Source organism: Bradyrhizobium sp. Tv2a-2 (assembly GCF_000472425.1).
Lineage (GTDB): Bacteria > Pseudomonadota > Alphaproteobacteria > Rhizobiales > Xanthobacteraceae > Bradyrhizobium.
In genome coordinates, this window is sequence record NZ_AXAI01000029.1 from 1 (window position 1) to 57,507 (window position 57,507).

50 protein-coding genes, 1 tRNA gene and 1 pseudogene (1 of these 52 only partly in view) are annotated in these 57,507 nt (G+C 60.9%); 30 read left to right on the plus strand and 22 right to left on the minus strand.

Translation table 11 applies throughout. The features are described 5' to 3' along the window. Positions 1-203 (plus strand): hypothetical protein (locus A3AI_RS49015; RefSeq protein WP_024515662.1); only part of this gene is annotated, 203 nt, incomplete at its 5' end. Between the two features lie 369 nt (positions 204-572). Here the strand turns inward: A3AI_RS49015 and A3AI_RS0136065 are convergent. From A3AI_RS0136065 to A3AI_RS0136085, 4 genes are all read right to left on the minus strand, one after another. Continuing rightward, entirely contained in the window at positions 573-782 is a 210-nt protein-coding gene (locus A3AI_RS0136065; protein ID WP_024520178.1) for a hypothetical protein, read from the minus strand. Further along, a complete protein-coding gene (locus A3AI_RS49590; RefSeq protein ID WP_084801148.1) occupies positions 779-970 on the minus strand; it encodes a hypothetical protein in 192 nt (63 codons plus the stop codon). The genes A3AI_RS0136065 and A3AI_RS49590 overlap by 4 nt, the downstream gene beginning before the upstream one ends. A gap of 1,485 nt (positions 971-2,455) precedes the next feature. Then, entirely contained in the window at positions 2,456-4,102 is a 1,647-nt protein-coding gene (locus A3AI_RS45575) for a caspase family protein (RefSeq protein ID WP_051382642.1), read from the minus strand. Beyond that, entirely contained in the window at positions 4,092-5,051 is a 960-nt protein-coding gene (locus A3AI_RS0136085; RefSeq protein WP_036050895.1) for a DUF4399 domain-containing protein, read from the minus strand. Before A3AI_RS0136085 ends, A3AI_RS45575 begins: the two co-directional genes overlap by 11 nt. 253 nt (positions 5,052-5,304) lie before the next feature. Here A3AI_RS0136085 and A3AI_RS0136090 point away from each other — a divergent pair, with 253 nt between their 5' ends. The 3 genes from A3AI_RS0136090 to A3AI_RS0136100 all read left to right on the plus strand — a co-directional run bounded on the left by A3AI_RS0136090 (position 5,305) and on the right by A3AI_RS0136100 (position 8,129). Then, positions 5,305-6,177, plus strand: coding sequence for a formylglycine-generating enzyme family protein (locus A3AI_RS0136090; RefSeq protein WP_024520183.1), 873 nt, complete (start codon positions 5,305-5,307; stop codon positions 6,175-6,177). Further along, entirely contained in the window at positions 6,174-6,617 is a 444-nt protein-coding gene (locus A3AI_RS0136095) for a hypothetical protein (RefSeq protein ID WP_024520184.1), read from the plus strand. The genes A3AI_RS0136090 and A3AI_RS0136095 overlap by 4 nt, the downstream gene beginning before the upstream one ends. Before the next feature lie 495 nt (positions 6,618-7,112). Further along, positions 7,113-8,129, plus strand: coding sequence for a patatin-like phospholipase family protein (locus A3AI_RS0136100; RefSeq protein WP_024520185.1), 1,017 nt, complete (start codon positions 7,113-7,115; stop codon positions 8,127-8,129). Positions 8,130-8,400: 271 nt separating this feature from the next. Here the strand turns inward: A3AI_RS0136100 and A3AI_RS0136110 are convergent, their stop codons facing one another. From A3AI_RS0136110 to A3AI_RS0136150, 6 genes and pseudogenes are all read right to left on the minus strand, one after another. Continuing rightward, on the minus strand, positions 8,401-8,634 hold the full coding sequence (locus tag A3AI_RS0136110) for a DUF6894 family protein (RefSeq protein WP_024520186.1): 234 nt from the start codon (positions 8,632-8,634) through the stop codon (positions 8,401-8,403). Positions 8,635-8,948: 314 nt separating this feature from the next. Beyond that, positions 8,949-9,179: a hypothetical protein gene (locus A3AI_RS44170; protein ID WP_051382644.1), complete on the minus strand. Its 231-nt coding sequence runs from the start codon at positions 9,177-9,179 to the stop codon at positions 8,949-8,951. Positions 9,180-9,641: 462 nt separating this feature from the next. Then, positions 9,642-10,195, minus strand: a pseudogene (locus tag A3AI_RS49595) (IS5 family transposase); the annotation flags it as partial. A gap of 10 nt (positions 10,196-10,205) precedes the next feature. Beyond that, positions 10,206-10,655, minus strand: coding sequence for a hypothetical protein (locus tag A3AI_RS0136135; RefSeq protein WP_036050899.1), 450 nt, complete (start codon positions 10,653-10,655; stop codon positions 10,206-10,208). 1,269 nt (positions 10,656-11,924) lie between these two features. Beyond that, positions 11,925-12,128 carry a hypothetical protein gene (locus A3AI_RS0136145; protein WP_024520192.1) on the minus strand — a complete coding sequence of 68 codons (204 nt, stop codon included), beginning with the start codon at positions 12,126-12,128 and terminating at the stop codon, positions 11,925-11,927. A 315-nt stretch (positions 12,129-12,443) separates the two neighbouring features. Then, on the minus strand, positions 12,444-12,680 hold the full coding sequence (locus tag A3AI_RS0136150) for a hypothetical protein (RefSeq protein ID WP_024520193.1): 237 nt from the start codon (positions 12,678-12,680) through the stop codon (positions 12,444-12,446). Positions 12,681-12,931: 251 nt separating this feature from the next. On the opposite strand from A3AI_RS0136150, the gene A3AI_RS48355 reads away from it, so the two are divergent. The 3 genes from A3AI_RS48355 to A3AI_RS0136160 all read left to right on the plus strand — a co-directional run bounded on the left by A3AI_RS48355 (position 12,932) and on the right by A3AI_RS0136160 (position 17,527). Continuing rightward, positions 12,932-13,153, plus strand: a complete 222-nt coding sequence (locus A3AI_RS48355) for a hypothetical protein (protein ID WP_156928105.1) — start codon at positions 12,932-12,934, stop codon at positions 13,151-13,153. Between the two features lie 908 nt (positions 13,154-14,061). After that, complete coding sequence (locus A3AI_RS0136155) at positions 14,062-16,209, plus strand: amylo-alpha-1,6-glucosidase (protein WP_024520194.1); 2,148 nt, start codon at positions 14,062-14,064, stop codon at positions 16,207-16,209. A gap of 25 nt (positions 16,210-16,234) precedes the next feature. Next, positions 16,235-17,527 carry an MFS transporter gene (locus A3AI_RS0136160; RefSeq protein ID WP_024520195.1) on the plus strand — a complete coding sequence of 431 codons (1,293 nt, stop codon included), beginning with the start codon at positions 16,235-16,237 and terminating at the stop codon, positions 17,525-17,527. An 84-nt stretch (positions 17,528-17,611) separates the two neighbouring features. Here A3AI_RS0136160 and A3AI_RS46710 read toward each other — a convergent pair whose 3' ends face one another. Next, a complete protein-coding gene (locus tag A3AI_RS46710) occupies positions 17,612-17,791 on the minus strand; it encodes a glycoside hydrolase family 15 protein (protein WP_349509714.1) in 180 nt (59 codons plus the stop codon). Positions 17,792-18,015: 224 nt separating this feature from the next. On the opposite strand from A3AI_RS46710, the gene A3AI_RS0136165 reads away from it, so the two are divergent. The 6 genes from A3AI_RS0136165 (at position 18,016) to zwf (ending at position 23,858) form a co-directional block, all read left to right on the plus strand. Continuing rightward, positions 18,016-18,645, plus strand: a complete 630-nt coding sequence (locus A3AI_RS0136165; protein ID WP_024520196.1) for a histidine phosphatase family protein — start codon at positions 18,016-18,018, stop codon at positions 18,643-18,645. A 65-nt stretch (positions 18,646-18,710) separates the two neighbouring features. Continuing rightward, on the plus strand, positions 18,711-19,403 hold the full coding sequence (locus A3AI_RS0136170) for an HAD family hydrolase (RefSeq protein WP_024520197.1): 693 nt from the start codon (positions 18,711-18,713) through the stop codon (positions 19,401-19,403). A gap of 4 nt (positions 19,404-19,407) precedes the next feature. Further along, positions 19,408-20,493 carry a transaldolase gene (tal, locus tag A3AI_RS0136175; RefSeq protein ID WP_024520198.1) on the plus strand — a complete coding sequence of 362 codons (1,086 nt, stop codon included), beginning with the start codon at positions 19,408-19,410 and terminating at the stop codon, positions 20,491-20,493. 25 nt (positions 20,494-20,518) lie between these two features. Then, entirely contained in the window at positions 20,519-21,226 is a 708-nt protein-coding gene (locus A3AI_RS0136180) for an ROK family protein (RefSeq protein WP_024520199.1), read from the plus strand. A gap of 224 nt (positions 21,227-21,450) precedes the next feature. Next, a complete protein-coding gene (gene gnd, locus A3AI_RS0136185; RefSeq protein ID WP_024520200.1) occupies positions 21,451-22,482 on the plus strand; it encodes a phosphogluconate dehydrogenase (NAD(+)-dependent, decarboxylating) in 1,032 nt (343 codons plus the stop codon). 2 nt (positions 22,483-22,484) lie between these two features. Then, positions 22,485-23,858: a glucose-6-phosphate dehydrogenase gene (gene zwf / locus A3AI_RS0136190; RefSeq protein WP_024520201.1), complete on the plus strand. Its 1,374-nt coding sequence runs from the start codon at positions 22,485-22,487 to the stop codon at positions 23,856-23,858. Positions 23,859-24,785: 927 nt separating this feature from the next. Here zwf and A3AI_RS0136195 read toward each other — a convergent pair. Beyond that, positions 24,786-25,496, minus strand: a complete 711-nt coding sequence (locus A3AI_RS0136195; protein ID WP_024520202.1) for a GntR family transcriptional regulator — start codon at positions 25,494-25,496, stop codon at positions 24,786-24,788. Positions 25,497-25,634: 138 nt separating this feature from the next. Between A3AI_RS0136195 and A3AI_RS0136200 the strand changes: the two genes are divergently transcribed. The 9 genes from A3AI_RS0136200 (at position 25,635) to A3AI_RS0136245 (ending at position 38,120) form a co-directional block, all read left to right on the plus strand. Further along, positions 25,635-26,657, plus strand: a complete 1,023-nt coding sequence (locus tag A3AI_RS0136200; protein WP_024520203.1) for a TRAP transporter substrate-binding protein — start codon at positions 25,635-25,637, stop codon at positions 26,655-26,657. Positions 26,658-26,701: 44 nt separating this feature from the next. After that, positions 26,702-28,540, plus strand: a complete 1,839-nt coding sequence (locus A3AI_RS0136205; protein ID WP_245287031.1) for a TRAP transporter large permease — start codon at positions 26,702-26,704, stop codon at positions 28,538-28,540. A 39-nt stretch (positions 28,541-28,579) separates the two neighbouring features. Further along, the gene (locus A3AI_RS0136210; RefSeq protein ID WP_024520205.1) at positions 28,580-30,133 is read left to right on the plus strand and encodes a class I adenylate-forming enzyme family protein; all 1,554 of its coding nucleotides are present in this window, start codon (positions 28,580-28,582) and stop codon (positions 30,131-30,133) included. Positions 30,134-30,162: 29 nt separating this feature from the next. Continuing rightward, positions 30,163-31,101: an AEC family transporter gene (locus tag A3AI_RS0136215; protein WP_024520206.1), complete on the plus strand. Its 939-nt coding sequence runs from the start codon at positions 30,163-30,165 to the stop codon at positions 31,099-31,101. A 33-nt stretch (positions 31,102-31,134) separates the two neighbouring features. Next, on the plus strand, positions 31,135-32,847 hold the full coding sequence (locus tag A3AI_RS0136220; RefSeq protein WP_024520207.1) for a 2-hydroxyacyl-CoA lyase: 1,713 nt from the start codon (positions 31,135-31,137) through the stop codon (positions 32,845-32,847). A gap of 34 nt (positions 32,848-32,881) precedes the next feature. Beyond that, positions 32,882-33,646, plus strand: coding sequence for an SDR family NAD(P)-dependent oxidoreductase (locus A3AI_RS0136225; RefSeq protein WP_024520208.1), 765 nt, complete (start codon positions 32,882-32,884; stop codon positions 33,644-33,646). Positions 33,647-33,663: 17 nt separating this feature from the next. Further along, positions 33,664-35,115 carry an alpha/beta fold hydrolase gene (locus A3AI_RS45580; protein ID WP_024520209.1) on the plus strand — a complete coding sequence of 484 codons (1,452 nt, stop codon included), beginning with the start codon at positions 33,664-33,666 and terminating at the stop codon, positions 35,113-35,115. A gap of 974 nt (positions 35,116-36,089) precedes the next feature. Next, entirely contained in the window at positions 36,090-36,998 is a 909-nt protein-coding gene (locus A3AI_RS0136240; RefSeq protein WP_024520211.1) for a division plane positioning ATPase MipZ, read from the plus strand. Positions 36,999-37,832: 834 nt separating this feature from the next. Continuing rightward, entirely contained in the window at positions 37,833-38,120 is a 288-nt protein-coding gene (locus A3AI_RS0136245; RefSeq protein ID WP_024520212.1) for a hypothetical protein, read from the plus strand. A 333-nt stretch (positions 38,121-38,453) separates the two neighbouring features. Here the strand turns inward: A3AI_RS0136245 and A3AI_RS48365 are convergent, their stop codons facing one another. Continuing rightward, entirely contained in the window at positions 38,454-38,879 is a 426-nt protein-coding gene (locus A3AI_RS48365) for a type 1 glutamine amidotransferase family protein (RefSeq protein WP_024520213.1), read from the minus strand. 756 nt (positions 38,880-39,635) lie between these two features. Between A3AI_RS48365 and A3AI_RS44190 the strand changes: the two genes are divergently transcribed. Continuing rightward, a complete protein-coding gene (locus A3AI_RS44190; RefSeq protein ID WP_084801150.1) occupies positions 39,636-41,081 on the plus strand; it encodes a sensor histidine kinase in 1,446 nt (481 codons plus the stop codon). Between the two features lie 229 nt (positions 41,082-41,310). Here A3AI_RS44190 and A3AI_RS0136265 read toward each other — a convergent pair whose 3' ends face one another. Then, positions 41,311-44,670 carry an AAA family ATPase gene (locus A3AI_RS0136265; protein WP_024520214.1) on the minus strand — a complete coding sequence of 1,120 codons (3,360 nt, stop codon included), beginning with the start codon at positions 44,668-44,670 and terminating at the stop codon, positions 41,311-41,313. Between the two features lie 229 nt (positions 44,671-44,899). Beyond that, on the minus strand, positions 44,900-45,508 hold the full coding sequence (locus tag A3AI_RS48370) for a hypothetical protein (protein WP_156928106.1): 609 nt from the start codon (positions 45,506-45,508) through the stop codon (positions 44,900-44,902). 173 nt (positions 45,509-45,681) lie between these two features. Between A3AI_RS48370 and A3AI_RS0136275 the strand changes: the two genes are divergently transcribed. From A3AI_RS0136275 to A3AI_RS0136290, 3 genes are all read left to right on the plus strand, one after another. Further along, the gene (locus tag A3AI_RS0136275; RefSeq protein WP_024520215.1) at positions 45,682-46,227 is read left to right on the plus strand and encodes a tyrosine-type recombinase/integrase; all 546 of its coding nucleotides are present in this window, start codon (positions 45,682-45,684) and stop codon (positions 46,225-46,227) included. Between the two features lie 819 nt (positions 46,228-47,046). Further along, entirely contained in the window at positions 47,047-47,433 is a 387-nt protein-coding gene (locus A3AI_RS0136285; RefSeq protein WP_024520216.1) for a hypothetical protein, read from the plus strand. A gap of 90 nt (positions 47,434-47,523) precedes the next feature. Beyond that, positions 47,524-47,868 carry a hypothetical protein gene (locus tag A3AI_RS0136290; protein WP_245287028.1) on the plus strand — a complete coding sequence of 115 codons (345 nt, stop codon included), beginning with the start codon at positions 47,524-47,526 and terminating at the stop codon, positions 47,866-47,868. A 248-nt stretch (positions 47,869-48,116) separates the two neighbouring features. On the opposite strand, the gene A3AI_RS0136295 is transcribed toward A3AI_RS0136290, so the two are convergent. Beyond that, positions 48,117-48,201: transfer RNA gene (locus A3AI_RS0136295), tRNA-Leu, on the minus strand. Between the two features lie 152 nt (positions 48,202-48,353). Next, positions 48,354-48,596 (minus strand): FliM/FliN family flagellar motor switch protein, encoded by a 243-nt coding sequence (locus A3AI_RS0136300; protein ID WP_024520218.1) that lies wholly within the window; start codon positions 48,594-48,596, stop codon positions 48,354-48,356. A gap of 68 nt (positions 48,597-48,664) precedes the next feature. Here A3AI_RS0136300 and lipB point away from each other — a divergent pair, with 68 nt between their 5' ends. Continuing rightward, positions 48,665-49,390 (plus strand): lipoyl(octanoyl) transferase LipB, encoded by a 726-nt coding sequence (lipB, locus tag A3AI_RS0136305; protein ID WP_024520219.1) that lies wholly within the window; start codon positions 48,665-48,667, stop codon positions 49,388-49,390. A 3-nt stretch (positions 49,391-49,393) separates the two neighbouring features. Here lipB and A3AI_RS0136310 read toward each other — a convergent pair whose 3' ends face one another. Then, positions 49,394-49,819, minus strand: coding sequence for a tautomerase family protein (locus A3AI_RS0136310; protein WP_024520220.1), 426 nt, complete (start codon positions 49,817-49,819; stop codon positions 49,394-49,396). Positions 49,820-50,034: 215 nt separating this feature from the next. Between A3AI_RS0136310 and A3AI_RS0136315 the strand changes: the two genes are divergently transcribed. The 3 genes from A3AI_RS0136315 (at position 50,035) to A3AI_RS0136325 (ending at position 52,738) form a co-directional block, all read left to right on the plus strand. Next, on the plus strand, positions 50,035-50,892 hold the full coding sequence (locus A3AI_RS0136315) for a LysR family transcriptional regulator (RefSeq protein WP_024520221.1): 858 nt from the start codon (positions 50,035-50,037) through the stop codon (positions 50,890-50,892). A 22-nt stretch (positions 50,893-50,914) separates the two neighbouring features. Further along, a complete protein-coding gene (locus A3AI_RS0136320; protein ID WP_024520222.1) occupies positions 50,915-51,133 on the plus strand; it encodes a hypothetical protein in 219 nt (72 codons plus the stop codon). An 84-nt stretch (positions 51,134-51,217) separates the two neighbouring features. Next, the gene (locus A3AI_RS0136325; RefSeq protein WP_024520223.1) at positions 51,218-52,738 is read left to right on the plus strand and encodes a PAS domain-containing hybrid sensor histidine kinase/response regulator family protein; all 1,521 of its coding nucleotides are present in this window, start codon (positions 51,218-51,220) and stop codon (positions 52,736-52,738) included. Between the two features lies 1 nt (position 52,739). On the opposite strand, the gene A3AI_RS0136330 is transcribed toward A3AI_RS0136325, so the two are convergent. The 4 genes from A3AI_RS0136330 to A3AI_RS0136345 all read right to left on the minus strand — a co-directional run. Beyond that, entirely contained in the window at positions 52,740-53,039 is a 300-nt protein-coding gene (locus A3AI_RS0136330; protein ID WP_024520224.1) for an acylphosphatase, read from the minus strand. Continuing rightward, on the minus strand, positions 53,036-53,902 hold the full coding sequence (locus A3AI_RS0136335; RefSeq protein ID WP_024520225.1) for an isocitrate lyase/PEP mutase family protein: 867 nt from the start codon (positions 53,900-53,902) through the stop codon (positions 53,036-53,038). Before A3AI_RS0136335 ends, A3AI_RS0136330 begins: the two co-directional genes overlap by 4 nt. Positions 53,903-54,120: 218 nt before the next feature. Next, positions 54,121-56,136, minus strand: a complete 2,016-nt coding sequence (locus A3AI_RS0136340; protein WP_024520226.1) for an acetyl-CoA carboxylase biotin carboxylase subunit — start codon at positions 56,134-56,136, stop codon at positions 54,121-54,123. Between the two features lie 290 nt (positions 56,137-56,426). Further along, positions 56,427-57,507, minus strand: the 3' portion of a protein-coding gene (locus A3AI_RS0136345; protein WP_245287029.1) for an aspartate ammonia-lyase. 440 nt of this gene lie beyond the right edge of the window; only the last 1,081 of its 1,521 coding nucleotides appear in the window; its start codon lies beyond the right edge, outside the window — the gene reads right to left on this strand; its stop codon occupies positions 56,427-56,429.

Genomic DNA, 57,507 nt, shown 5'->3' on the forward strand with positions numbered 1-57,507 from the left:
AGAAGATTGAACTGATCGATGCGGAACTCGACGCCGTGTGTGGTGGGTCCGGCAGCGTCAACATCGGTAATCCGCTCACCCTGCTGAACCTGAACTCGCAGTCCGCGACGGCTGTCGGCGGCCTCAGCGTCACCGGTGACGTTGGCCCGGCTATCGCTTCGAACTATAACGGACCTCAGACGAACGCCGTCGTGTTCGGCTAAGTTACGGATGCCCGCACACCCCTTGGCTGCTCCCGGGGGTGTGCGGGTACTCATTTCAATCGAGAACTCTCCTGGACACGAGCACCCTCGCTCAATGAATTGCGGAAAAAGGCGGCTCGACACGGTATCCAGTTCCGAGATGAACAGGCCTATGCAGCTGCCGCATTTGCCCGGCCGGTATCAACCTCACTCACTCTTTGTACCACACCAGGGCAAACTCCTATCGTTTGCGATTGGCGTGGCTGCCAACTCTTGCTCGCCATGGATCATGTGCTTGCTTAGTCAAGCCCCCACCTTCGCCGCCAGCGCCAGTAACCGCAGCCGTCGTGATTAAGCGGTTCAAAGCGTCCGGGGAAGCTGCTGTCCACCCTAAGCTCCCCTGCGATCCTGTTTACCAACCACGCAGCGCCATGCCGCCAGACGCTCGGCCGGATGCTGGTTCATCCACTCGGCAAGCTGCGGCGCGCCCATCAGGCAGGACTGCATCGAGACGTCGGCGAAGTCCGAAATGGTGACGATCTGCTCGTGGCAATTTGTCGGAGAAGAGAGACTGCAGAGCACGGCGATGATTTTGATCACGACAGGACGCCCCCGTCACTGCCATGCGCATTGGCGCCGCTGACCGTATGACTTATCGGTGCCTTGTCATGCTGCTCCCTGACCGGATCAGCCGGCGGGAAGATGCTGTCATATATCGCGCGGGCTTCGCGAATTAGACGGGCTCGCTCGCGCTCGGACTTTGGGACAAATCGAATAATCTCGCCCATATTCGCTCCGCGTCGTGGGCCGTGGGGCTGCCGATCAGGTCATGTACGCCACTCGCGTTCATCGCTAGTAGCCGATCGAGCGAATGCTTTGGCTGCATCAACATGCGACGCCTTTTCAGCTCGCCGCTGGTAGTCATCGGCAAGGGCCTTAAGCTGACCCGCAATCGCTCGGTCTCTCATGGTTTCGGCAGCGCGGAGCAAAGTCCGTGCTGTCTCTAAATATGCTTCGCCTCGTTGTGAGATCGGGACCATCATGAAGCCCTCAAGCTGCGCATCGCGCGGCTCCGCCTGACCTAAGAGTTTCGGAGCGGTTAGGCACAGTCATTGAATTGCTCCTGCTACTGTCAAGAGGGGCCATTCCCTTTGATGGCGAAGAATAGGCGCGGCGTTGCTATTCGATCTGTGATTCGTCTCACCTTGCGCCGCGTGCTTTGAAAGACTTTCGGCTCCGGTCAAAGCGTATTGCGAATGATCCGCTCCATTGTGCGACGGAAGTTGGCCGTGCCGCAGGGATGATTGCGACGCGCGCGACGACCCGATAGTTCGTAATGCAAGGAATACTCCCGGGACGCGATGTCTATTGGCTCGACTGTGTCGCCTTCGTGCGTGTCATTGGGGAGCAAATGTCAATTCACTAAACGAGCCTACTGATCGCGAGCGCGGCAAGGAGAGACACTCCGACAATTGCAATGTCTGACATGACGCCGCTCCTATCGCGATCTCTCGGCAGGACGCAGGACATCGACACCGGGTCGAGACTCTCTTCTCGTAATTCCCTGAGCGAGGGTGCTCGTGTCCATGAGATTTCTAGATTTGAAATTGGTACCCGCACACCCCGGGAGCAGCCAAGGAGTGTGCGGGCATCTGTGACTTAGCCGAAGAAGCTGAAAGCCGCCTGAGAGGCCGAATTTGACGCGCTAGCGCCACCAACGTCACCGAACACACTGACGCCGCCGACGGCAATAGCAGTCTGCGTATTGATCTCCGGGATTACGGAGATATTGCCGATGTTGACGACGGACCCGCCCCCTCCACACACGGCCTCGAGTTCCGCGTCGATCAGTTCAATCTTCTNAATCATGATTCCATCCTCAGGGTTTGCATGTGAACAACATCTGGCTCAAAGCAAGCCAGCGCCTCACTACGTGTTTGTTACCGGAAGGTGGTCTCTCGATCTGTGAGAGAGATCACGGGTGCCCGACAGCGGCAGTGCGCTTTGGCTACGATATGACCCGTTAGATTTAAGCTGTGTGTCGTCTCCCACTGCGCTTCTGATTTATCTGGCATGGATCTTTATGCAGTTGGCGCAGCAGCTCACTATCAGGGGCGAGTTGCATGTCGCGCCGAGTGGCAACAATGATCGCGTCGACATCAGGCGCAACAACGTTGCCACAGAACCGCTTTTCGACACCGAAGAGGGGTGCAGTGCAGTACCGATTGATAGGATGCTGTCGATCCGAGCGCCGGCGCCTTGTACGAACCAGATCAGGGGGCAACGCTCTGGCGCAGTCGGAGGAGCTGAGACCGGAGCTGCTCGCAGCCCAACTCCTTCTCGAACTCGGTGATCGCCTTCAGCGTAGGCTCAGCGCGTATGCGTACGAGACGCGCCGTGTCGCGGACACAGGTATCTTCGGCGCGAACGGGCTCGTTTTGAGCCGGCTGATTCAGAGCTGGTTGCGGCGCGGCATCGCTACCAGGGGACGAAGTGGTACCGCTGGCGTAACTTTCGAACAGGCGCTGCACTTGCTCACGCAGCCGCTGGCAGGCGACTTCGTGTAGGAAATTGACTATCTCGTCTGGCGCGGGATAGGCGCGCAAACGTGCCAACCGCGCTTCGTCGCGGACACAGGGGTCGGTAATCTCGGCCGCCGCTTGCGCCGGAAGCGGCGGCCTGGGGAGTTCCACTTTCGCCGCGGGTGGCGTGGTTGGCGGCGTTGAATTGACCACGACCGACTTCGGCAGGGCCGGCACCGGGACCAGCGCGGCAGCGCTACCAGGGGACGGAGTGGCATCGCTGGCGAAACTTTCGAACAGGCGCTGTACTTGCGGACGCAACCGCTGGCAGGCGACCTCGCGTTGGAAGTTGATTATTTCGTCAGGCGCGGGATTGGCGCGCAGATGTGCCAACCGCGCTTCGTCGCGGACACAGGGGTCGGCAATCGCGGGCGCCGCCTGCGCCGGAAGCGGCGGCTTGGGGAGTTCCACTTTCGCCGCGGGTGGCGTTATTGTCAGCGTTGGATTGACCGCGACCGGCTTCGGCAGGGCCGGTACCGGTACTACCGGTCGAGGGATTGGCGCCGCTGCCACGGGCGGCGGCACCGGTGCGACCTTTGTCGCATCCAACGGTGGCACTAAGGAGATAGTTGCGCCACCGAGAGAGCCATAGATAAACGGCTCCTGCCGTCCGCCCGTCATGGCGAGAACCTCATCCCGCACCCGACCAAGCGCGATCCGAACGTCGACGCCGGGCTCGGTAAGGTGCCTGAGCAGCGCGGTTGCATAGGGACTGTTAACGCCGTCGCCGTCATAGGAAATCGAGCCGGCCTTCGCTGCGAAGGCCACCAGCGTATCGGCGCTGATTTCTTCAAGCTTCGCAAGCCCGCCTCTGGTCGGCGAGCGGCTTGCGGAACGCAGCTTGGCCGCAAACGGATTGTCGCGGCAGGCGTCGAGCAGTATCAAACGCAGGCGACGTACCGGTTCCAGCGCCCAGACGATGCGATCGAGCGCGATAGCTTCATCGTCGACGTCGTAGTCGTGGCTCAGCCTGGCATCCATCGGTATCAGATAATTGACGCCGCCGATCTCAATTCCGTGGCCGGCGTAATAGACCACCGCCATATCAGCATTCTCTGCAGTGATGAGAAATTCACGCACAGTGCGCTTGAAGTCGACGACGCCGAGATCGTTGCGCGAAATGACGACATCGAAACCGATCGATTTGAACAGCGCTGCGATCGCATTGGAATCGTTGATGGTATTGGGCAGCGTAGGTGCGTTCTTATAGCCGGAGATTCCGACCACCAGCGCGACCCGACGCTCCGCTGCGGCCGCAGTGGCGAACATCGCGCTGACGACGAGGCAGAGGCCGTAGATCAAGAGTTGGCGCAATTTCATCGCTGCATCAATATCCATAGCTCCGCCACGAGTGGCGGCGGCGGCCGTAGCGTTTCCTCGGTGGCTGGCCAGACTCCGTCACGGTGACGTTGATGACTTCGGAGTAGACCGGCGGATTGTGCGGCACGTGGGCGTAATCGGCGAACAGCAGGCGCAGCTTGTGCTGACCGACTGGTAGCGTGATCTTCGCTTCGGTCTGGCCGGCGCCGAAATGCAGATGGTTGAAGTCGTTCGGTATCGGCTGGTCGAGCGGAGGCAATTCGGCATCGACAAGTAAATGATGGTGACCAGTGTTGGGCTTGTCGAAGCCGGCTGGCGCCACGCCCATGTTCAACAGGCCGAAGCGGATAACCGCGTTCGGAGGAATATAGGAGCCGTTCTTCGGATAGATAAAATAGACCTTGGCATCTTTCGGCGAAGGGCGACGTCCGCCCGCCGCAGGTGCTGCTTGAGCCGCCGCGGGAGCGATCTGGTCGGCCACCTTCACCTTGATGCGTTCGGAGATCACCGGCGGCGAATGCGGAACATGATTCTTGTCGCCGAACACGAGCTGCAATGTGTGCTCGCCGGGCGTCAGCGAAATCTCGGCCTCGGTCTGTCCCGCACCGAAATGCAGGTGCTGGAAGTCGTTGGGAATTTCGGCATTCAGCGGCGGCGTCGGAGCGTCTATGATCAGATGATGGTGACCACTATTGGCCCGGTCCGAGCCTGCCGGCGCGACGCCCATGCCATGTAGGCCAAAATGCAGCGTGGTCTTGGTTGGCAGTGTGTCGCCATCTTTCAATCCAATGAAATAAACGGCAGCCCCAGGGGGCGAGGGCGTCGGCCCGCCGACCTGGGCTTGGGGCTGGGCCGGCGGCTGGGGCTGGGCCGGCGGCTGGGCCTGGGCCTGGGCCTGGGCAACGCTGCAATGCAGCAAAACTGCGACAAATGGAATTAGGACCGATAGCGGCGACCGTTTCATCATCGCAATCTTCCGAATATCTGGACCGCAGTAGCCGCGGGAATCTGAAAAGCAATTACAAGGGTCGAAGGTGTCCCCCCGACCAAATGAATAGGGCAACAAACGATATCCCTTTGCCGCCCAATGTAAATCGAAAATCCGCGGCTGACCGCATCCTTGCCGGTTGCGGCTGAATGGAGCATGTTGTGCCACATTGAATGTGACATGTGCATACTCTGATGCATACTCTGATCATTGATACGACCGGGGATTAAAAATGAAATCCGCCGTCTTCGCTGTGATCTTCCTCACAGCGCTGATTGAAATTTCGAGTACGGTGAGCGCCCAGCGAGGGCTGATCAGCGGCCCGCCCGCCGATCCGTCGTCAGCGTCACCGGACACCAAGGTGGCTCAACAGAGCACAAGATTGGAGCCAGGAGAGCTGTTTCGCGATTGCGATAGCTGCCTCGAGCTTGTGGTCGTGCCGCCGGGGGATTTCGTCATGGGATCGAATGACACGCCCTATGAGAAGCCCGAGCACCCGATCAGCATTCGCAAGCCCTTCGCCATCGGCCGCCGCGAGGTGACGTTCGCGGAGTGGGACCAGTGCTTTGATACCGGCGCGTGCAAGGTGCGTCCCGATGATCACGGCTGGGGACGCGGCGACCGCCCGGTGATCAATGTCAGCTGGGAGGACGCCAAACTGTTCGTCGCCTGGCTGTCCCAGAAGACCGGACAAAAATACCGCCTGCCCAGCGAGGCGGAATGGGAATATGCGGCGCGGGCGGGGACCAGAACGCCGTTCTGGTGGGGTCGAGAAGTCGGTACGGGTCACGCGCAGTGCGACACCTGCGGCAGTCAGATCAAGCAGCAGGTAGTGCCCACGGGCTCGTTCCGGCCAAACGGCTTCGGGCTCTACGACACATCTGGCAACGCAGCGGAATGGGTCGAGGATTGCTGGAATGACTCCTATCGCAATGCACCTAAGGATGCGTCGCCTTGGACGTCGGGCGACTGCCGTCTGCGGGTGCTCCGCGGCGGCAACTTCCTCAGCAAGGCCAGCGACGTCAGATCTGCGGCGAGGTTTCGCTACGACGTTGATGTGCGCTACTACGCCAACGGCTTTCGCGTAGCGCGGGAGTTGCCATGATCATGCCGCGCGCGGGAACGATGCGCACGATCGTTGCGGTAACGCCTATGCTGTTCGCTACCGCTCCTGCGGCTTGGGCGCAGTCCTACCTCGCCAGCGGGCACATCGGCTATCTCCAGGAATGGGAGATAATGGGAAATCTTGCCAAGATCGCAACGCGCCTAGGTGCGGACTATTCAGGGACGATCACACTGCGACACGTCGGCTTGTGCAGCGTCAATGGTGTTGAGCAAAAGCAGGCACGCATGCAGCTGAACGTTTCGTCCGCGCACCTGGAAGGCATGTTGATCATGGACGACGATCAATGCCGCATCGTCGCATCTGGATCATCGGGCTCGGGCCTGCTGACCTGCCGGAGCGGGCAGGACGTTCCGATCAATCTCCTGATCGGCCAAGCGGTCACAACTGAGCCGACCGATCGCATCGGCCGTCATCCCTGAACAAGTCACCTGACGACTCTTGTTCGCAAGAAGATGGTCGTCGATCGTGGATTAAGAACCGAGCCCACGACTTAAGATCACACACAACTTTAGAGAGAGAGGGCTGCAACCCCGCTTACCAGTACGTAAGTGCTGTTTGGGCAGTGAATTTCATGGCTGTGTTTTCAACACAAGCGGCCAAGAGCACGCGTGCGATACGTTCGGAGAATACTTCCAGATCGATCGAACACACTCATAGACCGCGCCAGTTCCGACGCAATTGAAATACCGCTCGTTGGATGCGTCGCGTTCCAATCCGCGCGTCAACGTCGCGGCCGTCAGCGCCACCAGAAATGGACGGGACCAGATTAAGGACGTCTCAAGCAAGGAAATCGATAAAATTGCCCTTTGGGATTTCGCACAGCCAGATTACGTTGCGGTGATTACTCACTCGTTTTCGGCTACACGCAAATCCATTTCGATTTTTGTCGCGCAACAGCCTAGTGGCAGGCGCTGATGGGTACGACAACCAAGCTTGTCAACCTTGCTTTACAGGGCGGCGGAGCGCACGGCGCATTCACCTGGGGCGTTCTGGATCGCCTCCTTGAGGATGAGCGGATGGCCTTCGAGGGAATCTGCGCGACAAGCGCCGGCGCCATGAACGCTGCGGTCATGGCGTATGGCCTGACGATCGGCGGACGCGAGGGAGCAAAACTCACGCTCGCCACCTTTTGGCGGCGTATTAGCGACGCTGCAGGCTGGGGACCGCTACAGCCGTCCCTACTCGATCGTCTGATGCAAACTGGATCGATTGAGAAATCTCCGGCCTTCATATTCTTCGATATGATGACACGACTTCTGTCGCCCTATCAGTTCAACCCGTTGAACTACAACCCGCTGCGCGACGTGCTCGAGAAGACCATCGATTTCGAGCGGTTGCGCCGAGAGAATGTCGTCAAGCTGTTCCTTTGCGCGACAAATGTCCGCACCGGGAAAGTCAAGATCTTCGACAACGATGAACTGACGATCTCGGCCGTTCTTGCTTCTGGGTGCCTTCCACTGCTCTTCCAGGCTATCGAAATCGATGGCGAGGCGTATTGGGACGGCGGCTACATGGGTAATCCAGCAATATTCCCCCTAGTTTACGGCTGCCAATCCACGGACATTATCGTCATTCACATCAATCCGATTGTGCGCGAGACGGTTCCTCGCGCAGCCAGCGACATATTGAATCGACTAAACGAAATTAGCTTCAATTCGTCGCTGATGCGCGAGATGCGAGCGATTGCCTTCGCTAACAAGCTTGTCAACAGAGGCGCGCTGCGCGACGAGATAAAGACAATGCTCATCCATGCGATCGAGGCAGAATCGTTCATGAAAGACCTCGGGGTCGCCTCCAAGTACAATGCAGACTGGGATTTTCTTACCCATTTGCGCGACGTAGGTCGCGCCTGCGCTGAGGAGTGGCTGGCCGCGAACTTCCGCCACCTCGGAGCGCGTTCGACCATCGACATTCACGCGCGATACTTATGAGCGCGGCAAGGTCGCTACAGTTGCCCCGGCTTCGTCGCGCCGTGGAGATAACGATATGGGCGCTTGGCACGCCCTGCGCGCGCATTCGACGCACGACTTTGCGCCGCGCTTGGAGCCGCCGGCTGCTCCTGAGATGGTGCGCGGGCTGCGACGGAAATGCCGCTCCGCGCGTATCGCTCCGGCGAAGGCACGCCGGAGGAAGGCCGTCGCGATCGCATTCAAGCCCTGGTGAAGGCGTATGAATGGTGGCAGCTCCGACGGCATGACATCCTCAGTGCGGCTTGCCTAGCACTAAAGCGAAGGGCAAGACGAAAATCACATCGTCGGCCTCATCGCTGACATGCAATGCCCAATCACGCCAATCTTCAAGGCTGGCTCCTGCGATGAGCGATCGCACCCGGCTGGTGGCTGTTTCGCACGCCTCGATCAGGTCGGATACGGATGTACCGCAACGATCCCTCAACACTCCTCGAGCGTTGGTGCAATGAAAGTAGACCTTAGCCATGTACGTCTCCTCTGAACATCTGGATGAGCAGGCTCGATCCTGCATATTGGAGCCATACAAGGCCGCAGAAGAGATCGTCCGTGATCATGCTCACAGGCTACTTGAGGGTCGGCAGCGTCGATTAAAGCCGCTTGGAACGGATCGCCTTGCCATGCTCGCGATGTTTCCTCGCTGCGTCAGGAAGTTCGAGGTAGGCACAGGGCGCAGAATGGAGCTGTTTCTCTACAAGTAGCGATCAGTTTCGATAAGCTCAGCGTTGTGCATGCTCTTCCCGCTGCCGCTGCGGCGCGCATCCTCCGGCTTTTATGCCGCGTCTATAAGCCAAGGTCGTAATCAGACTCGCATTCCTCAGCCCTGGCAGCCGATCGCGCAATTGCTTTGGCCGCATCGACACGCGAAGCTTTCTCGGCTCGCCGCTCGTAGTCGTCTGCAAGAGCCTTAAGCCGACCCGCAACTGCTCGGTCGGTCATGGTTTGGGCAACGTGGAGCAAGCTCTGTGCTGTTTTTAAGTATTCCATGCCCCGTGGTGAAATCTGGAAAGTCATCAAGCCCTCGCTCGGTTCTCTGGCGTCCGGTCTAAAGCGATCCCAAGCCAGGATAGCCAATTGCGATCACTAGCCCGGCGAGCTCTGAAGCGATCGACGCACTTCTTGGAACAGAGAGAGGTTCGCCACGAGTAGTGCCGGACGAGTCCAAACTTTCCATCACAAACTGCGCATCGTGCGGCTCTGCCAGATCCAACGCTGGCGTTACCAGCGATACCGCCGGTGTGGCCACTGGTGCCGCCGACAGCCACACCAACCTGCGTGGCATTGTTCGCCTGCGCGACGACAATGCCGAAACCGAAGAGCCCTCCACACTCGGGGTCGATCACTTCACGCATTTTACTCATGACTTCCCTTCAGGAGTTGCATGTGAACCACATCTGGTTCAAAGTAAGCGAGTGCCTCACTACTCGTGTTTGATACCGGAGGGTGGGCTTTTTATCTGTGACAGAAATCACGGGCGCCCGAGAGCTTGTCGTAGGTCGTTTCGACCTGATGACATTGTTTGATCCTGTTGAAGAAGCGTTCAACGATCTTGCGGGCTCGGTAGAGGTATGAGCGGAAACAGATTGGCTTGGTTGCTTTTCGGCCGCATGTTGGCCAGGCGCCCTTCCTGATGGCGAGTTCTCTGATCCAATCGGCGTCGTAGCCACGGTCGGCAAGCAACATTGATCCAGGAGTTTTCCGACAAGCTGATTGTGGTGGGGCTCACTAGGCGTCACCGAGAGCCGGATTGGCAAGCCGTTGGTATGAACCACCGCATGAATCTTGCTCGCTAGCCCACCCCGTGGACCGTCCTATCGACTGCACTCTGTTCCGAGTGGTGCACGCTCCATGCTGATCCACGCGGACAATCGAGGCGTCGATCATCTGGACAGCGGCATCATTGGCAGCAGCGAGCGCGCGTCCATGATATCGCTGCACACGCCGACCCGCTGCGAGCGAACGAAGCGGGCGTAGCAAGTGGTCATCGTATCGTACGAATTGCTATCCGCCGCTGGCAAGGACCGTGCGGGCATCCGCAATTTAGGCGATAGAGCCGGAGTTCAGCTGACCGCCGAGCAGGTTGGTGACACTGGTGTTACTGCCGACAGCCACACCAACCTGCAAGGCAATATTCTCCTCTATGACGATATTGCCGGAATTGACGATATTGCCGAAATTGAAATTGCCGATATTGCCGAAGTCGAAGTTCCCTAGATTTCCCAGATTCCCTCCCCCAGCAGCGTTTTGGGCCACGCCAACCTGCAAGGTAATATTCTCCTCTATGACAATATTGCCGGAATTGACGATATTGCCGAAATTGAAATCGCCGATATGGCCGAAGTCGAAGTGCCCCTGATTCCCGTGATGCCAATGATGATGCCCGTGAGGCGTGAAGTCGTGTCCGAGAGCCGGATGCGGTAGTTCCCCACGTCCGTGACCGCCACACACGGCGTCGAGTTCCGTATCGATCAGTTCACGCATTTCACTCATGACTTCGATCCTCGGGGGTTGCATGTGGACAACATCTGGCTCAAACCAAGCCGCCGTCTCACTGTGTTTGATACCGGAGGCTGGTCTTTCTATCTGTGACAGAAATCACGGACGCCCCACAGTGGCAGTTAGCTTTGGCTTTGGCTTGGGCAGAGCTGAAGCCGCGCATGTAGCTGCCACTTCGGTTTGGACAGACCTCCCTACGAAACGAGGTGATTTCGAAACCCGAAATAGCTCGCCGGCCGCGGCGAGCTAGACGACCGAGGACTGGCGCGATCGCGCCGGCGCGCCCAGTGGACGCCGATGGAAATCGGAAGCCTTTTGGGGAGTGTGGTGGAGCTCGCGCTCGACAGTGGGCCGTCTTGCACGGCGTCGCCCCCCGCGATCCGATGGTCGCGAGAGCGCTATTTGATCGTCGCGTGCACAGTGATTACCGACGTGCCAGAAGTCGTCAGCGGCGAGCAGATCCACGAGCGTAAGTTGCCGACCTGCAGCGACAGTGCTTCCCCACCCACAACCGCCTGAAGTGCAGTATCACTCAGCTCTGTTTCCTCGTTCAGTTCGGCGATGCTTTGCGTTCTTGATCGTGTCAGGGTTAGTCATTGGTGTGCTCCATCTGTTTATATGGTGATTACAAACATCACGAAGCACACCGCTACCATAGCAAACGTGGCGAGGCACAGGACATCTTTCATATCAGCTCCAATGCATTTTCCGCTTGGTTGAAAAGTGGTGAGCGGGCCGGGTGATAATGCATTATCGGCACGGTCAACTCTGTGACTTACGTCACCGGGCGCAGGGGCTACACCTCGACGACCGCTACCCCAACGCGTTCTACCCAAGCCAGCGCAGCCGCAGCGGCACTGACCACTGCCGCGCTCGTCATTCCGGCCAAGACGCAAATAGACATGCGGACCGGGTTGGCACTCCCAAGCTAAGCTGGCTGGCTGCTTCATCCCTACCCGCTGCACTAATGCCGTCCCGCCGCCGAGCGTCTTACCAATATGCCCGTGCCGCCCCTTAGGCGCGCGGGATGCGCTTTACAGTAAGCCTGCTCCCGCATGATCCTTGAACAGTTCGGCATCGCGAACGTAGCCCCCGCAGGGTATCCACGGATTTGTGAGGGGAGGTATCCACCACCTCGAGAATTGATGCGCCCTTCCGCCGGACGCTCCTACAGCCCCGACCAGCGTCTCTCCTGACAGGCCGGCGCTGCTCTTTGAGCCACTTCGCCAGCCCGACCCCGCCGCATCAACCGCGGGCAAAGTCTCAATGGGCCAGCGAGACCGCTTGCGTCACCATGAGGCCCGCGCCCAGGATGAAGATTAGACCGGCAAAGAGCTCGAGGGCTGACGTCCCAGGGCGGCCCACTGCTAACAGCGCAAGGATGGTGGCAATGCCGAACCGAATGCCCTGAGGCGTGAGGTTTTCCCAGCCGATAACATCCCACCCGACAATCGAAAGAAGACTCATTTCCTGCCTCCTGTAATTGAAACCTTTTGTTACCCGGATTTCCGCGCGCGCGAGGCGGGTGACGGCGCCGAGGGCGCGCGTCGAGCGGAGGCGCGGCCGGCGAGGCGGACGGCGATGAGGCCGTCAAAGGGGGCAGTGTCCTTGCCGCCACATGTCGGCGATTTGTCCGGAATCGGCTGAGTAAAAAATCCAACACTTTTTTAGAACTAAAGAGGCTCTCCGACCTCGGAATCACCAGGGATCAGTCCTTGCGCTGGCAGAAGTTGGCGGCGTGGAGAGATGGCCGATACCTTGCAACGCGCGACGGCCCACATCTCAAGCAAGGTCTTCCTCGGGGGCTAGGTATGGGATCATCTCGCAAGGCGCCGTGTCAGGCAGATGGTTTCCGTTGAAAATCTGCATCGCCATTTGCTCAAGCGTCTCGGGCCTCTGCCCCCGATGTTTGCGGAAGTCTATTATCTGCGCCGCCGCTTGCTCCAGCGTCTCGGGCTTCTGCTTCCGATTCTCACGGAAGTCTACGCCAAACGCGATGTTGTCGATCCAATGGACCATCACAGCACCAATTAGCCTTCGTTTTCAAGTGCGGCGGACCATTCCGCCGACGCTGGGAATTTCACCCAAGCTCTGCGCCGGCGCCGTGACAAGCATCACGGATTGCGCCGTTACGCCTCGGCAGCGCTGCGGACAAGGACGAACGCAACGCGCATCACGAAAATAAGAGGTGTGTATGTGTGGCAGGTCACAGACGACGTCGCGCATTAGTCAAACAATCGTCGCGCACCTTTTTCATTGGAGGAATTACGATGCGCGCTCTTTTGGCTTTAGGCTTGTCGATCACCTTGTGTGCGTCGGCCAGTGCAGCAACAGTGCACCACACGCACCATGCTGTTTTCATTCCTTCCGGCGTGGCTAATAGCTTTGCTGCCGTTCCGGGGGGCAACCCGACGATCTACTACACGCCCCCTGCCTACGATGATCCGTCTAAGGTTGGCGGCACCCCGAAACAGAGCTTAAACGGGCACTGAGGCCATGATCTGAGGCCGCGACGTTGACGCCCGCGCGATAGATCAGCCTGCGGGGGCGTCCTGGCGCACTCGGAGGCGGGAGGGCAGTCCGCAGCGCTGTGGCTGGGCAGCGTTGCGGCCGCCCTCTTCGAACAGATAGACCTCCACAGCCCGGGGGGCCGGCTCCGTCGAACCCGGGGTCACGACAGACCCGACGGGGCGCGGGCGAAGATAATCAGATTGCTAGCGAACAACACTATCACCAAAGATATACTAGCGCCGCGACAGTCATCATTGATCATGCGAGCGCCGTATTAGCGCCCGAGCGCACCCTCATTGCAGCCGCGGACGACAGCAACGTTTAGCTCATCGATGGGAGGGCACGATGCTCGGAAGGTTCTTTGCCCTGACAGTGGTGATCATTCTGCTCGTAACAGGCTCTGCTGCTTTCGTTGCGAACCATCCCCGCGCGCTGACGGCCTGTGCTGCGCGGATTTGCGACTAGGACGGTCACAGGAAATCGTAAACTGGCGGGCAGCTGAGGAGCACCGCCTGTCAACCTGTTGTGTTAGCGCTACACTTACTCGGCAGCCAACCGCGATATCATCGAGATGTCGACCGCGTAACTCTTGGCGATTTCGGGGATCGAATGTTGTGGAATTTCGCATACCCGGCCACCACGGCGGCGGCTGAGGGCACGCTCATCACTTTTCCGGGAGTGTTCGCGCCACGCGGCCCGTGGTCGTGAGTATGGGCTTGCAAACCGCCATCTGGCCCTGTTTCGTTATTCAGCATTGATCCCTGTGTTCCTCGGATATGCGCTGCTTAAGCACTGGGAATACCATGAGGCCGGACGAGCGCGATTTTGGTAACTCTGAGGCACCAGAATCGAGAACCCGCCAGCACGACCGACACCGCGGAAAAACGTGATGCCCTTCAAGGTCCAGGTTGGTCCGCATCAGGTTTCAATCCATCACGGCCAGACAGTCCTGGTGGCCGAACCAGATGGGCAAATTCACTGGCCCAGCGAGAAGGGGCTCTATTTCTTTGACACGCGAGTTATCAGCAGTTGGGCCATCTACGCGAACGGCGAGCATTGGGAGCTCCTGAACGGAGGTGCGATAACGCCCTTCGCCTCACGAATCTATCTTACGAATCAGGCGATTCCGACAGCCGACGGGATCATCGCACCACGCACTCTTGGTCTTGTAGTCAGCAGGCTAATCAGCGAGGGAATGCACGAGGACCTCGACATTACCAACAACAGTATGCGCAGGGTGGACTTTCAGTTTGAATTGGCATTGCGCTGCGACTTCGCGGATATATTCGAAGTAAAGTCGAACAATATCGTGCGTCGTGGGCATATCGAGACGACGTGGTCACAGACGAGGCAGCAGCTGCGGACCAGTTATCGCAATGGCGATTTCGTTCGCGCGGTGATGGTCGCTCCGTCACATCATCGGCCCAAAGCAACCTATTCCAATGGCCGGCTCAACTTCCAGATCGTCCTGAATCCCGGCGAAGCCTGGCACTGCTGCTTGCTCTACACCCTGGAGGACGGCGAACGAACCCATCGACCGCCCTATGAATGCGGCGACCAACATCACACGAAGCACGCTGACACCTTGTCGGACTGGCTTCGGACGGTTTTGAAAATTCGTTGCAGCAACGAGGAATTCTACCGTCTTTATCGTCAGGCGCTTGAAGACATGGCGGCACTCCGGTTGCCGATCTTTGGCACGGATCACAAGGTGTTTCTACCGGCCGCCGGCTTGCCCTGGTTTGTCGCTCCGTTCGGTCGGGACAGTTTGATCGTTTCGCTGCAGAATCTTCTGATCTATCCCGACTTTGCCCGTGGCAGCCTCGACATCCTGGGTTCGCTGCAAGCGAAGACCGAGGACGGCTACCGTGACGCGGAGCCGGGCAAGATCCCACACGAGATCCGCTACGGAGAGCTCGCGTACCTCAAGCTGATCCCGCATACGCCCTATTACGGCACAGCCGACGCGACGCCCCTTTACCTCATCACGTTGCACGCCGCGTGGCGGGCAACCGGCGACAAGACCCTGCTAGAGCGGCATCTTGAGACCGCCGAGAATTGCCTGTCCTGGATCGACCACTATGGTGACCGCGATGGCGACGGATTTCAGGAGTATCAGACCAAGTCCCCCGTGGGCTACGAGAACATGGGTTGGAAGGACTCTGGCGACAGCGTCGTCTACCCGGACGGATCGCTCGTAAAAGGGCCAAAAGCGCTGTGCGAATTGCAGGGCTATGTCTATGACGCTTGGCGGCGCATGGCCGAGATATTCGATCAGCTCGGCAAGCCCGATCGTGCCGAAGAGCTGCGACGAAAGGCCGAAGCGCTGTTCAAACGATTCAATGACGCTTTCTGGGACGAGGAATCGGGCTTCTACGCCTTTGCGCTGGACGGCGAAAAGAAGAAGGTGCTCACGGTCGCGTCCAATCCGGGTCACTGCTTGTGGTCCGGCATCGTACCGCCGGAGCGGGCAACCAAAGTCGTGCAACGCCTGATGGCACCGGACATGTGGAGCGGCTGGGGCATCCGTACGCTTTCTGCCCTGCATCCCTCATTCAATCCATACAACTACCAGACCGGCTCGGTCTGGCCGCACGACAACGCCATGATTGCATTAGGGTTCAAGCGGTATGGCTTCGGAGCCGAGGCCGCGCGGATCGCGCGCGATATCAGTGAGGCGGGAAGTCACTTCCTGTCAAACCAGCTACCCGAACTCTACACAACGATCGAACGCAACGACGATAGCTTTCCCGTGCAATATCTCGGGGCAAACGTCCCCCAGGCCTGGGCCGCTGGGTCAGTCTTCACGCTGATGCACGCGATCTTGGGGATCATGCCGGACGCGCCGCGTGGAAGATTGTATGTTGACCCGCAATTGCCGCAGTGGCTGCCAGACCTAACGCTGCTCGATCTTCATCTCGGCCGCCAAAGATTTGATATCCGCTTCTGGCGCGACGGCGACAAGACACAGTTTGAACTGCAAAAGGGCGACCCTGAAGCGGTCGTGAGGAGCAGCTTCGGAGCGCAATTCGCGTAAATCGCGCAGATGGCAGGCTGGGACAATGCTCGCAACTTCCCTCAGCAGTCGAGACGCCGCACTGCCTGTTGAGAGCCTGAAGGCGCTCGACTGGTTGAATTTCTTCCTTGCCGCTCTGCTCATGGGCTTTGGTCCCTTTATTGCAGTCCATCTGGCGGAAAACGGATGGACACCTGCAAATATCGGAGCCGTCCTAACTATTAGTGGGCTGGCTGGTCTAACCACGCAGGTCCCGGCCGGTGAACTCATTGACATGATCTCATCGAAGCGCGCACTGGTCGGTGTTGCAGCGGCTGCCGCGGCGTTGGCTCTCACGATTTTTGCACTACGGTCTGATTTCTCGTTCATAGTGGGAGCCGCAATCATACAAGGCGGTGTTGGCAGCGTCCTTGGTCCAAGCATCGCCGCTATCAGTCTGGGCCTGGTTGGGCACGACGCGCTCGCCGAGCGGCTGGGTCGTAATCAACGTTTTGCATCCATCGGGGGCCTGTCGGCGGCCGCGATCATGGGCGCCATCGGGTATCTGCTGTCCACGCGAGCCATATTTCTGGTCGCCGCCGCATTGGCGATCCCTCTATTATGGGCACTTGTCCGGATACACGGCGCCGATATTCACTTTGGCCGGTCCTGTGGCGCTCCCGACCATCATGAGACGAAGCCCAATAGGGCCAGCCGTCAGTCTCTCCTAAAAGACGACCGCTTTCTTGCCTTTGTGGCTTGCCTCTTTCTCTTTCAACTCGCGAACGCTTCTATCCTTCCGCAAGTCAGTGAACCCCTGGCCCATTCTGAAGGACATTTGTCCTCGCTGGCGGTGTCCGCACTGATCGTGGTCCCCCAGATCGTTGTCGCACTGTTAGCGCCTTGGGCGGGCCGCACCGCCGCGACCTGGGGACGTCGACCACTCCTGTTGCTTGGACTTGCAGCGGTGCCGATACGCTCCGGGTTGTTTGCTTTGACGACTGACCCGACCTTGCTTGTCATCATTCAGACGCTGGATGGCTTCAGCGGCGCGACGCTGGGTGTGCTGACCGCGCTCATTGTTGCGGATCTCACGAACGGGACCGGCCGGTTTAACCTGGTTCAAGGGCTCGTCGGCACGTTTTCCGGGATCGGCGCTTCGCTCAGCGCGTTGATAGCGGGGGCTGTTACGCAGCGTTTCGGCTATGCTGCTGGCTTGTTGAGCGTGACAGTCGTGGGTCTCATGGCAGTCGTCGTCGTCTGGGAATTCATGCCGGAGACCAAACCACCCGCTCCTTCTCGGTCACTTGGTGTCCCGGCCTCTGATCAAGAGCAGCTTCAGTCGGCTCAAGGACTTTGAGTTGTTCCCGCTACACAGGATCACATGACCCGGCTGTGCCGTGCGTCCTCAGCCCGACTTCGCAAGGACTGGCGCCGGCGGTCCTCAGGCTCTTGTAATACTATTCCGCAAAGGTTCGTCATAGTGGAGGCCCAGAGCCGTACGAACCATCGCGAGATGAGAAAACGCCTGAGGAAAGTTACCAACCTGCGACCCGGCCTTGGTGTCATATTCTTCGCTGAGAAGACCGAGATCGTTACGCAGTGCAAGCAGACGGTCAAGCAGGGCGTTTGCTTCCGCAACGCCGCGGCCACCAGCGAATGGGTCAGTGCTTCAGACGTATATCTTCCTCACGTGACGAAAAGTTACTTGCTAAGGCGCCGATCGTTGCTTCATCAAAGAAGCCGAGCTAGCGGTGGGGCGCGGCGTCGCCGGTAGAGACGCCTTGAGCACCAAGTGTTCCGGCCCGACCGCACACGCCGGGAGGACGAAGCCGAAGGGGCGAGACCATGAGCGCCGTCCTTCCCATCATTTGCCTTGCAAGGCACGGCGAGACCGCGTGGAGCCTCACAGGTCAGCATACTGGCCTCACTGATTTGCCTCTCACTGAACGCGGCGAACTGAATGCGCAGAGTTTGGGCCGGCGACTGCAGGGGTTCGCTTTCACAAGAGTGTTCACCAGCCCGCTGAAGCGCGCGGTCCGAACCTGCGAGTTGGCCGGGTTCGGAGTTGAAGCGGAGACCGACCGCAATCTGGTAGAATGGAACTATGGCCAGTACGAGGGACGTCGTACCAAGGAGATTCACCAGCAGCGTCCGGGCTGGCAGTTGTTTCGCGACGGTTGTCCTGGAGGAGAAACACCGGATCAGGTCGGGGCCCGGGCTGACCGCATCGTAGAGCGAATTCGCGGCGTCCAGGGGAACGTCCTGTTATTCTCAAGCGGACATTTCCTCCGGGTTTTGACGGCACGCTGGCTAGGGCTCGATGCAGGCGCCGGCAGATTCTTCACGCTCGATACCGCGAGCCTGAGCATAGTTGGGTACGAACACGATCTGTCGGAACCAGCAATTCGGCTCTGGAACGACGCGCGGCACGTCGAAGATCGGTCGGCGACACCGGTCCGAACGGGGCAGCTTTAAAAATGGCCGTGCGGCTTTAGCCGCAAGGCTGACCATATTGCACGGAGCCGAAAAGGGTAAGGCCGATGAACCAAGTCGTCTTCCTGGTCGATGTGGACAATACGCTTCTCGACAACGACCGCATCCAGGCCGACATCAAGGCCTATCTCGAGCGCCAGTACGGTGCCCCATCTCGTGACCGGTACTGGGCAATTCTCGAAGAGCTGTTCGAAGACCTGGGGTATCGAGACTATCTCGGCGCGCTGCAGCGGTACCGCGTCGAACACCCGCAGGACATGCACCTGTTGTCGATGTCGTCATTCCTGGTCGATTACCCGTTCGCCAATCGTCTGTATCCGGGATCCCTGGATGTGCTCGAGCGACTGCGTGCGTGGGGCCCAACCGTCCTTCTCACCGATGGCGATGTCGTCTTTCAACCCCGCAAGGTCGAGCGCTCCGGGCTTTCGGAGGCAGTCAACTCACACGTGCTCATCTACATCCACAAGGAATTCGCGCTCGACGATGTCGAGGCCCGCTATCCGGCGCTGCACTATGTTCTAGTGGATGACAAGCCGCGTATCCTTGCAGCGGTCAAGGAGGCCTGGGGCACCCGCGTCACTACCGTCCTTCCCCGACAAGGACAATATGCGCATGATGCGAACGCCCTCTCCTCCTTCGCCACACCCGACGTGACCGTAGACCGGATCGGAGACCTGCTCGACTGCGATCTGGGTCGCCTGCTTGCGGCAACCCCTCGACTCGAGGCTGTGCGGAGGTGAAGCGATGAAGGCAACGCAAAAGCTCCATGAACTCGGACAGAGCGTCTGGCTCGACAACATCACCCGCGACTTACTGACGAGCGGCACCTTGAGGCGCTACATCGCCGACTTCTCGCTGACGGGACTCACATCGAACCCGACAATCTTCGATCACGCGATCAAGAACAGCTCTCATTATGATTCAGCAATCCGCGGCAAGCTCGCAGAGGGAAAGTCGGGCGAGACGCTATTCTTCGAACTAGCAATCGAAGATCTAGCCCAGGCAGCAGACCTGTTCCGCCCGATTTGGAACCGCACCAACGGTGTAGACGGCTGGGTATCGCTCGAGGTCTCCCCACTTCTCGCGCATGACACGGCCAGCACAGTCGCAGCGGCCAAGGAGCTGCATGCACAGGCGAAACGCCCCAACCTGTTCATCAAGATACCCGGTACACGAGAAGGGCTGCCCGCCATCGAAGAGTCGATCTTCGCCGGCGTGCCCGTGAATGTGACCCTGTTGTTCAGCCGGGAGCACTATCTCGCAGCCGCTGAGGCTTATCTGCGGGGCATCGAGCGGCGCATTGCAGCCGGTCTAAATCCAAATGTTGGATCCGTTGCGTCGGTCTTCGTCAGCCGCTGGGATGCCGCCGTAGCGAACGAAGTGCCCACGCATTTGCGCAATCAGCTGGGTATTACAATCGCGAAACGAACCTACAAGGCGGCCTGCGAGTTGCTCTCCTCGACCCGTTCGCGGCGCATCTACAACGAGGGTGGGCGGCCGCAGCGCCTGTTATGGGCAAGCACAGGAACCAAGGATCCGGCGGCGTCTGATGTTTTATACGTCAAGGCGCTGGCCGCGCCGCTCACGGTGAACACCATGCCGGAAGGCACGGTGAAGGCCCTCGCCGATCACGGCGAGATTGGAGACATATTGCCGTCCGATGGCGGCGATTCCGAAGAGGTACTCTCGCAATTCGCGAAGGTCAGCGTCGATATCGAAGCGCTAGCAGCGATATTGCAGGATGAGGGCGCCAAGTCGTTTGTCAAATCCTGGAATGAGTTGATGAGTGTCATCTCCGCTAAGACTGAGCTGCTCAAGAGCGCGAGCTGAGTCCCAATCGAGACAAAGGTCTTCCATGAAGATACTGGTCATTGACGTGGGCGGCACCCACGTCAAGATCCTTGCGTCCGGCAAAAGAGTAAAACGAGAAATCGACTCCGGGCCGACTTTGACGGCCCGGCAGATGGTATCGAGCGTCAAGAAGCTGGCCGATGGCTGGGAATATGACCTCATCTCTATTGGCTATCCGGGTCCGGTTGTGCATGACCGGCCTATGGCGGAACCCCACAATCTGGGAAAGGGCTGGATGGGCTTCAACTTCGCTGCTGCTTTTAAACTGCCAACGAAAGTCATCAACGACGCGGCGATGCAGGCGCTCGGCAGCTACAGGGGCCGCAAAATGCTGTTTCTCGGGCTGGGGACGGGACTCGGCTCGGCGATGATCGTCGATGGCATCGTGGAGCCGATGGAGCTTGCGCACTTGCCCTACAAGAAGCGGACCTATGAGGACTATGTCAACGCCCGCGCGCTGCAAAAATCTGGCAAGAAAGTATGGCGGAAGCACGTAGAAGACGTCGTCGATTATCTGGTTGCGGCACTTCAACCGGAGGACGTCGTGCTGGGTGGCGGCAACGCCAAAATATTGAAGAATCTGCCGCCACTATGCCGGCTTGGGGATAATGCCAACGCATTCAAGGGTGGATTCCGGATGTGGGAAGATCCGCCAAAGCGAAAGATCACTCGCTTGCGCAAACAAACAGAACGATCCGCCATGGCGCGTTGACAGGAGCGATGAATGGCAACGGCGATGAAGACGGTCACCGAGCCTCCTGCCTGGAAGGACATGTCCGCCCATTTTCGGAAGATTGACCGCTTACATCCGCGAGAGCCCTTTGCTCAAGACCCCAAACGCGGCGAACTCACAACTAGACACTGATCTCGACACGCCAAGATACCTGCGCACCGGCGAGGAAATCACTCCGCAGCATCAAAAAAGAGGAGCCACTCATGCAACTCGGAATGATCGGTCTCGGCCGAATGGGCGCCAATATGGTGCGAAGACTTGTCCGACATGGTCACCAATGTGTCGTTTTCGACATGTCGCCGAACGCCGTTGCTGAACTAGTGAAGGACAACGCGACGGGCAGCACCTCGCTGACCGATTTCGTGAGGAAGCTCGAGAAGCCGCGCGCGATCTGGCTGATGGTTCCGGCGGCAGTCGTGGATAAATCGATCAGTGATCTGCTGCCGCTGCTCGACTCCGGCGACATCCTGATTGACGGCGGCAACTCCTACTACATCGATGACATCAGGCGTTCCAAGGAGTTGGTGCCGAACGGCGTCAATTACGTAGACGTCGGCACCAGCGGCGGCGTGTGGGGTCTCGAGCGCGGCTACTGCATGATGATCGGCGGCCCTGACGAAGCAGTGCGGCGGCTGGATCCGATCTTCAAGACCCTTGCTCCCGGTATCGGCGAAATCCCGCGCACGCCAGGACGAGAACGCGCGCCCGCCGGCACCTCCGAGCACGGCTATCTCCACTGCGGGCAAAGCGGCGCGGGTCATTTTGTCAAGATGGTTCACAACGGTATCGAGTACGGGCTGATGGCGGCGTACGCCGAGGGCCTCGGCATCCTGCGCGCAGCGAACATTGGCAAGCAGGCGCGGGCGGCGGACGCCGAAACAACACCCCTTCGCGTTCCCGAGCACTACCAATACGACCTGAAGCTGCCCGACATCGCAGAAGTTTGGCGGCGTGGTAGCGTGATTGCCTCTTGGCTTCTCGATTTGACCGCAACAGCATTGCTGGAAGATCCAGGGCTCTCCAAATTCGCGGGGCACGTCTCTGACTCCGGCGAAGGACGCTGGACCATCGCAGCAGCAATCGACGAAGCAGTCCCCGCTCCGGTGCTGACGACGGCGCTTTACGAGCGCTTCAGTTCTCGCGGCGAGGCTGATTTCCAAAACAAGCTGCTTTCGGCGATGCGCTACGAGTTCGGCGGACACTTGGAAAAGGCGACCAATGAGAGGCCGAGATAGCCATGAGCGAACCTAGATCCGACGCATTGGTGTTTTTCGGCGCAACCGGCGATCTCGCCTACAAGAAGATCTTTCCGTCACTGCAAGCCATGCTGAAACGGGGTCACCTCGATGTGCCTGTCATCGGCGTCGCAAAGGCCGGCTGGACACTCGACCAGCTCAAGGCCCGAGTACGAGATAGCCTCGAAAAGCACGGCGGCGTAGACGATGTTGCGTTTGACAGGCTAGCCGGTCTTTTACGTTACGTGGACGGCGACTATGCCGATCCGACCACGTTCGACGCTCTTCGCGAGGAGCTCGGTGCGGCAGAGCGGCCGGCGCACTATTTGGCGATCCCGCCGGCATTGTTTGCAACCGTAGTGGAACGACTCGACGTTTCCGATTGCACCAACGGCGCGCGTGTCATCGTGGAGAAGCCATTCGGGCGTGATCTCGCCTCGGCACATAACCTCAATAAGATTCTGCGCGCCAGGTTCGACGAAGATCACATCTTCCGCATAGACCACTATCTCGGAAAACGACCCGTTCACAACATGGTCTTCTTTCGCTTCGCAAACGCGTTCCTGGAGTCGTTTTGGGACCGAAAATTCGTGAGCAGCGTGCAGATCACAATGGCGGAGAATTTCGGCGTGCAGGGTCGTGGCACGTTCTACGATCAAACCGGCACAATTCGCGACGTAATCCAGAATCATCTGTTTCAGGTGCTGGCCAATCTGGCGATGGAACCGCCAGCCCGATCGGACAGCGAATCCCTGCGCGATGAGAAGGTCAAGGTCCTGAGATCGATTCCACCGATCAGTGAGAACGAGCTGGTGCGCGGACAGTTTCACGGCTACCGGCAGGAGCCGGGCGTTGCTCCGGACTCGCAGGTGGAGACATTCGCGGCGCTGCGATTGGAGATCGACTCCTGGCGCTGGCAGGGAGTGCCATTTTACATCCGCGCCGGAAAATCGCTTCCGGTGACTTGCACGGAGGTGATCGTACGCCTTCGTCAGGCTCCGCGGATCTTTCCCCATTGCACCGCAACACCTAATTATCTGCGGTTTCGCATCAATCCCGACATGGCCATTGCTCTTGGCACAACGGTGATGGACGAGGATGATCGAGAGATCGGCGAGCCGGTTGAACTTTTGGCGAGCCGGCGCCCTGGCGCCAATGAGATGGACGCATATGAACGCGTGCTCGGCGACGCCATGAACGGCGACCGAGCGCTGTTTGCACGACAGGACTATGTCGAAGAAGCATGGCGGATCGTCGATCCGATCTTGAAGAAGGCGACTCCCGTCTACGAATACAGAGCCGGAAGCTGGGGGCCTCACGAAGTTGACAAGAATGTCACGCCGCCGGGCGGCTGGCACAACCCGATGATAGTGTAACGCATAGGGACCCGCTGATTAGAGGCAGCTGTTCCACTAGCTGATCTGCAAGCTCTGGGGCTGACCACTGCGTCGCCGAGTCGGACTGCGTCCTCCCCTCGCACCCCACGAGATCTGCAGCACGCTCGGAGGGGTGCTGCGCATTCCCGGGTAACATTCAAAAAAGAAGGATTTCAACGCCAAGCGTGGGTTTATGGTGCGCTCGGAGGGCGCACGCATTTGCTGCGATATCAAGGGGTTGTCTACCTTACGTAATGCGTAAGGTAGATTTCGAGCGGAAAGGTACCTTCGAAGAGAAGGTTCGTTGAAATCATCCCGAAACCCACCTCTCGCGCTTGCGAGCCTGTCGTGGGAGCCCCTGCGGCTACGACCCTGCATCCGACTGGCGGTGGCTGACAATGATGCCTTCTATTTTCAGTCGAAAGCATGCGACGAGCTCCTGCGTCCGGTAATTTTTAGGGCCAAAACAAAAGCCATGCTGCGAATCTTTGGACGCCGACGCGGCTTCGATCCCAAGGTCAAGCCGGAATGTTGAAACATCGATATTGAGAATAACGCTGCGATCCTAGGCTCGCCTAGAGCTGCGATGCGCTTATCGAAGATTTGGCTTCCCTAGCGTAAGAAAACGCGCTGCGGCGATGCCATCAGAAGCAGAGCGCCGATTGACCGGCCTACATCTAAGGGGCGTACCGTTTTCGAACCCTGCACGAAGCGGTCAGAGCAGCCCAACGAGCCATCGCCAATCTGCTCCAGTTAAAACTTACGGTTCACGAATGAGGCGTTGCGCCCTTCATTGAAAGGGTCGCGCCGCTAGCAAGGTAGGATTTTTGCATCAGCTTGGCGCGCTCTGAACGGCGTGTCGGCGCACATCTGTCGTCGAAGCCAACCGGGCCCGGGAAAGTTGCGCGCCGGACCACGGCCTTACAATCAACGAATACGTCGGGTCGGACGCTGCCGCTCCTCTTCTTCGGACGCGGCCTGTTGTGCCTGCAGCCGCTGCACGAATATCTTGGCAGCCCGTGAAATGTGGTCGCGGCTGAGTTTCTCCGCTTGCCCAGCGTTGCCGGCGATGACGGCGTCGAGGATAGCCACATGTTCACCCAAGATAGTTTGCGGCATCTGCGCATCGTCGCGCAGCACCTCGCCCATCACGCGTCGCAGGTAGGGCCAGTGTGGTGCGGTGGTTTCACCAATGAGCGGATTGCCGGCCAATTCATTGATGAACCCGTGAAAGCGCATGTCGGCTTCGATCTGTTCGTTGAGTGAGCCGCTTTCGACCGCCGCTTGCCCGGCGTCGAGATAGGCCTGCCCTTCGTCCCTTGCCCGTTCGGAGCCGCGCTCGGCCGCAAGCCGCGCCGCGAGACCGTCCAGCATGGCACGCACCTCATAGAGGTTTCGGACAAAATCGACGTCCAGCGGAGAGACGATGAGGCCCCTGCCCGGTGCCTCGCGGACCATGCCGCGGTCGCGCAACAGTAAAAGCGCCTGCTGGACCGGTTGGCGGGAGACGCCGTAAGCGCGGGCCAGCTCATCTTGGATCAGTCGCGAATTGGCCGGCAGCTCGCCGCCCACAATCTCAGAAACGATAGCGTTTACAACCTGTTCCACGAGGGTTGGCTGGTTTTGGACCTGGGCCATGCATTCTCCGAAGCGTGCATCCGGGCATTTTTATCACCGCAATGCAAAAGAATCTATTGCACTACATTCGAATTCAGAATATGTATTCCGTATTCGAATTCAATATCGCACAACGCGGAATTTCACAGGGAGAACGCAATGCTCAAGGTTAGCCGCCGCTCGCTTTTGAAATCCGCTGCCGGCTTTGTCGCGGCAGGATCGCTCTTGAAGAGCCCCGCCGTGCTGGCGCAGGCCGCCCCGCTCAAATTGAAATTCGGCAACGACCTGCCGGCGACCCACACCGTCAATGTGCGGCTGAAGGAAGCCCTCGAAGCGATCGACGCCGAAACCAAGGGCCAACTCGCGATCAGCCTGTTCCCCAACAACCAGCTCGGCAGCGACACCGATATGATGAGCCAGCTGCGTTCTGGCGCGCTCGAACTCGCCACCATGCCGAGCACGGTGCTTTCGACCCTGATCCCGGCCGCTTCGCTGACCGGCGTCGGCTTCGCCTTTACCAGCTACGACAAGGTGTGGGCGGCGATGGACGGCGATGTCGGCAAGTTCATCCGTACCGCGATCGAAAAGGTCGGCCTCGTCCCCTTCGAGGCGATGTGGGACAACGGCTTCCGCCAGATCACCTCGAGCACGCATCCGATCAGCTCGCCGGACGATCTGAAGAACTTCAAGATTCGCGTACCCGTCGTGCCGCTCTGGGTCGCGCTGTTCTCGGCCTTCGGTGCCGCGCCGGTCAGCATTCCCCTGAACGAGGCCTACTCCGCACTGCAGACCAAGATCGCCGACGGCCAGGAAAATCCGCTGGCACTAATCGAGTCCGCGAAGTTCTACGAAGTGCAGAAATACTGCTCGCTGACCAACCACTCCTGGGACGGCTTCTGGCTGCTCTCGAGCGCTCGTATCTGGAAGACAGTGCCGAAGGACCTGCAGGAAGTGATGCAGAAGCATTTCAACGCCGCCGCCAAGAAGCAGCGCGACGACATCGTCCAGGCCAATGCGGAGTACCGCAAGAATCTGGAATCGAAGGGCCTGACCTTCAACCCGACCAAGGCCGAGGACTTCCAGGCTGCGCTGGCCAAAACCTCTTTCTACAAGGACGCCAAGGCCAAATTCGGCGACGAGGCCTGGACGCTCCTGCAAAAATACGCCGGCAATATCGGTTGATCGCCATGCAGATCGTGGAGGAAACCAGCGTCGCGCCACCCCGGATGACCGGGGCGGCAGGCGCCCTGCAAAAAGCCGAACAATGGCTTGGCTCGACCATCGCGGCTGCCGCCGCGCTACTCGTGGTCGTCGAAATCGTGGTGTTGTTCACCGGTGTTTCGGCGCGTTACTTCTTCCAGCGGCCACTGATCTGGTCGGACGAGCTCGCAGGCATTCTCTTTCTGTGGCTCGCGATGCTGGGCGCGGTGGTCGCGTTCCAGCGCGGCGAGCACATGCGGATGACGGCCTTTGTCGGCATGGTCAGCCCGCGCACCCGCGCCTTCTTCGACGTGCTTGCCATCGCGGCGCCGCTCGCGTTTCTCGTGCTGGTGCTGCAACCCGCGATCGACTTCGCCTCGGACGAGTCCTTCGTATCGACGCCGGCGCTGGATATTTCGAGCCTCTGGCGCGCAGCCGCCCTGCCCGTCGGGCTTGGCCTGATGTTGCTGGTCGCGCTGCTCCGGCTCTCGTCGTTCGGCAATTTAAAGCTGGCGGCAAGTGCAGTCGGCGTCGTCGCCGTGGTCTGCGCTGCGCTCTACGCCCTCAGCCCGCTTCTGATCCCGCTCGGCAATCTCAACCTTCTGATCTTCTTCGTCGGCCTCGTTGCCGTGATGGTGTTCGCCGCGGTTCCGATCGCCTTTGCCTTTGGGCTTGCGACCTTTGCCTACATCACGCTTACGACGAGCACACCATCGACCGTCGTCATCGGCCGCATGGACGAGGGCATGAGCCATCTCATCCTGCTATCAGTGCCGCTGTTCGTTTTCCTTGGCCTCTTGATCGAGATGACCGGCATGGCGCGCGCCATGGTGGCTTTCCTGGCGAGCCTGCTCGGCCATGTCCGCGGCGGCCTGCAATATGTGCTTGTCGCGGCGATGTATCTCGTCTCCGGAATCTCCGGTGCGAAGGCGGCCGACATGGCTGCCGTTGCTCCGGTGCTGTTCCCTGAAATGATCAAGCGCGGCGCCAAGCCCGGCGATCTCGTTGCACTCCTTTCGGCAACTGGCGCACAGACCGAAACCATCCCGCCGAGCCTCGTCCTGATCACGATCGGATCGGTCACCGGCGTCTCGATTGCCGCGCTGTTCACCGGCGGCCTGCTGCCCAGCCTCGTGCTCGCGATCATGCTCTGTCTCGTCGTCTGGCGCCGTTACCGCAAGGAAGACCTCTCGCATGTCAAACGTGCGAGCTGGGGCGAGGTCGGCTCGACCTTCCTGGTCGCACTGCCCGCGATTGCGCTACCCTTCGTGATCCGCTTCGCCGTGGTCGGCGGCGTCGCCACCGCGACCGAAGTCTCCACCATCGGGATCGTGTATGCGGCGCTTGCCGGTCTCCTGATCTACCGCAAGTTCGATTGGCGGCGGCTCTACCCGATGCTGGTCGAAACGGCATCGCTGTCGGGCGCGATTCTGCTGATCATCGGCGCCGCCACCGGCATGGCCTGGGCGTTGACGCAATCCGGCTTCTCGACCTCGCTCGCCACCTTCATGACCGGCCTGCCCGGTGGCGCGCCGATGTTCCTCGGGGTAACTATCGTGGCCTTTATCGTGCTGGGCAGCGTGCTCGAGGGCATCCCCGCGATCGTGCTATTCGGACCGCTGCTTTTCCCGATCGCCAAGCAGGTCGGCGTGCACGAGGTGCACTACGCGATGGTCGTGATCCTTGCGATGGGCATCGGCCTGTTCGCTCCGCCCTTCGGCGTCGGCTACTACGCCGCCTGCGCGATCAGCCGCATTCATCCCGATGAAGGCATCAAGCCCATGCTCGGCTACATGCTGGCGCTCCTGATCGGCACCATCGTGATCGCCGCCGTGCCGTGGATTTCGATCGGCCTGCTGCACTGACGACCTGATCCCGCCATCAAAAAATTCGAGGAGTGGAACGTGAAGGACCTCTTGAATTTCGGAGAAATGCTCTCGGCGCACGCGCGGCTCGCGCCCTACCGGCTCGGCACCCGTGACCTCGAGCGCTCGATGACGTTCGCGCAATGGAACGATCGCTCGTGCCGGCTTGCCAACGCGCTGCTCGGCCTCGGCCTCGCCAAGGGCGATCGGGTCGCGATCCTCGCCTATAACTGCGTCGAGTGGAGCGAAATCTTCGCGGCGACCGCCAAGGCCGGGCTGGTGGCGCTGCCGATCAATTTCCGCCTGGTCGGCAAGGAAGTCGAGTTCATCGTCAACAATGCTGAGGCCGCTGCCGTCATCGTCCAGGACGAGTTGGTCGGCGTCGTCGAGGAAATCCGAGGCTCGCTTCCGATCAAGGCCGATCGCTTCATCCACTTCGGCACCAAGCAATGCCCCGCCGGCTATCGCGAGTACGAGGAATTCCTGTTAGCCGGCGCCGCGCGCGAGACCGGCCAGCAGGTCGCGCTCTCCGATCCCTGGACCTTGATGTACACCTCAGGCACCACGGGCAATCCCAAGGGCGTGGTGCGCAGCCATCGCAGCAGCGTGCTGTTGTCGATGGTCACCGAGATCGAGCTCGGACTGCACCGCAATGACGGCGCGCTGCTGGTGATGCCGATGTGCCATGCCAATTCGCTGAACTTCTTCGGCGCGTTCGGCTATTGCGGCGGCGTCAACTCGATCTATTCGCGCAAGAGCTTTGACCCCGAGCATGCCGTCAAGACGCTGGCCGAAGCCGGCTCGACCTTCACCTCGCTGGTGCCGACGCACTACATCATGATGCTCGGCCTGCCACAGTCGGTCAGGGCCAAGTACAATTTCGACGCCGTCACCAAGCTGATGATCTCGTCGGCGCCCGCACGCCCCGAGACCAAGGGCGAGGTGATGGAGATGTTCCCTAACTCCGGCCTGTTCGAACTTTATGGCGCGACCGAGACCGGCTGGGTGACCATGCTGCATCCGCACGAGCAATTCACCAAGCTCGGCTCAGTGGGCCGCGAATGCGTCGGGGCCGCGCCGATCAAGCTGCTGGACGAAGCCGGCAATGAAGTGCCGGATGGGCAGACCGGAGAGCTGTTCTCCTGCAACGCGCACACCTTCGATTGCTACTGGCGGCTGCCTGAAAAGACCCAGCAGGCCTTCCGTGGCGATTACTGCTCAGTCGGCGACATGGCCCGCCGCGATGCCGACGGCTACATCCATCTCTCCGACCGCAAGAGCAACATGATTATCTCCGGCGGTGAGAACATCTACCCGTCCGAGGTCGAGGCGCTGGTCGGCGCGCATCCGCTCGTCAAGGACGTCGCTGTGATCGGCCTGCCCGACGACAAATGGGGCGAGAGCGTTCATGCCGTGGTCGTCCTACACGAAGCCGCGAGCGTGACGGAAAGCGACCTCGCCGCCTGGTCCAAGGAGCGCATGGCCGGCTTCAAGCGTCCGCGGTCCTACAAGTTCATCAGTGAGGACGAGATGCCGCGCAACGCCACCGGCAAGGTCCTCCATCGCGAGCTGAAGAAGAAATTTTCCAGCTGACCCCGCTGGTCAATCGCTCCGGATTTCCCATGCACGCCGTCCTCAACTCCGCATTGCCGGTGTTCGCGCTGATCCTCACTGGGTTCATCTGCGGATTCTTCGGCGTGTTCGACAAAACGGCGACCGACAATCTCAATCGCTTTGCCATCTATCTCGCTTTGCCTTCCCTGATGTTCACGGCGATGTCCAAGATCACGCCGGATCAGGTCAAGCAATTCGGCTTTGCCGGCGCCTTCGGTGGCGGATTTGCCGCTACCTTTGCCGTTGCGTTTGCGGTGAGCCGGTTGCGGGGACGGCGCGTCGCCAACGCCAGCATCGAGGGGCTGGACGCCGCCTACAGCAACGTCGGCTTCATGGGCATCCCCATGTGCCTGCTGGTGTTCGGGCCAAAGAGCACGCCGGCCTCGATCATCGCCACGCTGTTCACGGCTTGCGTGCTGTTCCTGTTTGCCATCGTCGTGATCGAGATCGATCTGCAACAGGGCAAGAGCTTCTGGTCGACCGGCGCCAAGGTCGTGCGCGCGATCTTCACCAGTCCCCTGTTTATCGCTCCCGTCGCGGGTCTCGCCGTCGGCTTGAGCGGACTGAGCGTGCCGGAACCCTTCATCAATTTCACCTCGCTGCTCGGCGGCGCCGCCTCACCCGCGGCGCTGGTCTGTATCGGGCTGTTTCTCGCCCAGGAGCGCGTCGTCACGAACGATATGAAGTCGATCGCGCTACTGGTCTCGATGAAGCTTGTCCTGCAACCTGCGGTGACCGCGTTCCTCGCGCTCCGTGTCTTCTCGATGCCGCCGCTGTGGTCACACTCCGCAGTGATCCTGAGCGCGCTGCCGATCGGATCAGGACCTTTCACCATCGCCAAGCTTTATGGGATCGAGGCCGGCGTCACCTCTGGCTCGATCCTGGCCTCTCACATCTTCGCAGTCCTCACCGTCTCGCTTCTCGTCGCCTGGCTTGCACCGATCTGATCCAAATAAATCCAACAGCACCGGAGTTCCCCGATGAAAGCCCTCCCCGACAGCGCCGCCGACCTGATCGCCCGCCTTTTGAAGCGCCGCGGCGTCACCCACGTGTTCGCGCTCTGCGGCGGCCACATCATGCCGATCTGGATGCGGCTTGACGCTGAAGGCATCCGCATCATCGACGTTCGCGACGAGCGCGCCGCCGTTCACATGGCGCAGGCCCATTCCGAGCTTACCGGCGAGTTGGGCGTCGCCTTGGTCACCGCGGGTCCGGGCATGACCAACGCCATCACCGGCATCGCCAATGCGCATGTTTCGCGCGCGCCCGTTCTGGTGATCTCCGGCGGTAATCCGCGGCCGCAGGAAAACCGTGGCGGCTTGCAGGACATGGACCACACGCAGTTGGTCCGCTCGATCACCCGCTATGCCCGCACCGTGCGCGAACCGTCGCTGGTGCTGCAAGAGCTTGATGAAGCCATCTCACGCGCTTACGGCGAAGGCGGCGAACCCGGCCCATCCTATATCGATTTCCCGACCGACACGCTGCGCGGCATCGTGCCGAAGGCGTTGCAGCTCGAGGAGCATCTTGCTCCGAAGCCGCGCACGGTTACCCTTCCCAATCCCGCGGAAGTCGCTCGCGCGGTGGACGTGCTGTGGTCAGCGCGCCGCGTGCTGGTGATCTCCGGACGCGGTGGGCGTGGCGCCGGTCCCGAACTGGTCGCGCTGCTCGATCGTCTGGGCGCGGTCTATCTCGACACTGGCGAGAGCCGCGGGCTGGTGCCGGACAGCCATCCCTCCGTCGTGGGCGCGATGCGCGGCGCGGTCATGGGCGATGCCGATGTAGTGCTGACCGTCGGCCGCCGCCTCGACTTCCAGCTCGCCTATGGCTCGCCGGCCGTGTTCCAGTCGGCCAAGTTCGTCCGCATCAGCGATACGCCGTCCGAGATGCGCGACAACCGTCGCGGCGCGGTGGAGATTCTGGCATCACCCGCCGAGACGCTGCGCGCCATGGTCCAGCATGCGGGCAATCGCGTCTCCGAGGTCGACCGGCAATGGGCGGCGAAACTGCGCGCCGGTCACGAGCAGCGTGCGCAGAAGCTTCAGCAGAGCATGGCCGCCGCGCCGAACGGTTCCGACGGCAAGCTGCATCCGAACAAGGTGCTCTCCGAAATCCAGAAGGCCATCGGCAATGACTCCGTCGTCATCACCGACGGCGGTGATTTCCTCGCCTTCGCCCGCGTCGGACTCAACGCGCCGCTGATGCTCGATCCTGGCCCGTTTGGCTGCATCGGGATCGGCGTTCCCTACGGGATCGCGGCGAGCCTCGCCTTCCCAGACAAGCCGGTCGTGGTGGCAACCGGCGATGGCGCCTTCGGCTTCAACGCAATCGAGGTCGACACCGCCGTGCGGCACAAGGCGCCGGTTCTGATCGTCGTCGCCAATAACGGCGCCTGGCAGATCGAAGTTCACGATCAGACCGTGACCCATGGCAAGGTGGTAGGCACCAAACTGCAAGTCGCCGACTATGCTGGCATGGCCCGCTCGTTCGGCATGCATGCCGAGCGCGTCGAGACCGAGGAGCAGTTGGGACCCGCGATCGCGCGCGCGCTCGCCAACCGGCCAGCACTCCTCGACATGGTCGTCACGACAGAGGCGATCTCCTCCGACGGCAAGACCGGTCTCGCCTGGGTGCCCGACCTGCAACCGCTCGCGGCCTGGGACGAAGCCGAGCGCAAGTGGCGCGCCTCTTGATACGACGAGAATTGCCCGAAGCCGCCCTTTGGAGATGCCTGTGTTTGAAATCGATGATCAGCATATTCTGGTGACCGGCGGCTCAAGCGGCTTCGGCCGGCATTTCGCGCGTTTCCTCGCCGGCAACGGCGCCAAGGTTACGCTCGCTGCACGGCGCGCTGAGGCGCTGGCGTCGGCGGTTGCCGAGATCAACAGCACCGGCGGCAAGGCGCAAAGCGTCGTGCTAGACGTGACCATCGCTGAGAAGATCGAGAACGCGCTGGCCGAGGCCGAAGCCGCGTTCGGCCCGATCCAAGCGGTTGTCAACAATGCCGGCGTCACCGCGACCAGGCCCGCGCTCGATCAGGACGAACGCGCCTGGGACAGCGTGATCGACACCAATCTGAAGGGCGTCTGGCTGGTGGCGCAGGCTTCGGCAAAGCGTATGATCGTCAACAAGGTGAGGGGCTCGATCGTCAATATCGCCTCGATCCTTGGACTGCGTGTTGCAGGTGCTGTCGCGCCTTACGCCATCTCGAAAGCCGGCGTGATCCAGATGACAAAAGCGCTCGCACTTGAATGGGCGCGCTATGGCATTCGCGTCAATGCGCTGGCGCCCGGTTATTTCGCCACCGAGCTCAACGACGATTTCTTCCAGAGCGAGCACGGCCAGGCGCTGATCAAACGCGTGCCGCAGCGCCGACTCGGCCAGCTCAGCGAGCTCGACGGGCCGCTTCTACTGCTGATTTCCAACGCAGGATCGTTCATGACCGGAAGTGTCGTCGCGGTCGACGGCGGACACCTGGTATCCGGATTGTGACGGACGGAATTCTCGGAATGTCCACCCGCTTTGCCAAGGCGAACGGCATCAACCTCGCCTATCGCGTGCAAGGCGGCGGGCCGCCGCTTGTGTTGATCATGGGTTATCGGCTCAACTCCACGGCGTGGCCGGCCACGTTCATCGAACGATTGGCGCAGCAATTCACCGTCATCACGCTGGACAATCGCGGCACTGGACAGTCCGACAAACCCGTCGAGGGCTACGTGCTCGCCAACATGGCGCGCGATGTTTGCGCCTTGCTCGACGAACTCGGATTGGTCCGGGTCAATATGCTGGGCTACTCGATGGGAGGCGCCATCGCGCAGGAATTCGTGCGGCAGTTCCCGGATCGCGTTAACCGGCTGATCCTGTGCGCGACCATGGCCGGGGGCGCCGGCGCGACCTATGCCGAAACTTCCGTGGTCCGTGTGATGCGCGACCTCGACGGCCTGTCGCCGGAGCAGGCGGCACGCCGGATCTGGAACGTGACCTACGCGCCAGGCTACCTTGCGCAACACCGGAAGGCTGCGGAAGAGCAGATGCGGCGCGAGATCGAGCTTCCGACCCCGCTCCATGCCGCCGACCTGCAATTTCAGGCTTTTGCCGAATTCAACGGCTCGGAGGCTCTGTCCGCCATCCGCACCCCGACCCTAATTTTGACTGGGGATTTGGATCCGCTGATTTCTCCGCAAAACTCGCGAAAGATGGCGGCCCTCATTGCCGGGGCGAAGTTAATTGTCATTCCAGGTGGCGGCCATCGCATCATGTGGGAAGCGACCGATGAATGCGTTTCGCATATTCTCCACTTTCTCGGAGCGAGCGATCAGCGCGACGAGGCTCCGCGTACCCAGCCCGACACGCGGATATCGACAGCGGAATGGCTCGCGCGCTGGCCGGCAACACTTGCAAGCCTGACCCTTGATTCCCTTACTATCGCTCGTCAATCGATGATGGCTGGAAGCGCGTCCCGTTTCGGCGACGGCAAACCCATCGTCTTGATTCCCCCACATCTCGGCAGCGACCTGGTGCTGCTACCACTGTCGCTCTGGCTGAAGGCGCTCGGCTACCGACCAGTCGCCGCCGGTCTCCTTCTCAATCTCGGAGATAGCGCCAGCAATCGACGCCTTCTGCGATCGATTGACGAAATTACTGCGCGAATCGGACGAAAGGCTGTCCTGCTCACCCATTCGTCCGGCCTGCCGCTGGCGCTGCGGGCGGCGGAAGACCGAAAGGAAAGAGTCTCCGATGTGATCGCACTCGATGCGCCGTGCAGTTCGAAGCGTATAAATGGCGTGCGCGTGCACCTCATTTCCTCGGGCTGGTCGGCGCTTCCGGGCCTCGCCGAATTGCCCCAGCTATTGCGAAATATTGATATCGAACTGATCGACACTTCGGTGGCAATCGGGGGCCTCCTGGCCCCACAACTTGTTCGAAAGAGTGTTGGGCGGCCTCATGACGGCGAGCAATGAGCTTTCGAGCCGGCGGCCTCTTTTTGCGAGCACACGCTGCGTTGTCTGGCGTCTGCGCTCCCCGTTGTGATCACGCCTTGGAACCAGAACATCCGCTTGGCGTTGTGGCTCTTGCCCTCGGAGGCTCGTCCATGAATGAGCATCGCACAGCGGTAATCCTGTTTGGTATTGCTCTCGCCGTCGTAATCGCGCTTGCATCCGTAACCACATTGGATCGCAGAGATACCCGCATCGCGAGTAGCGCGGCACCGGCCGGGACTACGGGGCTCGCGAAGCCGCACCAGCCGCTCGACCGCGCGCAAGGTCAAGCGATGCCGGCGCATCGGTAGGTGCGCCAAATGCGGTGGATGACCGGCCGGACGTCGCGCTTAGCCCAAGCCGGGGCAACCGCAGCGGCACTGACCACTGCCGCGCTCGTCATTCCGGCCAAGGCGCAAATAGATATGCGGACCGGGCTACACCTCGACGACCGCGACCCCAGCGCGTTCTCCAGGGAGCACCGTCAGGGACAGGACGCCGCTGTTAACGTCGCGCCGCAGGGGCGCGCTCAGCCGCCGCGAGTAAAGCGGCGACCGACAAAGAAATAGCCGGCCGGTTGGGTACTGCCAAGCTGGCCAGATCGCCCCCGGTCAATTGCCCCTCACACGCTTACGCAGCCGCTCATCGGGCGGTCCGAGCGCTTCCCGCTCTCAAAAAGTCCTTCACCAGCGACCAGTTGCCGCCATTCAGGTAGTCAGCAACCGCGCTGCGCCTCGGAGCCTATCAACGTAGGGGCAATGACATTTTATTCACATTCTAACACGCCCGCGCGGCGCTAGGGTCACGCGGCGGGTCGGAGCGACGCTAGGTTGCTCCAACCTACTAGCGTCAACCCGTCCACCTGCTGCCCCCGCCGAAGCGGCTCACGCCCGGCGGGGGGTGGTCTGCAGCGCACCGTGCGGCGGCATCTTCATGTTGGCCGAGGTCTCAATGCGATGCTGTACGCAACACCAATCGCAGAGTCGGGATCGCCGCACGTAGTTGTCGTCGGCAATGAGAAAGGCGGCTCGGGGAAGACGACGATGGCCATGCATCTGGCCGTCGCACTTCTGAAGATCGGCCAGCGGGTGGGGACAATCGACCTCGACAGTAGTCAGAGGGCCCTGACGCGTTATATCCAAAACCGGCGTATTTGGGCCAACCATCGGCAGATTGCACTGGAATGTCCGTTGCATCGCTTCATCCCGCGGGCCGAGGGCGCCAAGCTTGAGGACAACGAAGCCGAGGAGTTGGCTGCTTTCGAGGGCGCCGTGTCCGGCATCAGGACGTCTGTCGACTTCCTGGTGATTGATACCCCCTCGACAGATACCTATCTGATGCGCCTTGCGCATCTAGTCGCTGATACGCTGCTTACGCCCGTCACCGACAGTTTTCTTGACCTCGGTACGTTGGCCTCAATCGATCCCATCACACACGAGGTGACGGGAGCCGGTCATTACGCCGAGTTGGTGTGCGAAGCCCGCAGACGTCGGCGCCAGTTTGACCAGGGCCGTACCGATTGGGTAGTCATCCGCAATCGGCCGGCGCGCGGCCGACTGGTGCATCACAGCATTGCAGAGCTAGGCACAAGGCTGGGGCTCAGGGATGTCCAAGGCTGCGCCGAGCGGATCGTGTATCGCCAGCTCTTCCCCTCTGGTCTGACCGCCCTCGATGTGCTGGATGAAGCGACTTTCGGGGCCACCCCAGGCCGGTCACACCGATTGGCTCAACGGGAGATGCACGATCTCATCGGCATTCTGAATCTTCCGATCAGCGCGCGAGCCCGCCGCAGGGCCGCCGCCCGAGAGGAGTGGTTCGCCTCGGCAAGCGCGCCACTTGATCTTGACGACATGCTGCTCGGCTAGTTTGCCAGTAATGTCTTCAGCCATTGGCACTGTTTGCTTAGCTCGCGGAAAGCGCATCCTGCGCCTCTACAGCGGCGGCTAGGGCCCAGATGGTATTCAGGCCGTGATTACACGCACGGGTGTAGAGGCTTCAAAATTTGTGGCGGACCCGATGGGGCCCCCCGCTCCTTGCACAAGCGGGCCGTCAGGGGGGTTGTACCCCACCCCCAGTGGGGCTGCCTCCTCGTTGCGCTTCGGTAGTGCGTCGATGTCCTCATATTGCTTCCCATCACGAGCCACAGGCCAGCCAGGCGAGTGCGAGCGCCCCGCTTGCGCATGCTATCTCACTACCGGACAGGCCTCGACCGGGCCACAAGTCCGGGTCTGGGATCGAGGTACAGCGCAATGCGGTCGCCGAGTACCTGAACGGCGGCAACTGGTCGCGTGAAGGAGTTCGTCGAAGTCGAGAGAGGCCCCCACTCCAACGATAACACTCCGCTGCGGGAGGTCGGCACCCGTTGGTAGGTCGCCCGTGAACTTCTCGACCACGTCGCCGACATCGCGAACATCCTGGCCCACCAGAATGCCCGCAGCGTCAACGATCCCCCTCGTCGCCAACGCCGGAATTAGAGCCAGCGAAGTAGTCGCGCCGCGCTGCTGGCGTCATGCGTTTCTATGGCTGGCCGCTACCAGACAGCGCTGGCCGGATAAACTTATCCACGGCGATTTCCGAGTCATTGTGCAACGCAACCTCAGCGGGCGATGCCGCGCCAAGGCAATTTCCGCACCTTTTTGCGTGCCCCGTGATAGACTGATCAAACACATTCGTCGCGATTCGCATGGAGGAGATCAAGAATGGAACAGATTCTGATCAATCTGATCGCAGGAGCGCTTGGTGGCGTAGGTGCTGGCAAGTCATCGCCGAATTTCGACCTCGGCACGATCGGAAATATCGTTTCCGGTTTGGTCGGGGGCGGGGTGCTCGGCCAGATCGCAACTCTTGCGCTGCCCGGGATCACGGCTGCGGCACAGTCGGGCGATTTGAGCATTGGTGGCATTGTTTCCCACGTGGTCGCAGGCGGCGCAGGCGGCGCTATTCTCACGGCGATCATTGGTGCAATTAAGAACAGAGCTGCTGCCTGACGGCGAACGGATTGCGCCATCGGGGTTCTTTTGCCGCGGCCGCGACGGGCGGCTCGGTGGTCAGCGCAGTGAGGTCGATTGCCACGATGGGGATCCAGACGACCAGCACTGGCCATTCGGTATCTCCGCTGTGCTCATTTGCGCCTCACACGCTTGCGCCGGCTCTGAAAAGCGTGCGGCTGCTCCATCAATACGCGCTGTACCGTGCCAGTGCCGATGCCCAGCGTCTTGCGGATCTCTAATAGGCTGCTCTTTTGTAGAGGAGCTTACAGTAACCCTTCTCCCGCATGATCCTTGAACAGCTCTGCATCGCGAACGTAGCCCCGCAGGGTATCAACTGACTTGTGACGGGAGACATCCATCATCTTGAAGATTGATGCACCCTTCGCCGCCGCTCTCATCGGGCTCGGCACCGGCACGCTTCAGCGCTTCAAAAATTCGCCGGGCCGCAATCAAATCCAATTCAGTTAGGTGCTGGAGGGTGATCCGAATATCATTGATATGCGGCATGAACGTCCGCGTAATCGACGCCAAAAAGTCCTGGTCTTCTTCGGGATACTGGAAGATTGGCTCTAGGCTATACGGATCAGATTGTGGCGGCCGGCCGTCCACGGTCGCAACCGCAACCTCTATTCCTGCGGTCGCGAGGCGATCATATGGCTTAAGGGCCTCTGCAGCGAAAACGCCCGCCTCGTGGCTGGACCCGTCCGCCAGCACGAACTCACGCGCACTCGACACAACAAACAGGATCCTCGTCATCGCTTGTTCCAGTGCGAGGCTCTCTTAGAGTATACGGCGGTTAGGTCCCTGAAGCCAGTGACATAGCGCTCGATGAGCACTCGCGACCCGGTGGCCAAATTCGGTCTATCCCTCTCGCGACGTCGGGCCGAGGACGCGTCCGGAAGGCCCGGAGGGAATTACTCCGGAAGTGTTGAAACTCGTTCTGGGCGCCTCCCCATACGACCGCAGTAGTGGGCCCAAACGGCTCATCACAGTCGCCGACGCACTCAACACAATCCGTCGGATATTCGCCCCCTATCTCTGCCGGCAACATGTGGGCCCGATTCCGTTCGTGGGTGCCCAACTATTGTGCAAACACCCGACCACCCCGGTGCCGCGGCCCCGCCGAAGGCGGACCTGGCTCTCGAAGCCCACCGCGCATGGGGAGCCATCTGACGTTCAGGTCCCCGTCGTCGCGGTCGGACTGATCACCTTCGAATAGGCAGAGACAATCTTGGTTACAGGAGAAGCCGATCTGATCGCGCTGGCTCGGGTTATGTTTCGGTCTCTTTCTTGACGACGATTTACTAATATTTAGACGCTGACTGACCGGCACCCGCTAAGCTTGGGACAGCCCCAAGCCTTCTTCGGATATTGGGGTTAGTCTGGAATCTGAAAGAATCGTTGCCCATCCAGGCGAGATCAGATTGACCAGGTGCATAGAGCCGAGGAGTATGCAGTCCGGTTTCACTCCGGCGAACGTGCACTGTGGCATAACTGAACGAGAGTCAGCAGATGCCAAGTTCCGGTTACATGGAAAGCGGAACGCAACAGCCGCTTCCCGATCCGTTAGAACTGCAACTTAGAGAGGCCCTTGAGCGCGAGGCCGCGACGGCGGAGATATTGAGGGTCATCGCAAGTTCACCTACCGGCTTTGGCCCCATCTTCGCTGCGATAGCGGAAAGGTCCAACAAGCTCGTAAACGGGCTGTCTACAGCGGTTTTTCATTTGGTCGATGGCATGTTGCATCTTGCCGCGTTCACTCGGCGAAGCGACGTCGCCGATGCGGCCTTGACCACTCTGTTTCCCCTGAAGCTGTCGGACGTCCATTGGTATGAGAGAACAATCCGGGAGGTACAGCCTGTTCAGATCGAAGATTGCGAGTCGGGCTTCGCTGGGCATCCTGGCCTACTGGATCTGTCGCGAAAGCGAGGTTTTCGAAGCGTTGCCCTGATTCCGCTTGTTCGTCATTCCGGGAGCATCGGCATCATCAGCGTGACCCGTGCAGAGACCGGCAAATTCAGGGAAGAGCATGTACGTTTGTTGCGAACGTTTGCTGACCAGGCCGTTATTGCGATCGAGAACGCCCGGCTTTTCAACGAACTTCAGGCCAGGACTACCGAGCTTGCGCAATCACTTGAGGACCTGCGCGTGGCCCAGGATCGCCTCGTGCAGACCGAAAAGCTTGCTTCTCTTGGCCAGCTCACCGCAGGCATCGCTCACGAAATCAAGAACCCGCTCAATTTCGTCAACAACTTCTCGGCGTTGTCGATCGAGCTGACGGACGAACTCAATGACGCCTTGAAGCAGGCAACTATCGCCGAGAAAATCCGTTCAAAAATCGACGAATTGACCAGTCTCCTCAAAGAGGATCTTGAGAAGGTCGTCCAGCACGGCAAGCGAGCTGATTCCATCGTCAAGAACATGTTGCTGCACTCGCGCGACCGCTCAGGCGAGCGTCGCTCAGCCGACATCAATGCGTTGGTCGGGGAGAGTCTCAACCTCGCCTATCACGGCGCTCGAGCGGAGAAGGCCGGCTTCACCATAACGCTGAAGCAGGATTTTGACCCGAAAGCGGGTTCGATCGAATTGTATCCGCAAGAGATCACCCGCGCGCTGCTAAACTTGATTTCCAATGGATTCTATGCCGCTACCCGGCGCAAAGTCGAAGCGGACGAAGAAAGTTTTGAGCCTCTCGTCAGCGCCGCCACGAGAGACCTTGGCAATGCCGTCGAAATCCGCATTCGCGACAACGGTACTGGCATCCCGACCGAGGTGCGAGAGAAGATGTTCAATCCCTTCTTCACGACCAAGCCGGTGGGAGAAGGAACAGGACTCGGGCTTTCGATGGCCTATGTGATTGTCGTCAAGCAACACAGCGGCAGGATCGACGTAGAAACCGAGCCGGGCGAGTTTACGGAGTTCATCATCACGCTGCCGCGCGGAAATTCGAAGGGCTAGAAGCCGGAAGGACTGGGCCGCCAAACCGCGGTTGCTCGCTTCTTCGCAATCTGCTTCGATGATCGGGACACCGTTTCAAGCGTCGGGATACGATCGACCAACTCAGGCCAGGAGTAGTCGGGATACACTCGCCGAAAAAATCGTGACGGGAGCTGAGTACCGTCATTGGCTTTGGCATTCTGGCGGTGTGTTCGCGCATCGGAACTCGCCGGCCATTTCGAAGGCCTCATCAGGTGAGCTCGTCGAGCAGTGTCTTCGCTTCCTTCAGGTCGCGGGTGTCAAACCCTTCGGTGAACCAGGCGTAAACCGGCGTGAGAAGATCACGGGCTTCGGCGTGCCTGCCCTGGCCACGGTGGAGCCGGGCCAGTTCTACGGCGGCGCGCAGTTTGAGCGATAAGGCTTGTTGGCTCTGCGCGACCGCCAGCGACTCTTCGAGCAGTCTTTGCGCGTCGCTCAACACACAGGGCCCGCCTTCGATGACACGTGCGCGCGCCTTCAGGCGCAGGAACTCCGCTTCAAAAAGACGCTCGCTGGTCTGCTCGGCGGTCGCCAAACCCTTGCTGATGATTTCTCGGGCGGGCATCAGCTGACGCCTTGCCAAAAATGCCTGCGACAGCAAGGCGTAAAGCGCCGTGCTGCTGATCTGATAGCCTGTGTCGACGAACTCGGCCAATTCGCCGCTCACTGCTGCTAGCGAATCCGATGACGAGTCGAGCTGGTTCGCGCAAATCCCGCGAACGGCGCGCGACCGGTTGCGCCACAAGTCGAAGCCGTGCTTTTCCGACAATGCGAGGCAACGCTCGGCGTGCGCGTGTGCAACGGCCGGCTCACCGCAGAAGGCGTGGAGAACGGATGCGTAATACCCGGCATAAGCCTCGGTGTGCGGATGTCCGATTGCCTCGGCGCGATGAAGGGCCGCGCCCATCCTGGCTCTCGCCATATCCGGGTAGCCAAGCGCCCACAATGTCCAGCTCAGCTGCAAGTTGCCCGCTACACCGGCATCCCAAGCGGTCGCCCGAGTCGCCAGGCTTTCGGCTTCGTCGCACATATCGAACTCGGCGAGACTGCGCTCAAGCATCCGCCGCGCTTCGATGAGGCGTCCCATAAACAGCAGCGTCGCTCCGACTGTACGCATCGCGTTGACCGCAGCCGGCCGATTGTCGGCCGCCTCGGCAAGCCCGAGTGCAGCTGTGAATCCGTCCAGCGCCTCGGGCAACTCGCCGCGGATGAAATGCATATATGCCGACCAATGAATGACGTGCGGATACTCAGGCGCATCACCGACCCGCTCACAAAGCTCAAGGGCGCGAGTGACGGTTGCCGCATAGGCGTTCGAGCGCACGCCCTCGGTGGCGATCAGGCAAGGTCCTAGCGCAAACTGGAAGTCGAGCTCGAGCCGGTCATTGGTTGTGCCGTCCAGGAAGCCGCCGACAACCTCGATACCTCGACGGAGATGGGCGATCGCCTCGATATTGGCATAGCGCGAGGCAGCGATTTTGCCGGCGCGCAGCCAATAACCCGTCGCCTTTTCGGGCAGCCCCGCCTCTGTCAGATGATGTGCCAAGGTTTGCGGCTCGGCCTCGACGAGGTGCGCGAAGGACCGCTCGATTGCATGAGCAATGGCGGAGTGAACCTGCACGCGACGGCTCCTGAGCAGCCCGGCATAGGCGGCGTCGCGGACAAGGGCGTGCTTGAACCTATATCGTTCGCCAGACACCCCTCGGGCGATCACGAGCTCGGCATGCCGCAGCGCCTCCATGGCGGAACGGAGGCCGTGTTCGGGCATCCCCGAAGCCGCGGCGAGAAGGTCGTAGTCGAAATCGCGCCCGATACAAGCTGCGATCTGCGCCACCTCCTTGACTGGCGCAAGGCGATCCAGCCGGGCCGTCAGCGAATCGTGCAGTGTCGTCGGGATGGCCAGTGACGGCAGCGGTCCGGCCATCGTGTACCCGTCGCCCTTATCGATCAGTATGCCGCCTTCGATGACGGTCTTGGTCAATTCCTCAATAAACAGAGCGATACCATCGGTACGGGCGAGGATCTGCTCCAAAACTTCGTTCGGCAGCGCCTTGCCGTCAGTGATCTGGTCAACTAATGCCATACACTCACGCCGGCTCAGGCGGGTCAGCGACAGCGTCGTGACGTGGGCATAGCTGGGCCATGGCGGCGTAAACTCCGGACGGGCGGTCGCCAGCAGCAGCACCGGCAGGCGCTGCACCCGATCGACGATCGCCGTCAGCAATTCGAGCGAGGTCGGGTCGATCCAGTGCAGGTCCTCGAACAACATTAGCACTGGCTGCTCCCGCGCCAAGCCGTCGAGCTGGGCGAGCAGCGCCGCGAGCGTCTTCTCCTTGCGCTGCTGCGGGCTCAGCTCGGGTGCAGGGCGGCGCGCCGGCAGCGACAGCAAATCGGCGATCAGATCGACCGCCTCCGGCTCCGCGGCTACGCGCGCAAGCATTGCGTCGAGCTTGGCCAGCTTCCGCTCGCCGGGGTCCTGGCGCAGGAAGCCGGCGGCATGCTCGATCTGGTTGATCACCGGAGACAAGGCGCTGTTTCGATGATGCGGCGAGCAGAAGTAGCGCAGCCGGAGATGCGGCTCGCTCGCCAGCCCATCCAGCAGCGCTCGGGTCAATCGCGACTTGCCGATGCCTGCCTCGCCGAGCAGTAGCAGGACCCGACCTTCGCCCTTCTCGGCTTGACGTTGGCAGCAGCGCAACAACTCAAGCTCCTCCTCGCGCCCGATCAGCGGAGTCAGCCCAATCTCGTGGTGCGCCTCGAACCGGCTTTCAACCGCGCGCTCGGACAGCACCTGCCAAGCGGTGAGAAGTTCGTCGAAGCCTTTGAGCGCCAGCCCGCCAAGCTCGCGGTAGTCGAAGTGGCCGCTGGTCAGCCGTCGCGTGCTTGGCGCGATCAGCACCGTCCCGGGCTGCGCCAAGGTCTGCAGGCGGGCGGCGAGATTGGGGGTTTCGCCGACGACACCGCGCTCCTGCGCCTCGCCCGATCCGGTCAGATCGCCGACGACGACAAGACCGGTGGCGATGCCGATGCGGACTTGCAGGCCGGGTTCGGCGACGAGCTTCAGCCGCGGCACCGCTTCAACCAATGCCAGGCCGGCGCGGACCGCCCGCTCGGCATCGTCTTCATGAGCCCGGGGATAGCCGAAATAGGCGAGAACGCCGTCGCCCATGTATTTCGCGACGAAGCCACCATTTCGCTCAACCAGTTCTGTGCCGCAGCGGTGATAGGCGCCGATGATCGCTCGTAGGTCCTCGGGGTCGAGCCGGGCAGAGAGCGCCGTCGATCCCACGAGGTCGCAGAACATGATTGTTAGCTGACGACGCTCGGCCTCATCTCGCCGAGTTGGCTCGCTCGCCATCGGCGCCGAGGGTGCCGTTGCGACGGTCGAAGCGCCGCTGAGATCACGGATCGCGCGCAGCATTTTCAACCGGTGCCCGAGCGAAAGGCCAAGGTCTTTGAGATGTTTGTCGGTCAAGTCGGCGAGAACGGCCATATCAATGTCGTTCTCCGCAAACCTCTCCGCGTACTCGGACATGCCGAGCTCTTTGAGCCAGTCCCCAATTTGCTGCATCGCGGCCACACTATCTCAGCTCTTGGTCTGGACGTTTGCGTATCTGAAACGGATAAGTTAGAGCACGATCCTCTCCAGCTCGTCCAACGAAGTTCATCGCTTGCGGCGCTACTGATGCGATAGCCACCGCTGCCGCACCGCCCGTCGCCACGCCCGCGGCCTTGGGCCGCGGCTTGGCCGAATCGCGGCGCGGCACTCCCAGGGCGCGAACCGGGGCTGCCGCCAGCGCTCAGTCGTGCCATCCTGATTGACGATCACGCGAAACTTCACACCGCTCTCGGTAAGCTGTACCATCGCTGCGTTCGCTGATCTGCATTCCCACCATACACAGCCTGCCGCGATCATTTCCAAGCGCACCGCTTTCTGCGCCGGGGAAACATCTCCCTGCCGGCGATTTCATCTCGACGATGGCGTGAACCCGACCGTCGATGATCGCCTTATCGACAAAGCCCGGCATACCGTCTTCACCGCGAAACCTTCGCCAAGCCTCGTAAGGTTCAGAGCCGACGAACACTGCACATTGGCCAGCAGCTGCAGCTTGGTTGCCAATATCGGTATATTGTCGTTGCGAAGCCTGATCTGACCGCTCCCGCACTCCGGGAGGGGATCTAGGGAAGGGATTTGTAAAGTCCGTATTGATTCTCTCTTTTTTATTACCGCTGCGCGTTTTGCGCTTCGGCTCGGCGCGCCTCGGTAAACGCACATCGGAAGCATCACAACTCGAAACATCGCTGACGATGTAGTTGAGTGTAGTGAACCTGTTGCGCTCATCGCGACCTTGTACCTCGTCGCGAGCGGCGTATCCTGCGGCAACAAGCTCCTTGAAAGCGCCTTCCATCAGCTTCCGACCGATCCCGAGTTTCCGTTGAAGCTGGTCGTGCCGTACTTGCCAATCGGGCGGCAGGGATAGGAGATATCTGCTTCTCAAACTCAACTACGACTCAGGACGTCGGCTCGACGCCCTGCCGACAGGTCACGCCGCACCCATGTGAGCGAGGCGGCCGTCTCTATGTGGCCGACCGCAAAGACAAGATTTGGTCGGAGCAGGACATTGCCGCCGTTCTCTCGGTCGCTTCGACTGAGATCCAGCTGGCCCTCATTTTGGCTCTGTGGAGCGGGCAACGACAGGGCGACCTCTTGCGCTTGCCCTGGTCCGCCTACGACAGCCCTTACATCCGCCTTCGGCAATCTAAGGGCGGCCGGCGCGTTGCGATGCCGGCCGGTGCGCCGTTGCGGGCTCTCCTCGACGCCACTGAACGTCGAGGACCGCTCGTCCTGACGAACACGCTCGGCCGGCTATGGACGTCGGACGGCTTTCGCACGTCCTGGGGGAAGGCCTGTGACCGCGCCGGTATTAGCGGCCTAACGTTTCATGACCTGCGCGGCACGGCCGTGGTGCGATTGGCCGTCGCCGGCGCGACCGTACCGCAGATCGCTGCCGTGACCGGCCACTCGTTAAAGGACGTGGAAGCCATTCTCGACGCGCATTATTTAGGTCGCGATATTCAGCTCGCCGAAGCCGCGGTGCTGAAGCTCGAAGCGAGAACAAAACTGTAAAATGACCTGTAAAACGAGGTCACTTCACCGCGTCACGCTAGATGCTAAGTGCTTGATTTGCTTGGTCGCCAAGGCGAGTCGGGACAAGCTTGCGATCAGCGGGATGGAGAAGATCGAGGCCTATGATCAGATGGAGAACATCGCCGGTCTGGCTGCGCCCATCGACCAGAACAGAATAGTAACTTTCGAGAGTGACCGGCAGAAAAAGTCGTGAGATTCAACGCCAAGCGTGGGGGTGGTGCGCTCGGAGGATGCAAGGACACCTAATCAAATCAAATGGTTAGATGGTCTTACCGGGGTTTTAGGCCCCTTCGAAGCGGAATAAGAATTCTGAGTGATGGTCTTACCTGATGCGGTGAAATTAGGATGCGATGGAAGTACAAAGTGATCACTTTGAGTTGCGATACGCAGGCTGACGCAAAAGAGTTGACCAGCTCGGGGCTGCCGGCTGGGAGCTAGTAACTGTTGAGCGCGATCTCGCCTATCTGCGGTCAGAGGCTGAAGAGCCGCCGCGATCGAAAATTAGGTTGTGAGCTGTAAGCTCTGGTTTCACGAAAGTTACATGGGGATTTCGTTACTTCTCCAAGTAACCACGGTGGTCCGTCCCGTTGGCAGCCATCTTTAACGAACTTTGGGGCAGCGGCGTTTTGGTCACGATGCGCCCGAAAGCCGACGCATTATACTCACTTTGAGTTTTGTCGAGTTTGACCCAAGGCGGACAGGGCCAAACAATCGATACGCTTTTGAATCAAGTTCTTAAGCCCACCGAAGCGGACGCTCGCGTATGGGTTGAGTCGGGCATTTCGCGCGAGCTAGTCGATGTTTGTTAGGTTTGTTGTGCACAAAATTGATAGCAATTCGGGACGACGGCAAGGTCTTTTTCAGGCAGTGCAAGCGCTTGAGCACTATGGTGCGCTGAACATTCAAGACGCCAAATACCTCGACGCCATTTGCGGCTGGTTCAGCGAGCATCTGGAAGAGCCGGCGCGGCAGGCAATTTCCTCCCGCCATCACGGAAGGAAACAGGCGTTAAGTTGGTTTAAGGACACCGCCACAAACCACATCGCAAAAATGCGCGAATTAGCAGAGATGCTCGAGCGCTATGGAGTGCCAGTCGAGATGATAAAGGCCAAGCGACTTGGGTACATTCTGTACGAAGATGAATTTCAGGTCGCGGCCTATCCATTTAGCGACACGCCGACGTAGCTAGAAGCAATGGTGGCTGTGCCCAACATGCATTCCAAATGGCTTCGTCATCTGCCCTATTTGGTTCACACCAATAGAGAACTTGGCCTAATGCTGAAGGGCACCAAGCCCCTCGCATATTTTATGGACATCGTTGGCCGTGAGCCAGACATCTGTATTCGATATTGGCGGATGTTCGACAGGCACGTTGCTATGGGCCGCCTGATAAGACGCGAATTGATTGAAGCGTATCCTGGCGAGCCGCAGCTCGAATATCGGATGCTGTTCTACGCCTTGCCGGGCCACGAGTGGCGGGTTGATGCCATGCTTACACTTCTGAACGAACCCGGAGCTTGGTCCGACGGCCGCGAACGGCGCTTTGGCGAATTGCTTGGCTACGAGGGGTGGCAGATCGACTATTGGCTGACACATCGTCGCTCCCTAACCGACGCTTAGTCTTTGGAGCTCGGAACGCTCACAAGAGTACACGCCTTAGAACGCTTGCTCCATCATAGGCTGCGCACTCTAGCAATTACCTCTTTGATGGTTTCAGCGTCAGTGTTCACAGCATGACGGCATCCATTGTCGCGTTGCTGCTTGCAGGCACCAGCTCGCCGAGCTTCCAGCACTCATAGATTTCATGAGAGTTACAAGCAAAAGGTAAGACCATAAATTTATCAATTATTTCAATGACTTACATGAAATGGTGCGCTCGGAGGGACTCGAACCCCCACGATTTTACTCACTGCCACCTCAAGGCAGCGCGTCTACCAGTTCCGCCACGAGCGCGCTTGGGAAGGCCGGCGAAGACGCCGGATCAATGGCGCCCATGTAACAAAAGGATCAGAGGGGGACAAGGCCTGACACACGCCTAAGCCCAAGGTTTTCCGCCGGCTTTTGCCGCCTTGAGCCGGCGCTTTCGGGGTCTCCGGCCTGATTCTCTACCTGGTTCCGGGCGATTTCGGCAGCATCTGCTTGACCTCGACCGCGATGCGGTTGCGGTCGACCAGCACGACACCGGAGGCGACAGGCAGGTTATTGGCGAGGACCTTGACCTCATCGGCCTCGGTAGCGTCCAACTCGATGATGGCGCCGCGGGAGAGCCGCAAGACCTGGTGGATGGGCATCGTCGAGGTGCCGAGAACCACCATCAGATCGACGGTAACTTTATCGAGTGTTGTCACTTTTTGAGCCGCCGAACCGCAACTAGATGACTGAACTGCCGGGAACTTCACCACGTTATGGTTATTCAATGGTTAATGGCCGCGAAAACCTTGATCTGACGCCCTTTGCGGGGCCTGCGGACAACGCGGTCGAGTGGTTGATCTCCGACTCGCTCGTCCCCTATCCGGACGCGGTCGAAGCCATGGAGGCCCGCGCTGCCGCGATTGCCGCGGGCGACGCCCCGGAGCTGGTCTGGCTGCTGGAGCACCCCCCGCTCTACACCTCGGGCACCTCCGGCAAGACGGCCGACCTGCTGGAAGCCCGCTTTCCCCTGTTTGCCACCGGGCGCGGCGGCCAGATCACCTATCACGGACCCGGTCAGCGGGTGGCCTATGTGATGCTGGATCTGAAGCGGCGGCGGCCGGATGTCCGCGCCTATGTCGCAAGCCTCGAGGAATGGATCATCCGCACCTTGGCCGCTTTCAACGTCCGCGGCGAGCGGCGCGAGGATCGCGTCGGCGTCTGGGTTAGGCGGCCGGACAAGGGGCAAGGCTTCGAGGACAAGATCGCGGCCATAGGCGTGCGGCTGAAGCGCTGGGTGTCCTTCCACGGCATCGCGCTCAATGTCGAGCCGGAGCTGTCGCATTTCTCCGCCATCGTGCCCTGCGGCGTGGTCGATCCGCGCTACGGCGTCACCTCGCTGGTCGACCTTGGCCATCCCGTGACCATGATCGACGTCGACATCGCGCTCCGGCAGGCGTTCGAAGAGATCTTCGGGCCGACGCGGGCCCGCCTGCCGGAGGCAACGGTCTAGACCTTAAGCCGCCTTCTCCGGCGCGACCTCGAGCTTGCCCTTGATGTAACGGCGCTCCTGGGTCAGGCCGCCGAAGCCATAGGCATCGCCCCTGACCTCATCGACATGAGCATAGCTCTCATGGTGCAGCGGCCCGAGCAGCTCGCTCATGCGCTTGAATAGCGCCGCGAGATAGGCCGCCTTCTCATCCTTGGTGTTGGTGCCTTCGGTGACGTGAACATCGAGCCAGTAGCTGGCAAGCTTCTGCTCGGCGAGCGACCTGCCGCCGGCGAACCAGTCTGCCGCGTCGGCGGACTTGACGATGATGGCCGTGACCTTCGGATCCTTACCCAGGATTTTTGCGGTCAGCTCGCTCACGGCCGACGCGATCTCGGACTTCAGCGACGGCCGCTCGCGGGAGGTGGCGTAGGTGACGGTGATGAGGGGCATGGTGGTTTTCCTTCTGTGCTCGCGCGGCGATCCCGCGCTTCGCAAGGAAAACTAGGCCCAACCCCTTCATTTCGCCATCTTATCTCCATTGATATCAATGATAATGATATATTATGACGCGGCGTCGCAATGATGGGCGATCGGGCGAATGAGGTCGTCGCAATCGTATCATTTTGATATTTTATTGAGGTGAAAATTTGCGATAAGAACCTGAAATGACCGCAACTCTCGACATCGCAACCGTCCAGGCCTTCCTGATCGTCGCCGAGCTCAAGGGCTTCACCCGTGCCGCCGAAGCGCTGGGGACGACGCAGGCCGCGGTCAGCCTGAAGCTGCAACGCCTGGAAGCGCTGCTCGGCAAGCGCCTGGTCGAGCGCTCGCCGCGCGCGGTGCGGTTGACCGCGGACGGTACGGCGTTTCTTGTCCATGCACGGGCACTGATGGAGGCGCATAACCGCGCCCTCTCCGCGCCCGATGCGCCGCGCGCGCGACTGACGCTCGGCATCAGCGATCATGCCGCCGGTCCCGAACTGGTGCCGCTGTTGGAAAGGCTGCACGCGGTGTCCTCACAACTTGCGCTGTCGGTCACGATCGGCTTCTCCCGTACGCTGCTCGATGCCTATGACCACGGCGCACTGGATGCGGTGGTGGTGCGCCAGGAAGGCAGCCGGCGCGGCGGCGAGAAGCTCGCGGAAGACGAGTTCGGCTGGTTCGCCTCGCCACGCTTCACATTCAATCGCGGCGAGCCGCTGCGGCTTGCGATGCTTGCCTCGCCCTGCGGCGTGCGCGCGATTGCGCTCCGCGCGCTCGACAAGGCAGGCCTTCCCTGGACTGAGGGTTTTGTCGGCGGCGGCGTCACGGCGGTGGTCGCGGCAGCGCTGGCCGGCCTCGCCGTGGCGCCACTGGCCCGGCGTATCGCGCCCGGCGGCCTGCGCGACATCGGGCCTGCGAACGGCCTGCCACGGCTCGGCATCTCCAAGGTGATGCTCTATTCGAAAGTGGCAGAGCCGATGAAACTGGCGGCGCTCCGCACCCTGGCCGCCACCTTCCGCAGCGTGGCCAAGGCAGCCTGAACATAACACCCGCGAGAAAACCATGGATGCCCTAACCTTGTTCGGCCTGTTCGCCGTCACCCTGATGCTCGTCACCTACGCCCTGGAAGCCAGCAGCCACTGGTATGTCCTTGGCTTCGCCGGTGCCTGCGCGCTCGGCTCGGCCTATGGTTTCCTGCAGGGAGCGTGGCCGTTCGGCCTGGTGGAGGCGGTCTGGGCCCTGGTTGCGCTACGGCGCTGGCTGCAGGCCAAAGCCGCCTGAAATCCACCGCGCGGGAAAAGTGCAGACACCCTGGAACCAAATCCGGGGTCGCGCGTTTGCCACGGTTAAGGCGGCGGGGTCCCGATGGTCCAAAACGTAAAGCAGCAGAGGGACTTGTTCGACAGCGAACGCAATTTCCGCCTATTGGTCGAGGGCGTCGCGGATTACGCGCTGTACATGCTCGACCCAACCGGAATCATCACCAGCTGGAACATCGGCGGCGAGCGCATCAAGGGCTATGCGCCACATGAGATCGTCGGTCAGCATTTCTCCCGCTTCTATACCGAGACCGATCGCGCCAACGGCAGGCCGTCCCGCGCGCTGCGCATCGCGCGTGAACAGGGGCGATATGAAGAGGAAGGCTGGCGCGTCCGCAAGGACGGCACCTTCTTCTGGGCAAGCGTCGTCATCGACCCGATCTACGAGGACGGCCATCTCATCGGCTTTGCCAAGATCACCCGCGACATCTCCGAACGGCGCGAGGCTGAGCTCAAACTCGAGCAGGTGCAGAAGCAGCTCGCGGAAGCGCAGAAGCTCGACGCGCTCGGACAATTGACCGGCGGCGTCGCGCACGATTTCAACAATCTGCTGATGATCATCAGCGGCAGCCTGCACAGCATCAAGCGCAACGCGGGAGACGATCCGAAGCTGCAGCGCGCGATCGCCGCGATCGAGAACGCCACCAGGCGCGGTGCGGCTTTGACATCCCAGCTCCTGAGCTTCGCGCGCCGGCAAAGCGTCAACCCTGAAGCGATCGACGTCGGTGAGCGGATCGAGGCGATCCGCCAGGTGCTCGACACCGGTGTCGGCAGCGCCGTACGGCTCGCCTTCGATGTGGCGCGCGACTGCTGGCCTGTGATCATCGACCTCGGTGAGTTCGAGACGGCGCTGGTCAATCTCGTGATCAACGCGCGCGATGCGATGCCGAACGGCGGCACGGTCACCATCGCGGCGCAAAACCGGACGCTCCACGAGGGGTCAAATCCCGGCGATTTCGTTGCCATCAGCGTCAGCGACACCGGTCTCGGCATCGCGCCCGACATCCTCAGCAAGATCTTCGATCCGTTCTTCACGACCAAGCCCGTCGGCAAGGGCACCGGGCTCGGACTCTCGCAGGTGCACGGCTTCGCTCATCAGGCGGGCGGCACCATCCTGGTCGACAGCGAGCTCGGCAAGGGCACCAGAGTGACAATTCTGTTGCCACGCCAGCAGGCCGGCCTTCCGGTGAAAAACGAGGAGACATTGGACCTCGGTGGCAGCGGCACGGTGCTCCTGGTCGAGGACAATCCCGATGTCGCCTCCGTCAGTCGCAACCTGCTCGAGCAGCTCGGCTTCAGCGTTCGCCGCGTGGCGGACGCGGATGCCGCGCTCCGCGAGATCGAGCGCAACCAAATCGATCTGGTGTTCTCGGATATCGTGATGCCCGGCAGACTCGACGGCCTCGGCCTCGCGCGCCGCCTGCGCGAAATCCGCCCCGACCTGCCTGTGCTGCTCGTGACCGGCTATAGCGACGCCGCCGCCGACGTGCGCGGCGATTTTCCCATCCTGCGCAAGCCATACGAAATCCACCAGCTGAGCAAGGCAATCGCGACGCTGCGGCGGTGATTCACACCGTCGGCAGCACCGAGAAGCGCTCGCCCGGATGGCGCAGGTCGAGCTGATCGGCAACCGCCGGCTCGGTGAGAACCTCGGTGACGCGCGCCGCCGGCGGGCCGTGGCGGCACAGCGCGACGAGGTCGGCGACGGCACGCGCAGGGCCTGCGAACAAGGCCTCGACGCTGCCGTCGCGCCGGTTGCGCACCCAGCCCTCAAGTCGCGCCGAAGTCGCCTGATGCTCGATCCAGGCGCGGTAGCCGACGCCCTGCACGCGGCCGCGGATCGTGACCAGCAGCATGGCGGGGGTCATCGCTTCAAGCCCAGAAAGTCGGCGCTGCGCGCCTTCATCTCCGCCTCGCGCGTGACGCGGCCGGTCAGCTCGGATGATGCGAGGCCCTGCAATTGCTTTGGCGCGGTGCCATCGCGCAGGGCCTTCAGGGTCGCATGGACGGCCTGCGTCGCGGCTGCGATCGGCGCGTGGCCCTGCAGCGCGATGCGGACGCGCAACTGCGCGAGAAGCCCAGGATCGCTCAATTCCTCCGGCGCGCCGCCGAGCACGATCGGCAAGCGCGTGGTGGCCGAGATAGCCTCGAGTTCGGCGCGGCTCTTGATGCCCGTGAAGAACAGCGCATCGACGCCCGTGGCCTCATAGGCCCGTGCGCGTTCAATGGCATCGCCAAGCGAGCTGACCGAGGCGGCGCCGGTGCGGCCCATGATGACCAGCGAGGGATCACCGCGCCCGTCGAGCGCGGCCTTCATCTTGCCGACGCCCTCTGCAAGCGGGATCAGCTGCGTCTTGGCTTCGCCAAAGGCCTGCGGCAGCAGCGTGTCCTCGATGGTGAGGCCGGCGGCGCCGGCGACTTCGAGCTCGGCCACCGTGCGGCGGACGTTGAGCGCATTGCCATAGCCATGGTCGGCATCGACCAGCACGGGCAGCGCGGCCGCACGCGACATGCGCCGCATCTGCTCGGCGAGCTCGGTGAGTGTGATCAGTGTGATGTCGGGATCGCCGAGCACGGCAAGCGAGGCAACCGAGCCGCCAAACATGCCGATTTCGAAGCCGAGATCCTGCGCTATGCGGATCGAGATCGCGTCATAGACCGAGCCCGGCCGGATGCAGGACGAGCCAGCGAGGATCGACCGCAGTTTGTCTCGGCGCTGACGGAAGGTCATGATTGCTTCTCTCCCTGACACCGTCATTCCGGGGGCGATGCAATAGCATCGAACCCGGAATCTCGAGATTCTCAGGTGCGCAATTGCGCACCGTAGTTCTCGCTTCGCGAGCCCCGGAATGACGGAGTAACTTTATGGCCGTCGTGACGAGCTGAGCGAAGCAGGGTCGAGAAACGCTGAAATGTTTCGTCGCCCACGCTCCTCACAACGACGGTGCGTTACGCAAACTCTAAAATCAACGCGTCCACCGCCAGTGTCGCGCCCGGCGACGCATAGATCTTCTTCACCGTGCCGTCCTGCTCGGCGCGCAGCACGTTCTGCATCTTCATGGCTTCGATCACCGCCAGCGTCTCGCCGGCCTTGACCTCCTGCCCCTCGCTGACCGCAATCGAGACCACAAGACCCGGCATCGGACAGAGCAGCTTCTTGCCGGTATCGGTTGCGGTGACGACCGGCATCAGGCGGGCCGAGGCCGCTTCCGCCTCGGTGAAGACGTAGACGGGAACCTCGACGCCCTGATGCGCGAGTCGGACGCCATTGGGAATCGGACGCACCTGCACCGCGGCCGGGACGCCGTCGACGGTTCCCTCCCAGACGGGCTCGCCGGGCTTCCAGGACGAGACCAGATGACGCGCATTGCCCACCGCGCCATCGGCCCCGACGAAACGCACGGTGATCGCACGGTCTTCGCGGGCGATGTCGAGGATGATCTCCTCGCGGTCGAGCCACACCGCGCGGCGCCCCTGCCGGTGCACCGGACGGCCGATCATCTGGCCGGAAATCTGCCGCTTGCGCTCGCCCAGCACATGGTCGATCGCAGCGCCAACCGCTGCCAGCCGGCGCGCAATTTCACCGGCCGGCTGAACCGCCGAGAAGCCGCGCGGAAATTCTTCCGCGATGAAGCCGGTGGAAAGCCTTCCTTCCCGCCAGCGTGGATGGTTCATCAGCGCCGAGAGAAAGGGAATGTTGTGGCGGATGCCGTCGACATAGAAGGCATCGAGCGCCGTCGACTGCGCTTCGATCGCCGCGACACGCGACGGGCCATGGGTGACGAGCTTGGCGATCATCGGATCGTAGTAGATCGAAATCTCGCCGCCCTCCTGCACGCCGGTGTCGTTGCGCACGGTGATGCCGCCCGACTTGCTCTCGGCCGGCGGCCGGTATTTCACCAGCCGTCCGATCGAAGGCAGGAAATTGCGGAAGGGATCCTCGGCATAGACGCGCGATTCCACCGCCCAGCCCGTGAGCGCGACGTCCTTCTGCGCAAGTTTCAGCTCTTCGCCCGCGGCGACCCGGATCATCTGTTCGACCAGGTCGATGCCGGTGACCAGCTCGGTCACGGGATGCTCGACCTGCAGGCGGGTGTTCATTTCCAGGAAGTAGAAGCTCTTGTCCTGGCCTGCGACGAACTCGACGGTGCCGGCCGAATCATATTTTACGGCTTTCGCAAGCGCGACCGCCTGCTCGCCCATCTTGCGCCGCGTGGTCTCGTCGAGCAGCGGCGACGGCGCCTCCTCGATCACCTTCTGATTGCGGCGCTGGATCGAGCATTCGCGCTCGCCGAGATAGATGACGTTGCCGTGCTTGTCGCCCAGCACCTGGATTTCGACATGGCGCGGATCGACGATGAATTTTTCAACAAAGACGCGGTCGTCGCCGAACGAGGCCTTGGCCTCGGCCTTCGCCAGATTGAAGCCTTCGGAGACCTCTCCTCTCGAATGCGCGATGCGCATGCCCTTGCCGCCGCCGCCGGCGGAGGCCTTGATCATCACGGGATAGCCGATCTCGTCGGCGATGCGCACCGCGTGCTTGTCGTCCTCGATGACGCCGAGATAGCCCGGCACGGTCGAGACTTTTGCCTTCGCGGCCGCCTTCTTGGATTCGATCTTGTCGCCCATGGCGGCGATCGCATCCGGGTTGGGCCCGATGAAGACGACGCCGGCCCGCTTCAGAGCCCGTGGAAAAGCCTCGCGCTCGGACAGGAATCCATAGCCGGGATGCACGGCCTCTGCGCCGGTCTTGCGGCAGGCCTCGACGATCTTGTCGATGAGCAGGTAGCTCTCGGCAGCCTGGGGCGGGCCGATCAGCACCGCATCGTCGGCCATCTCGACATGCAGCGCGTCACGATCGGCCTCGGAATAGACGGCGACCGTCTCGATGCCCATGCGGCGAGCGGTCTTGATGACCCGGCAGGCGATCTCGCCGCGATTTGCGATCAGGATTCTCTTGAACATGTTTGCGTTTTAAAGACCTTAGGCGGGTTCCTCCCCGCCACCTTCGCATGCGGGGCGGACGTCACAGTTCCGTCTACAGCAAAACCGGACGGAGGCAACGGCTGATATGCCGCAAATCGCCACTTCTGTGGGAGATTTGGCGTCCCTTTGGGTGCATAAGCCGCATGCGCTGGCCGCGCGCCCGCGCAAGTCCCGCCGGATCGGTACGATCATCTCAGCTTGCTCGACCGGCCGTAGACCGAGTTTCCGGCTTGCGGAGATCCAGCCTACGGACCACCGCCCACTCACATCTATGACCCCACCCGCCCCGGCCGTGCACGTGACGGCGCGGTCATGGCTTCCAGCTTCAGGAGTTCGTCGAGCCGCTCGCGGGTCAGGAGCCCCTCCTCCAGCACAATATCGGCCACCCTTCGCTTTTCATTCAACGCGCGCTTGGCAACGCGCGAGGATGTTTCGTAGCCGAGCGTCGGCCCGAGCGCGGTGACCAATCCGATGGAATCCTCGACCAGCGCGCGGCAGCGCTCGCGGTCGGCCTCGATGCCGTTGACGCAGCGTGTCGTCAGCGTGGTGATGGCCGCGGTGAGCTGGCGCAGCGAGGCCAAGAGGCAATAGCCGATGGTTGGCTCGAAGGCGTTGAGCTGCAGCTGACCACCTTCGGCGCACATGGTCACCGTCAGATCGTGCCCGATCACGATGAAGGCGACCTGGTTGACGACCTCGGGGATGACAGGATTGACCTTGCCCGGCATGATCGAAGAGCCCGCCTGCACCGCCGGCAGCCTGATCTCGGCCAGCCCCGCGCGCGGACCGCTGGAGAGCAGCCGCAGGTCGTTGCAGATCTTGGACAGCTTCACCGCGACGCGCTTGAGCACGCCGGAGAACAGCACAAACGCGCCCATGTCCGAGGTCGCCTCGATCAGGTTCGAGGCCGGCACCAAAGGCTGCTTGGCCAGCCGCGCCAATTCCTCGATCGCGAGCGCCGCATAGCGCGGATCGGCATTGATGCCGGTGCCGATCGCCGTCGCGCCGAGATTGACCTCGCGGAACAGCGCCGCCGCCTCGCGGATCCGCGACACGTCCTCCTTGATGGTGATGAAGAAGGCGTCGAACTCCTGCCCCAGCGTCATCGGCACCGCGTCCTGCAACTGCGTGCGGCCGATCTTCAGCACGTCGCTGAACTCGACCGCCTTGGCCTTGAAAGCGTAGGCGAGTTCGTCAAGCGCCTCGATCAGGGGCTCCGCGGCAAAGATCATCGAAAGGCGCAGCGCTGTCGGATAGGAGTCGTTGGTCGACTGCGACATGTTGACGTCGTCATTGGGATGCAGCGCAGCGTAATCCCCCCTCGGCCGGCCCATGACTTCCAACGCCACA

Excerpts from the sequence above, each read along its gene's own strand:
- A3AI_RS0136155 (WP_024520194.1), top strand. The coding sequence starts at position 14,062 with ATGCCCTTCAAGGTCCAGGTTGGTCCGCATCAGGTTTCAATCCATCAC.
- A3AI_RS0136310 (WP_024520220.1), bottom strand. The coding sequence starts at position 49,819 with ATGCCCCTCATCACCGTCACCTACGCCACCTCCCGCGAGCGGCCGTCG.
- A3AI_RS0136340 (WP_024520226.1), bottom strand. The coding sequence starts at position 56,136 with ATGTTCAAGAGAATCCTGATCGCAAATCGCGGCGAGATCGCCTGCCGG.
- A3AI_RS49590 (WP_084801148.1), bottom strand. The coding sequence starts at position 970 with ATGGGCGAGATTATTCGATTTGTCCCAAAGTCCGAGCGCGAGCGAGCC.
- A3AI_RS0136195 (WP_024520202.1), bottom strand. The coding sequence starts at position 25,496 with ATGGCCCAGGTCCAAAACCAGCCAACCCTCGTGGAACAGGTTGTAAAC.
- gnd (WP_024520200.1), top strand. The coding sequence starts at position 21,451 with ATGCAACTCGGAATGATCGGTCTCGGCCGAATGGGCGCCAATATGGTG.
- A3AI_RS0136220 (WP_024520207.1), top strand. The coding sequence starts at position 31,135 with ATGAAAGCCCTCCCCGACAGCGCCGCCGACCTGATCGCCCGCCTTTTG.
- A3AI_RS0136240 (WP_024520211.1), top strand. The coding sequence starts at position 36,090 with ATGCTGTACGCAACACCAATCGCAGAGTCGGGATCGCCGCACGTAGTT.
- A3AI_RS0136245 (WP_024520212.1), top strand. The coding sequence starts at position 37,833 with ATGGAACAGATTCTGATCAATCTGATCGCAGGAGCGCTTGGTGGCGTA.
- A3AI_RS0136170 (WP_024520197.1), top strand. The coding sequence starts at position 18,711 with ATGAACCAAGTCGTCTTCCTGGTCGATGTGGACAATACGCTTCTCGAC.
- A3AI_RS0136165 (WP_024520196.1), top strand. The coding sequence starts at position 18,016 with ATGAGCGCCGTCCTTCCCATCATTTGCCTTGCAAGGCACGGCGAGACC.
- zwf (WP_024520201.1), top strand. The coding sequence starts at position 22,485 with ATGAGCGAACCTAGATCCGACGCATTGGTGTTTTTCGGCGCAACCGGC.
- A3AI_RS0136150 (WP_024520193.1), bottom strand. The coding sequence starts at position 12,680 with ATGGTCCATTGGATCGACAACATCGCGTTTGGCGTAGACTTCCGTGAG.
- A3AI_RS0136200 (WP_024520203.1), top strand. The coding sequence starts at position 25,635 with ATGCTCAAGGTTAGCCGCCGCTCGCTTTTGAAATCCGCTGCCGGCTTT.
- A3AI_RS45575 (WP_051382642.1), bottom strand. The coding sequence starts at position 4,102 with ATGGATATTGATGCAGCGATGAAATTGCGCCAACTCTTGATCTACGGC.
- A3AI_RS0136215 (WP_024520206.1), top strand. The coding sequence starts at position 30,163 with ATGCACGCCGTCCTCAACTCCGCATTGCCGGTGTTCGCGCTGATCCTC.
- A3AI_RS0136320 (WP_024520222.1), top strand. The coding sequence starts at position 50,915 with ATGGATGCCCTAACCTTGTTCGGCCTGTTCGCCGTCACCCTGATGCTC.
- A3AI_RS48365 (WP_024520213.1), bottom strand. The coding sequence starts at position 38,879 with ATGACGAGGATCCTGTTTGTTGTGTCGAGTGCGCGTGAGTTCGTGCTG.
- A3AI_RS0136330 (WP_024520224.1), bottom strand. The coding sequence starts at position 53,039 with ATGACCCCCGCCATGCTGCTGGTCACGATCCGCGGCCGCGTGCAGGGC.
- A3AI_RS0136110 (WP_024520186.1), bottom strand. The coding sequence starts at position 8,634 with ATGGCTAAGGTCTACTTTCATTGCACCAACGCTCGAGGAGTGTTGAGG.
- A3AI_RS0136315 (WP_024520221.1), top strand. The coding sequence starts at position 50,035 with ATGACCGCAACTCTCGACATCGCAACCGTCCAGGCCTTCCTGATCGTC.
- A3AI_RS0136085 (WP_036050895.1), bottom strand. The coding sequence starts at position 5,051 with ATGATGAAACGGTCGCCGCTATCGGTCCTAATTCCATTTGTCGCAGTT.
- A3AI_RS0136100 (WP_024520185.1), top strand. The coding sequence starts at position 7,113 with ATGGGTACGACAACCAAGCTTGTCAACCTTGCTTTACAGGGCGGCGGA.
- A3AI_RS0136325 (WP_024520223.1), top strand. The coding sequence starts at position 51,218 with ATGGTCCAAAACGTAAAGCAGCAGAGGGACTTGTTCGACAGCGAACGC.
- A3AI_RS0136205 (WP_245287031.1), top strand. The coding sequence starts at position 26,702 with ATGACCGGGGCGGCAGGCGCCCTGCAAAAAGCCGAACAATGGCTTGGC.
- A3AI_RS45580 (WP_024520209.1), top strand. The coding sequence starts at position 33,664 with ATGTCCACCCGCTTTGCCAAGGCGAACGGCATCAACCTCGCCTATCGC.
- A3AI_RS44190 (WP_084801150.1), top strand. The coding sequence starts at position 39,636 with ATGCCAAGTTCCGGTTACATGGAAAGCGGAACGCAACAGCCGCTTCCC.
- A3AI_RS0136160 (WP_024520195.1), top strand. The coding sequence starts at position 16,235 with ATGCTCGCAACTTCCCTCAGCAGTCGAGACGCCGCACTGCCTGTTGAG.
- A3AI_RS0136290 (WP_245287028.1), top strand. The coding sequence starts at position 47,524 with ATGCTGAAGGGCACCAAGCCCCTCGCATATTTTATGGACATCGTTGGC.
- A3AI_RS0136225 (WP_024520208.1), top strand. The coding sequence starts at position 32,882 with ATGCCTGTGTTTGAAATCGATGATCAGCATATTCTGGTGACCGGCGGC.
- A3AI_RS0136180 (WP_024520199.1), top strand. The coding sequence starts at position 20,519 with ATGAAGATACTGGTCATTGACGTGGGCGGCACCCACGTCAAGATCCTT.
- A3AI_RS0136265 (WP_024520214.1), bottom strand. The coding sequence starts at position 44,670 with ATGCAGCAAATTGGGGACTGGCTCAAAGAGCTCGGCATGTCCGAGTAC.
- A3AI_RS0136145 (WP_024520192.1), bottom strand. The coding sequence starts at position 12,128 with ATGAGTCTTCTTTCGATTGTCGGGTGGGATGTTATCGGCTGGGAAAAC.
- A3AI_RS0136090 (WP_024520183.1), top strand. The coding sequence starts at position 5,305 with ATGAAATCCGCCGTCTTCGCTGTGATCTTCCTCACAGCGCTGATTGAA.
- A3AI_RS0136335 (WP_024520225.1), bottom strand. The coding sequence starts at position 53,902 with ATGACCTTCCGTCAGCGCCGAGACAAACTGCGGTCGATCCTCGCTGGC.
- tal (WP_024520198.1), top strand. The coding sequence starts at position 19,408 with ATGAAGGCAACGCAAAAGCTCCATGAACTCGGACAGAGCGTCTGGCTC.
- A3AI_RS48370 (WP_156928106.1), bottom strand. The coding sequence starts at position 45,508 with ATGGAAGGCGCTTTCAAGGAGCTTGTTGCCGCAGGATACGCCGCTCGC.
- lipB (WP_024520219.1), top strand. The coding sequence starts at position 48,665 with ATGGTTAATGGCCGCGAAAACCTTGATCTGACGCCCTTTGCGGGGCCT.
- A3AI_RS0136285 (WP_024520216.1), top strand. The coding sequence starts at position 47,047 with ATGTTTGTTAGGTTTGTTGTGCACAAAATTGATAGCAATTCGGGACGA.
- A3AI_RS44170 (WP_051382644.1), bottom strand. The coding sequence starts at position 9,179 with ATGACTTTCCAGATTTCACCACGGGGCATGGAATACTTAAAAACAGCA.
- A3AI_RS0136135 (WP_036050899.1), bottom strand. The coding sequence starts at position 10,655 with ATGAGTGAAATGCGTGAACTGATCGATACGGAACTCGACGCCGTGTGT.
- A3AI_RS0136095 (WP_024520184.1), top strand. The coding sequence starts at position 6,174 with ATGATCATGCCGCGCGCGGGAACGATGCGCACGATCGTTGCGGTAACG.
- A3AI_RS48355 (WP_156928105.1), top strand. The coding sequence starts at position 12,932 with ATGCGCGCTCTTTTGGCTTTAGGCTTGTCGATCACCTTGTGTGCGTCG.